Genomic DNA, 57,671 nt, shown 5'->3' with positions numbered 1-57,671 from the left:
GATATACTACATTGTATACGGAATGCAAACCGAAGCCCATCCCGACATCTCTCCCATCGAATGGGTGAAAATCATCCCCTACCTTATCGTGCTGGGAACTTCCATCGCCGGAATGAATGTCACACTGGTATTGCTCTTAGGCTTGTTATCGACCGGCATCATCGGATGGGGATACGGCACATTCGACCTTTTCGGATGGTTTGGCGCAATGGGAGAAGGTGTACTGGGAATGGGGGAACTGATTATCATCACGCTGATGGCAGGTGGTATGCTGGAACTCATCCGGTTCAATGGAGGCATCGACTATATCCTGCACCGGCTGACCGAATGCATCAACAACAAACGGGGAGCCGAATTCAGCATTGCCGCCCTCGTCAGCCTTGCCAATTTCTGTACCGCCAACAATACGATTGCCATCATCACAGTGGGTCCACTCGCCAGCCGCATAGCGGAAGAATACCGGGTAGACAAGCGGAAAAGTGCCAGCATACTCGACACATTCTCGTGCGTAATACAGGGCATTATCCCCTATGGGGCACAGATGCTGATTGCAGCCGGACTGACCCAATTGTCTCCACTCGACATTATTCCCTACCTTTATTATCCGATGGCATTAGGAATATTCGCCATCCTAAGCATCGCATTCCGTTTCCCACGACGGTACTCCTGATGGAATATTATAAAAAGCACCACAGATTACACGGATATTCAATTTTTCGATTTACGAAGTACGATTTTAGAAGCTGTTTTGAATTTCTCCAAAAAGTTTTTCTTGGCTTGATGTATCCGTTTTCGTGTGTGCTTTGGGCGATTTTTTGATCCTTTCCGCTCCTGTTCTTCGTCAGATAGCCCGCTATCTTCCCCCACCGCTATCTTCCTCATCACAAAAGCGAAAATGCCTCAAAAACTCATTCCAAATCAGCGCACGATAAATTCAAAACAGCTTCTTAATATCAAAAATAGTAAATTATCAAATCGTAAATTGATTAATCTGTGTAATCTGTGGTGAAAAAGCGTCAACGCGCTGCCGTGGCATTGCTGAATGCACTGGTCACCTCATCGAAGAAAACCGGGTCGGGATTTGCCTGAAGCAACTGCATCATCAAATCATATACATCGGCATGGCTGTCCAATTTCATCGCCATCTGCAAATCGGCCAATGACTCTTCATACTTGCCGTTGTTCATATAAACTTCTGCACGTGCCTTGTAGTTTTCCACATCCGAAGGAGTCAGGCGGATAGCCTCATCCAAATCGTCTTCCGCTTCGGCGTATGCCTTGGCATTCATCAGCAGCATGCCTCGCGTATAATACGCAAACGCACGATACTCGGTATCCGCTTCGGGTATAAAGCGTAAGCTTTCGTTTACTGCATGGAAAGCCAACTTGGCATCTCCGCAAAAATTACAGACCAAAGCCATATAGCAATGGGCATAGCCATTCTCCGGATTGGCGTTCAGTTCGTTAGTCAGATAAGTATAAGCCTGTTCGATATTACCTTCGTTCAAAGCCTCTACTCCTTTTTGATAATCGGCCGTAACCGGACGCTCGAAACCTTTTGCAAAAAGGGAATTTACCGCCAGCAGCCCGCAAATCAATGTTATAATCAGTGTCTTCATGATACCATTAGGTTGTTTTTGATTGTTGGCTGCGAAATTACAAGCTTTTCTCCGAACAACAAATACCTTTTTTTATGTTCTGCATCAGCTTTTTAACACTTTCCTGCTCAATGACCACAAACCTAAGAAGGTCAGCAGCCCGTTGAACATCAACATTTCATAACCGAAAGCATATCCTGCCAGGTAAAAACACAGGCGGTCGGTGGCATAACACACCAGCGGAGAGAGCAACGCCACATAAGGAACAAACCGGTCACGAGGCAACCTGCGGGTAAACATTCCGAAAGCAAACATGCCCAACAGCGGTCCGTACGTATAGGCTGCCAGTACATAAATCGTATCGATAATACTCTGACTGCCTACCGCCTTGAACACCAACATACAGCCGATAAACACAACAGAAATACCTATATGCACACACCGGCGAATGCGTTGTGCCTTACCCTCCGAAAACTGTCCTACCTCCAGAATGTCAATACAGAAACTGGTGGTCAATGCCGCCAATGCCGAATCGGCACTGGAAAAAGCCGCAGCGATTATGCCGATGGTAAAGAGCACCAGCACCACCGGACCTAAATATCCCTCGGCGGCAAACATCGGAAGAATATCATCCCCCTTGGCTGGCAAGTCTACCCCCAACCGGGAAGAAGCCAGCAACAACAATATCCCCAACACCAGAAACAGGAAATTGACCGGCAAAAACGAGAAACCGTAACAATACATATTCTTCTGCGCCTCCTTCAGGTTGCGGCACGAAAGGTTCTTCTGCATCATATCCTGATCCAGCCCTGTCATAACGATGGTAATGAAAATGCCGCTGAAGAACTGCTTGAAAAAGTTTTGCTTCGAATGCCAGTCGTCATACACAAAGATACGGCTGTGCGCATTATCCGCCACAGCACCGGCAACCGATGACCAGTCGCCACCGAGCATCGCCACTACCTTGTATATAATAAGGAGTAAAGCCGCCAGCAGGCAGAAGGTCTGCAGGCTATCGGTCCAGACAATGGTACGTATTCCGCTCTTATGCGTGTATAGCCAGATAAGGACTACCGTACCGATGGCAGTCAGCACAAAAGGGACACCGATGCGTCGAACACATAATGCTGCAAAATCAGACAGACCAAGTACAGACGCGCGGACGCTCCCAGCAATTTAGAGACCAGAAAAAAAGAAGCGCCCGTCTTATAAGAACAGACACCGAAACGTTCTTTCAAATAAGTATAAATGGAAATCAGGTTCAGCCGGTAATAAAGCGGAAGCAGCACATGGGCTATCAGCAGATAACCGACAAAAAAGCCCAGACAGGTCTGCATATACGTCATATCAATGCTCCGCACCATGCCGGGCACCGAAACAAACGTCACGCCCGAAAGCGAAGCCCCTATCATACCGAATGACACAATGTACCACGGCGACTGGCGGTTGCCCCGGAAAAAAGCATCGTTGTCGCTGCTGCGAACCGACGTGATATGCGCCACCAGCAAAAGGATGCCGAAATAAACCGCTATGGTAACAAGGATGAATATGCCGTTCATTGTCATTTCAATCTATTTAACCGAAGCAGCTCTTCGATTTCTTTCTTGCTGATAGAAGAACGCTCAGCCTTATCGTAAATGTAAAGCAAGTTGATTTCGCTCTCTTCCACCGCTACCACTACCGTAAAGGTAATAACCCGCGCGCCGCCGCTCTTGCCTTTCCCTTTCGAGGTGATAGCCATGCGAATCTTGCGCAATCCGCCGCCCAAGTCGGTACCGAGGTGCGGATTGGCTGAAATCTCAAGAAGCAGTTTCGCATAATCGTCAGCAATGGACGCATAACGTTTACCTAATCTTTTAATTTCCTTATCAAAAGATTTTGCCGTTTTTATCTTATAGTCCATTCCGAAGCTCCTCTAATAATTCTTCGGCAGGCCGTGTTCGTCCAGCCTTCATATCTTTCAGCCCCGCGTCAATCCCCGCGAGGATTTCTTCCTTGCTGATATACTCGGTTTCCTCTTCCTCCTTGCGGGTGCCTTCCAGCAATTTGTCGGCAAGCCATATACGGTTCCGCTCGCTAAGCGAAAGCGACTGGATATATTGCCAAAGACTTTCCATCGATGCTGATACTCTCATAGCGTATTCCTCCTTATATGATTAAGTGACAAGGCAAAGATAGCAAAATATCTTCAAACTCCGCTGCAAACGCACGAAAAAGACACTATTTGAAACGGGATGTATCCACCGCTTCCCGACGCTTCTCCTGATAACCTCCGAATTTCCACGTAAACGATAAGCCTACAGAGCGGTAGCATGAATAATCGTTTGTCACCCACTGGCGGGCGATGCGGACATACGGGTCGATGCCCGCGGTCTCGAAAATGTCCTTGCACCAAGCCGAGAGGATGCAGTTCTGACGGGCGAAAGCGTAACGCAACGCTACGTCCACATTCCCGCTGGCAGGCAAATCGTACGTGCCTTGATGAGCTTTGCTGCGCACGAAACCATTCAGTGTCAGACGCAAGTCCGGACGGGTGGAAAGCGTAACAGTATTGTTCCACACCGCCATGCCGTAACAGATGCGCCGGTCGAAAGGCATATCATAGAAGTCGGTGTCTTTCTCGCGCATCCATACGCCCATCAGCGTCAGGCGCGAATCGAGCCATTTCTTTATCTTAAAAGGAACGGAAGCCTGGATGCCCGCCTGCCGCTGGAAATTAAAGTTCAGGTAACGGTAGATTTCCACCAAACGTTCGGGCGACTGGTAAAGCGTCTGCGTGAAATAATCTTCCGTATGGCTGAACCATGCGGCAAAAGTATATTTCGACTTCAGCATATAAATCAGCGTCAGGTTATAGTCTTTCGAAGGCTTCAGCAGCGGATTGCCCTGCACTTCCGAGTAGCCTCCGCCCAGATAAGACACCGCGTCCTGCACCGTCCAATAATCGGGATAACGCTTGTCGCTGCTGAATGAGAGCTGCACGAGATGGCTGGCAGACGGTTTATACGTAGCCGTCAGGTTCGGATACCAGTCCCATTCGTCCCACGCCGGAGTCTGGTAATGCTCGGCTGCCAGTGAGAAATCCACCGACAGGTCTTCGCCGAACGATTTGCTGAAGCCCGCATACACGTTCAGCGTCCGTTCCCTCCGGCGCGAAAGCATGTCCGAAGGCAATTCTTCATTCCCCGAATACCGCTGAAACGAATTGTCCACACTCGTCGTATAAACCGTCCCGTAGTTCAGCCCCCAGCCGCGGCCGAGCTGATGCTCTTGCGAGAGATAAAACTTCCAGGCATTGATGCGCTGCGCGTCTTCGGTATAAAAGTCCATGTCCGTCTCCTCCATTTCGCTGGCGAGACGCTGGCTGCCTGGCGCATGATACCATGTAAACTCTACGCCTGCCTTCAGCCCGAACGGAACCTGATAATCCAACCGCCCATCGTGAAGCCATGATTCCTGATTGCCCAAGGTCGTTGCAGTCTGTGTGCCCGTAGTATATTGGTTATAATGGCTGGTATCGTAACTCCCATTATAGACAAAGCCCAGCGTATGATTTTCGGCAAACCGGTAATCGGCGCCGAGGCGGAACGTATGCGTATGGTCTCGTCCGCGTCCCGTCTGGTGATTTTCGATGAGGCAGGTTTCGTCCTCCGCCTCTTGCCAATGACGGGCTTCTTTGTCGGTCGTGTTATAACTCTTGCCGTGCGTGTGCGAGTAAAGGAAATCCGCCGAGAGTTTCCCTCCATTATATAAGAAGGAGGCACGCTCCTCGAACGAAGCTTCGTGCCGCTGGTCATACTTGGCGAACGCTTCACCCTGCACCGAGCCAGGGTCGCCGATGCGGTGGCGCAGGCGGACGTTTATCAACGCACCCCTCACCTGATAACGCGCCGGAGCATTGTACATCACTTCCACCCGCTCGATACGGCTGGCAGGCATTGACTTGAGCAACGAATAAAGTTGTTCGGCACTCATATTCGTCACTTTCCCGTCCAGCACGACGGTCACGCCCCGTGCGCCCAACGTCAGCCCGCCGTTCATCTCCACCACACCCGGAAGTTCCTTCAAGGCATCATATACATTGTCTATCGGTTTCTGTGCTATCATCCGCGGCAGGTCGTATTCCAACCGTCCGGGCAACGCCTTCACTACGGGACGCTCGCCCTCCACCATGACTTCGGGCAACGCCTGAAAGAGGCTGTCCGCCTGCACGTCGCCCGTCAATAAACTATCTGCTGCTTCTTGTGCCGGAAGCCCCGCTCCGAAAGCTGCCAGCCCGATAATCAAAATCATTCGTTTCATCGTATTTCCGTTTTTGTTTGATACGGCAAAATTCGGCATTTCCCGCGGAATCCGCCCTATCTCCCGCCTTACCGAGTGTTACCGGAAATGTTATTTAGTCTTACCGTTTTCCGTAAGATTGAGCGGAAAGCCCTATCTTTGCCTTGCGAAAGCTTCCTCACGATGTCGGCAAGGAATCCCAAGCCAGGAAAGCTTCCCCACGGCGTCGGCAAGGAATCCCAAGCCGGGAAAGCTTCCCCACAGCGTCGGCAAGGAATTGCAGACCTGCGAAAACTTCCTGCACGTTGCAGGAAGGAATCGCAGAGAAAGAACAATATGAATATCCGCAAACAGCCCATGTAGGGGCGTATCGCATACGCCCGAATGCACACACTTATCTACGTGGATGTTTTCAAGGCGTATGCAATACGCCCCTACAGCTAATTGGGCAAAATGCGGATATTCAATAAAAACAAACCTAAAAAAGAACCAACGCATGAAACTGCCCCTGAAATACATCGCCCTGCTGGTCATCCTCTCGCTGGCGGGCGTATTCGCCTACCAAGCCTATTGGCTGACCAGCCTTTACCGCACCCAACGGAGCGAAATGGAAAAGGACATCCGCGAAGCCCTGCGCACGAGCGATTACAACGAAATGATTGTGCGCGTCAAGAACCTGCAGAACGATTCGCTGGCACAAGCCGAAGTGACCGTCTCGACCGGATACGACGACGAACGGGCGTTCACGAAGACCCATACTATCCGCAGCGTCAAGTACGGCGACAGCACCCGCATCTCCATTTGGGAACACAGTGTAAAAGACACCGTCCCCGCCCCGCAAGCTGCCCTGCAAGCCGACATCGCCTCTATCCTCTTCGAAAACAAAAACTCGGCTGACGAACTCGCCTCCAACTTCCAGCAAGGGCTGCACGCCGCCATGGACGTACTGAGCGATCCCGATTTCGCCGTCTTCGACAGCCTCTTAGAGACCGAACTTCGCCGCATCGGCATCCGCGCCCCTTACCGGCTGATGTACCTGCACCGGGGAAGCACCGTCGATTCGAGCTATACGTTCACCGACACGCTCAACGTTAAAACCACCGGAGGCTACCTCCCTTCGCCGAAAGCCATTACCTACGATTACAGTTACGACCGGCACGGCAATTGGCTCTACCGGCTCACCTTAGAGCCTATCGAGAGCATCGTGCTCACCCAAATGGCAGGCATCCTCACCGCCTCGGCGCTGATACTGGTTATCTTGGGGCTTGCGTTCGGCTTCCTCATCCGCACCCTCTTGCGCCAAAAGACGTTGGAAGAAATGAAAAGCGACTTCACCAACAACATCACCCACGAACTGAAAACCCCTATCGCCGTAGCATACGCTGCCAACGATGCCCTGCTCAATTTCGGAACCGGAACCGACCCGGCTAAGCGGGAACGCTACCTGCGCATCTGCCAGGAACAGCTCTGGAGGCTAAGCGGGCTGGTAGAGCAGATACTCGGCATGTCGATGGAACGCCGGAAGACCTTCCGCCTGCACGTAGAGGCCTTCCCGCCCGAAGAGGTCATCGCGCCCCTTATCGAACAGCACAAGCTGAAAGCGGACAAGCCCGTCGGCATCACCCTCCGCATCGAGCCGGAAGGGCTGGCGGTATGCGCCGACCGCACCCATTTCGGCAACATCGTGAGCAACCTCATCGACAATGCCATTAAATATTCGCCCAGCGAGGCACGGGTCGAAATAAGATGCCGCACCGAAAACGGTTGGTTCATCCTCTCCGTCCGCGACCAAGGCATCGGCATCCCACACGACAAGCAACGCCACGTGTTCGACAAATTCTACCGTGTGCCTACCGGAAACCTGCACGACGTAAAGGGCTACGGGCTCGGGCTGTATTACGTGAAGACCATGACCGAAAAACACGGCGGAACGGTGGAAGTGAAAAGCGAACCGGGACGAGGAAGCGAATTTACGATTAAATTAAGAATGAAGCATGAAAAATGAAGAATCACTTATCAACGTATTGTTAGTAGAAGACGAAGAGACCCTCGCCCTGATTATCAAAGACACCCTGGAAGGGCAAGGCTTCTTCATCCGCTTGGCAAAAGACGGGGAAGAAGGGCTCAGGCAGTTCTTCGAGGAAAAGCCCGACGTGCTGGTGGCGGACGTGATGATGCCCCGCATGGACGGATTCGAAATGGTGCGCCGCATCCGGCGGCAAGACAAGCAGACGCCGGTACTCTTCCTCACCGCCCGCTCCGCCACGAACGACGTGGTAGAGGGCTTCGAATTAGGGGGAAACGATTACCTGAAGAAACCGTTCGGGATGCAGGAACTTATCGTGCGCATCAAAGCCCTCTTGGGACGGGCTTCCAACTATTCCGCCCCGGAAAAGCAAACGTCCGTAACAGAATTCGAAATAGGCAGGTACCGCTTCAACGCCATCACCCAACGCCTCTCCTACCTCGGAAACGAGACCGAACTTTCTTACCGCGAAAGCGAAATCTTGCGCCGCCTCTGTGAAAACCGGAACGAAGTGACCCTGATGCAAGACATCCTGATTGAGTTATGGGGCAACGATACGTTCTTCAACCAGCGCAGCCTGCACGTATTCATCACCAAACTCCGCCACAAGCTCTCGCGCGACGAGCGCATCCGCATCGTAAATGTCCGAGGCATCGGGTACAAACTCATCATCAACTGAAAAAGCCCACAATCACACAGACAACCAATCGCCACCCGCGAAACTTCCAGCCGCTTCAGGAGTTTCAACAGGTTGAAACTGCAGTTTTCACCGATTAAAACCATCGTTTCAGCCTGACAAAAGCCGCAAGGGCTGCGTTTGAAAGTTTTCCTTGCCGCATCGCTTAAAGAAGCCGGATTTTTCGTACATTTGCGCCCCAGAAACAGATAAGGAAATTAGAAACGATGAACCAACAATATCCGTCCGCATTACTCGAAAAGGCAGTAGACGAGTTTGCCAAGCTGCCCGGCATCGGCCGAAAGACCGCCATGAGACTGGTGCTCTACCTGCTGCGGCAGGACACGCAGGCAGTGGAATCATTCGGCAATGCGCTTATCCGCCTGAAACATGAAGTGAAGTATTGCAAGGTGTGCCACAACATTTCGGACACGGACGTCTGCCAGATTTGCTCCAATCCCTCGCGCGATGCCTCGACCATCTGCGTGGTAGAAAACATCCGCGACGTAATGGCAATCGAAAACACCCAGCAATACCGCGGACTGTACCACGTGCTGGGCGGAGTCATCTCGCCGATGGACGGCATCGGTCCCTCGGACCTGCAGATAGAAAGCCTGGTGGAACGCGTGAAGGCAGGCACCGTGTCGGAAGTCATCCTGGCGCTCAGCTCGACCATGGAGGGCGACACAACCAATTTTTACATCTTCCGCAAACTGGCACCCTACAACGTGAAACTGACCATCATCGCCCGGGGCATCTCCATCGGCGACGAGCTGGAATATACCGATGAGGTCACGCTAGGACGATCCATCGCCAACCGGATTGTGTTCACGGGCACCACGATTTGAATTTACGATTTAACGATTTACGATTTTACGATTTATGGAAAAAGAACTGAAACGCCTGATACGGATATTGAAAGCCGAATATGCCCTGATGTGGGTGCTGACTGTGTTGCTCGCCGCGCTATATGAATGCGACATCTTGCCTCAAGGGCTTTTTGCAGGCGATGCCCAAATGGAATACATCATGCAGGTAACCAGCATCCTGCTCACGATATGCCTCATCCCCCTGTCGCTGCGCCTCTTCAACCTGTCACTTACACGGCACATCGCTGCCCTTCCTCTCAAGAATGCCCTAAAGAGTTACCGCCGGTGGAGCGAAATACGCATCGCCCTGCTCACAGTAGCCTCTCTTGCAAGTCTGTCTGCTTACTATTGGACGATGGACACCACCGGATTGCTCTGCACCGGTATGACCGTAATAGCCTCACTGTTTTGCGTTCCAGGCAAAGAACGCCTGCTGAGTGAATTAAACCTCTCTGATACCTCTCTGTCCGAATGAACCCGTCCTTGCATTCCAGTAAAATCAGCCTACGCGCTCCAGAGCCTGAGGATATTGATGAAATGATGTTTTTCGAAAACGATGCCTCGTTTTGGGAAAACGGCCCTGCCACAGGTCCCTATTCGCGTTACCAGTTGAAAAAATACATCGCCGAAAACCAAAACGACCTGTTCGCCGACGGTCAACTCCGCCTCATGATTGAACATGCATCAGGAGAAGTGGCAGGCATTATAGATGTGTTCGCCTTTGACGCGCGTCACCGGCGCGCCGAGACAGGCATTGTTGTAAAACCTGCTTACCGCCGCCAAGGCATTGCCTTTGAGGCACTCTGCTTACTGGAACAACATTGTTTCGGGCTGTTGGGCATTCACCAGCTGTATGCCTACATCCGGAGTGACAATACAGCCAGTTTCCGCCTGTTCAAAAAGCTGGGCTACAGCCTCACCGGTACCCTGAAAGACTGGGTTCATACCGGGGAAGGCTATCGGGATGTATATTTGATGCAAAAATTGGCGACACAATCAGTCCAGTCATTCTAGAAGCTGTTTTGAATTTCTCCAAAAGTTTTTCTTGGCTTGATGTATCCGTTTTCGTGTGTGCTTTGGGCGATAAATTCAAAATAGCTTCTTAAGAAATATATCCCACGTATTTCCCGACAAACCTCCGGAAGGCTGGTATACGCATCAAACCCTGCTCAAAAAGAAGAATCCCTAAAAGTGCACACAAGATACCTAACATCACATCTATCAGATAATGATGTCCGGAATAGACAGCCGTAAACCATATTCCGCACATGATAACGGTAAACGTCAACCGAAGCCAACAGGCACAACGCGCCCTGAAAGCATAAAACAGGGTAACTACCATATAGGCGGAATGCAAAGAAGGTACCGCAGCAAAGACATTGGCATTACGGCCGTACAACCCATGAAAGACCGTAAGTCCCGTCATCTCATCAAAGCGTCCCAACCCAGCCACATCGCCCGGTGTGTTGAGAACCGGTTCGAAACCATAATGCATGACATACCAGGGTGGAGCTGCAGGATGAATATAATAACCGACAAAACCCAACAGATTGACAAAGAGGAATACCAGTGCAAAATGCAGATAGACCCGGCGCTGGCGCGTAAAATAAAGTCCCAGCCCGAACAAAACCGGCACCGGCACCCAGCACAAATAAAACACTCCTGCCATAAAATCCATAACCGCACAATGGTGAACCGCAAAAAATTCATTAGGTGTCAGTATCCCTTGTGCAGTAGCAATGCCGAAGAGATGCTTCTCGGCTTCGTACAATCCTTTCACATCAATCGGATTAACCTCATAGTTAGGCACGATACGCATCCAGTCATACGATATGGCAAAAACGACAAACGGCAATAAGGCAATTGCCAGCTTACGTGTAAAAGAACCGGAAAAAAACAAGACTATCAGCAAAAGTGTCATTAACCAATGTTCGGGACGTATCCCAACAAACACAGCAGTAACACCCATCCACACCGCAAGTGCCGCCACAAGCGTAATGATTTCCCTGACAGAAGGGAAATCTGCCTTCAATTGTCTCTTAAAATCCATATCAAAATCACTTTATCAACTGACGACGGCTATATTCGATACGTGCCAATGCTGTAATATTGGCAAAAACTGCAATAAATGCCATCGGTATAATCAGAATCAGCATGGCATCAAACGAAAGCCCGCGGGCACAAGTCGCCGTGATACCACATACCAGCAAAGCTACACTGGTCAGCACGACACGTTCGGGACGTTGCATAAACCCGATTTTACATTCCAGCCCCAATCCTTCGGCACGGGCACGCACGTAACTTACCATCAGCGAACCGATTAAAGCGGCAAAAGTTATAACGGCACCTGCCAGATAGCCATGCCCGATAAGACAAAAACAAATACCTCCCAATGTCACCAGTTCACTATACCGGTCAAGTACCGAATCGTACATGGCTCCGAAAGTAGATGCCATCTTCCCGATGCGTGCCACCTGCCCGTCCATCATGTCAAACAAAGAAGATACCAATATCACTCCACCTGCCCAGGCAATAAGCCGGTAGGGCGTTTCGTCCGGATGAGCCCCTGCATAAATCAAAATACAGGCTCCTGCAAGGTTTCCCAGGAAACCGATAGTTGTCACCATATTAGGCGTAATACCTATCTTTATCATTCCATGAACCAGCGGGTCTATCACTTTATAAATAAACTGCTGCAATGCGTCCCGCATCTTTTTAGCTTGTTTTTTTATTTCCATGTCGGTGTTTGATTTGTTTTATTCTGTTTTTCAATCGATTATTTATTTGAGCATCTTTAAATACGAACATACGGTGCAGATTGTAATTCCAACACACAGCTACCGTTACCGAAGTAATAACCTTCGAAAGAATAAAAGCGGTAGAGTCTGTCAGATGCAGACGACTTTGTTGCATCGTCAGAAATTCGGTCAGCAGGTATGTGCCCCACAAATTAAGCCCAATACTTCCCAACCAGACCAGAAGATATTTAAACAACACATACATCGGACCGCAATCTTCAGTATGGAAAGTCCATTTATAATTAATGGCGCAATTCACCAATCCTCCGCTGACCGAGCCTGTCAAGGTAGCATAAACATAATAGATGCCGAATCCCTGATTCAGTACAATACTGACCAGAAAATCGACAACAGTCGCTACCTGTGCCGAAAGCTGGGCACGGATAAACATAAACAAACCTTTCCCCTGAGTGAAACCTATAAGCCAGTCCTTCACGTCACAATCCATCTATAAAAATAAATAACTATCAGCCCATAAATGCCCGACAATATATCATCTGCCATAATACCATATCCTCCCCGGAAACGCTCCATCTTCCGGATGCCTAACGGCTTGAGGATATCAAAAAAGCGGAATAACAGAAACGCCGCAACCATGTATCCCCAATGCCCATGAGCAGGCACAGCCAAGAGAGCGATCCAGGTTCCCACCATCTCATCTATGACTACCCGTGACGGGTCGGCTCCCCAATATTTCTCGGATACGCCAGCCGACCATACACCTAATACAGTAAAGACAACGACCAACGATGCTGTTATAACCTGTATAAATACATAATCGAGCAAAGACGCATATCCCCACCATACCAACATTGCCAAAAGGGCACCTGCCGTACCTGGAGCTACCGGACTGTATCCGCTACCGAATCCACTTGCTATCAACTGATGAAAAAAAGGTATCTTCTGCATACTCTTGTTTATTAACCGACAAGCTGTCACCTTGAAGTCTCTTCTGTAAGAGCCTACAAAAGTACGGTTTTTCTTTGAAATGTCTTTCCTTAAAATCTAAATTAATAATGGTTAATACTACATAAAAGTCGGTTTATTTATCAGTTTTCAACGTTCTTCATTTGTCAGAAACAAGAAAGTGGTGTAATTTCGCCTTCGTTTTCAAATTTAATAAAAAGCGTAGTAAGATTATTGATATGGTGAAACGATTACTCCTTATATTTATAGGTTGGTTCTGTATGATGGAGATTGCAGCCCAGATTCATGGGGTGGTTGTCGACGCAAATTCAGGCGAACCTATTCCTTATTTAAATATATATTACGACGGGAAAGGAGTGGGAACTGTAACAAATAATGATGGCGAATATTCGATTGCATACCATGCAGGATGGACTAAACTGACTTTTTCCATGGTAGGATACGAAACACAAGAAATCATCGTATCAGCAAAAACAAGCGAACTGAACGTCAGCATGAAAGAAATAGACCAGATGCTTGACGAAATCATCATACGGCCTAAAAAAGAAAAATACTCCCGCAAGAACAATCCTGCCGTAGAAATGATAAAGAAAGTCATTGCTTCGAAGCGGAGAACAGACTTGAAGCAAAAGGACTTCTACCAATATTATAAATACCAGAAAATCATGTTTGCCAAAAACAACATCACGGCAGACACTTTACGCGAATCCTGGCTATTCAAGCAATATCCTTTCTTCCGCGACCAGGTAGAGGTATGCGACGTAACAGGCAAGAACATCCTTCCCCTTTCGGTCGACGAAACCGTCTATGAAAACGTATACCGTAAAGAACCGCATTCGGAAAAGACCTATGTGCGTGGCATCAACTCTACGGGGGTGAACGAGCTGTTCAGTACCGGCGAAATGCTTACAACTGTCCTGAAAGACGTCTTTCAGGATATTGACATCTACCAAGACCGTTTCCGTTTTCTTCAATATCCGTTCGACAGCCCGATATCGGAAGCAGGTATCCGGTTTTACAAGTTCTATATCATGGATACCATTTATGTGGAGCGCGACAAGTGTTTCCGCCTCTCGTTCGTGCCCAACAACTCACAAGACTTCGGATTTACAGGAAGCCTGTATATCCTTGCCGACTCTACCTATCGTGTCAAACAATGCCAGTTGAACCTGCCAAAGAAAACCGATATCAACTTTGTCGACCACATGGTGATTGACCAGAAGTTCGGCGAACTGCCCACAGGAGAATGGACCTTGCTGGAAGATGATATGCTGTGCGAAATGTCTTACCTGAAAAAAGTACTGGGAAGCTTTCTAGTAAGACGGACCACCCGGTATTTCGACTTCAACTTTGACCCTTTACCCAACAGACTTTTCAAACAAAAAGGAAAAGAAATAAAGGATGTAAATGCCATGATGCGCGACAACGAATTCTGGAGCAAGTACAGGCAAGAAGACTTGACCCAATCGGAACAACGTATGGGCAGTTTTGTGGACGACCTGACCAAAATAAAAGGTTTCAAATACGTCATGTTTTTCTTAAAAGCACTTATCGAGAATTTTGTGGAAACCAGTACCCCCGACAGCAAGGTAGATATAGGTCCTATCAATACCATGATTACCTCTAACTACATTGACGGGTTACGCCTGCGTGCGTCGGCACAAACTACAGCCAACTTGAATCCACACCTTTTCCTGAAAGGATACTATGCTTACGGATTCAAAGACAAACGGTCGAAATATATGGGTGAAGTGGAATATTCGTTCGACAAGAAAGAATACCTTCCGCGCGAATTTCCGAAACATTCGATGACGTTCACCTACCAGTATGACAACATGCTGCCTTCCGACAAATTTATCCATACCGACAAAGACAACGTGTTTACATCGCTGAAAGTATGTACGGTAGACCAATACAATTACGAACGGAAAGCCACCATTAAATACGAACGCGAACGCGAATTCGGCTTCAAGACTACCGCCTTTGTGCGCTATGCCAATTATGAGCCATGCGGAAAATTGTTCTACCGCACCATGGCTGGCGAATCGCAACTGCAATCTGCCATTGCAAACGGCAGGCTATCGGGTACGGAATGGGTACATTCACCATTCAACACACACGATATTACCGTTGCCGAAGCTTCGATAGCTTTCCGCTATGCACCGGGAGAAACATTTGTCAATACCAAACAACGCCGCCTGCCGGTAAATCTGGATGCACCGGTATTCTCCATTCAGCATACCCTTTCCGTGAAAGGTATACTGGGAAGTGACTATACATACAATATGACCGATTTCAGTGCCTACAAACGCTTTTGGCTCAACTCTTGGGGAAATATTGATGTATACCTGAAAGGCGGCATCCAGTGGAACAAGGTACCTTTCCCCCTCTTGATTATGCCGGCAGCCAACTTGTCGTACATCATTCAAGAAGAAACATTCAATCTTATCAATAACATGGAGTTTCTGAACGACCGCTATGCCTCGCTTGATGTATCGTGGAACATGCAAGGCAAGCTGTTCAACCGCATTCCTCTGCTCAAAAAGCTGAAATGGCGTGAATTTATCGGCGTGAAATGCCTTTGGGGAAAACTGACCGACAAAAACAATCCATTCCTGGAACAAAACCGCAACGATAACGTCTTAATGATGTTTCCAGGACATTACAATGCCGCCGGAGGATACGATTACTCCAGTTATGTGATGGATCCACATAAGCCGTATGTAGAAATCACAGCAGGTATACACAATATCTTCAAGTTACTGCATATAGAATATGTACGCCGGCTGAATTATAATAACCTGCCTACCGCCAATAAATGGGGCATCCGTTTCATGATTCGTACCGTATTCTAAAAAGGTGACCAGGCTCTTAACACCAAATAAAAAGCTGCCAAAATTGCTGGATATAACAAGATTTTTGTAATTTTGTCATATAAAGAAGTCACCCATATGAATAAGACAGAAATCCAAAGCGTAAAACTCAGGTTCGGCATCATCGGAAATACCGAGGGGCTGAACCGTGCCATTGATATAGCTATACAAGTAGCTCCTACCGACCTGTCGGTATTAGTAACCGGTGAAAGCGGTGTAGGTAAGGAAAGTTTTCCTCAAATCATCCATCAGTTCAGCCGCCGTAAACACGGCCCTTACATAGCCGTCAATTGTGGCGCCATCCCCGAAGGAACAATCGATTCCGAATTGTTCGGACACGAAAAAGGAGCCTTTACAGGTGCTATCAGCGACCGTAACGGATACTTTGCCGAAGCAAACGGAGGAACAATTTTTCTTGATGAAGTAGGCGAACTCCCCTTATCGACACAGGCACGCCTTCTCCGGGTACTCGAATCAGGCGAGTACATCAAGGTAGGTTCATCAAAAGTACAAAAAACAGATGTACGCATTGTAGCAGCGACCAATGTCAATTTCACCGATGCCATTGCCGAAGGAAGATTCCGTGAAGACCTTTACTATCGCCTGAACACAGTGCCTATCAAAGTCCCGCCTTTGCGGGAACGTACAGAAGATATTGTCTTGTTGTTCCGGAAATTTTCCTCAGACTTTGGCGAAAAATACCATATGCCCGCCATCCAACTTACGGAAGAAGCCAAGCAGCTTTTGGTTCACTATCCGTGGCCAGGCAATATCCGCCAGCTGAAGAACATCACCGAACAGATATCCATCCTGGAAACCAATCGGGATATCACTCCCGCCATATTGCAGAGCTACCTGCCTCCACAGCCAGAGTCACGCCTGCCTGTCTTATTAGGCATCCATGCATCTGAGAAAAAAGGATTCGAAAGCGAACGCGAAATCCTGTATCAGGTCTTGTTTGACATGCGCCGGGATGTAACCGAACTGAAAAAACTAGTTCATGACATTATGGCCGAACACCCCAGCTCTACCGTGTCACACCCCACTGAGGTGCCGGTACACTATCTGCAAAATACAGTAAATGTCATACCCGAATCGCCTGTGGTAGTCAAACCTGTATCTGCAACAGAGCACCCTATCAACGTCACCCCCGTAGAGCCTTCAGAGGTACAAGATGCCGAAGAATATGTAAAAGAAAACCTGGCATTGGAAGACGTGGAAAAAGAAATGATCCGCAAAGCTTTGGAGCGACATCATGGCAGACGCAAAAACGCTGCTGCCGACTTGAAAATATCAGAACGTACACTTTACCGAAAAATCAAAGAATATGGACTTGAATAAAAAACGCAGTAAACTTATAGGCATGTGTGCAGTCTTTGCCTGCATACTGACAGCTTGCTCCATCTCGTATAAGTTTAATGGAGCATCTATCAACTACGACAAAGTAAAAACCATTTCATTCGAAAACTTTCCCAACCGTTCGGCAGCCTTTGTCTGGGGTCCGATGGAATCGATGTTCAACACGGCTTTGCAAGACATCTATATGCGGCAAACCCGTTTAAAACAGGCACGTCAGGGAGGCGACCTGGAACTTTCGGGCGAAATAACCAATTACGACGCATATAATAAAGGTGTAGGTTCTGACGGTTATTCTACAATGGCAGAATTGCGCATGACCGTCAATGTGCGTTTTGTCAACAATACCAATCATGCCGAAGACTTTGAACAACAGTTCTCGGCAAGCCGTGAATACGATGCCAGCCAGCAGCTTTCTTCTGTGCAAGAAGGACTGGTGAGTGAAATGATTGATGAGATTGTAGACCAAATATTTAATGCTACTGTGGCTAACTGGTAAAAATGATACAAGAAAACCTACAACAGTGGATTTTACATCCCGAATCGTTATCGGAAGAAAGTCTGGAGCAACTACGCGAACTTTTGTCGCGCTATCCTTACTTTCAGACGGCACGTTTACTTTACCTCAAGAACCTGTATCTGCTACAAAGCCCCGACTTTAAAGCCGAGTTACAGAAAAGCGCACTCTACATTGCCGACCTGAGTGTACTTTTCTACTTCATCGAAGGTGAACGCCTTTCCATCAAACAGCATACGAACGACAAGAAAACACCAGCAAATGCTTCTGATACAGACCGCACCCTCGACCTCATCGACCGTTTCTTATCTGGCACACCCGAATCCTTGGGAAATGACCTGCCCCTTCCTGCAGAAGCCAACATGGACTATGCAACCATACTGCTGAAGGAAGGAACAAAGCCTGAAAAAGCCACTCCAATGAAGGGCCAGGAACTGATAGACCGTTTTATCGAAAATACACAGTCGCACGAAACGCCCGCCGCTCCATCCCTACAGGAAGAAAACGAACCGGATGATGAAGAAGCACAGACAGAAACCGAAAACGATGAAAACTATTTTACCGAAACTTTGGCTAAAATATACGTCAAACAGCACCGTTATGAGAAAGCTCTTGAAATTATCAAGAAATTAAATTTGAAATATCCAAAAAAAAATGCTTACTTTGCAGACCAAATGAGATTTTTGGAAAAATTGATTATTAACGCTAAATCAAAATAAAAGAAAATGTACTTATTATTAGTTGGATTAATCGTACTGGCATCTGTATTAATGTGCTTTGTGGTATTGATACAGAATTCAAAAGGAGGAGGATTGGCTTCCAGCTTTGCTTCTTCCAATCAGATTATGGGTGTAAGAAAAACAACCGATTTCATTGAAAAACTGACATGGGGACTGGCTGTTTTCATGGTAGTTTTAAGTGTTGCAGCTGCTTATGTATTGCCAAGTGCCACTCAAGGTTCGTCTGTAATCATGGATCAGGCTGTTCAGGAACAGAAAACAAATCCGTTAAATGCCCCCGAAGGCTTTGCTGCACCCCAGACCGAACAGGCTACCACACCGGCAGCAACAGACTCAACAGCCCAATAACCTACCCCTCATATTCTTAAAAAACGAGACGCAGATATACATACACAGCAAGGTTTGTCGAGAATTTCCCAAACCGCTGTCCCAATGTATATCTGCATCTTTTTTATCCCCCCGATATTTCCTTAATTTATGCTAAATGCATGCAGTATTCAAACTCTTTCCGTCTTTACTTATTGAATAGTAAAACCACACAAATATGAAAAGATTATTGAAATACGCAATGGGTCTCTGTGCGCTGACAATAGGCATGCTTCAAACCTCATGCGATGACGGAGACGGATATTCTATCGGTGATATTGCCTACGACTGGGTGACCATACATGTAGAGAGTGATGGAATCTATACCTTTACAGGCGACACATGGGGAACCATGTATCCCGCTGCTTCGGGAATATGGGGGTATCAGATAACAGAAGGTACACGCGGACTGTTGGTCTTCAACCCGTTATATGACAATTATTACGGATACGATGTGGGAATCAAGCCAGAACAGCTACGCACTTTCCTGACCAAAACGGTAGAAGACCTGACTAATGAAAACGAGAACGAATATGCCAACGACCCAGCCTATGTACGTGAAGCATGGATAGCAGGAGGATACATGAACATGCTGTTCGATATGAAAATGCCACTGGAGAAAAAGCACCGGGTCAGCCTGATAAGACATGCAGATGAACAAGAGATAGGAGAAGACGGATATATCCATCTGGAATACCGCTACAACACATATGGAGACACGACAGACGTGTTCAATCCCGGAACGGAAGTGGTATGCTATAATCTCAACACACTCCCGATTGACCGTGCCAAAGGCATCAAGATGGAGGTCAACCATGCCGTTTACGGAAAACAAACACTCGTATTCGAAAACATGAATGAACCGACACCCGAACAGGCAAAATCCGTCCAGGCACCTTCATCAGAACAAGATATTTACTAAGAAGCTGTTTTGAATTTCTCCAAAAAGTTTTTCTTGGCTTGATGTATCCGTTTTCGTGTGTGCTTTGGGCGATTTTTTGGTCCTTTCCGCTCCTGTTCTTCGTCAGATAGCCCGCTATCTTCCTCATCACAAAAGCGAAAATGCCTCAAAAACTCATCCCAAATCATCGCACGATAAATTCAAAACAGCTTCTTAATGTGCCAATGAATAATAGGGCAATGTGCTAATTTATTTTCACATGAGCATATTGTTTATTGACCTATTCTTCTGTGTCCTTTGTGGTACCCTGTGGTCTCTGTGGTGAATAGTTATGTTTCATTAAAATGCACAATACCGCATATAGTATAATATGATTATCCGCATTTTGCCCAATTTGATAAATGTCCGCAACTTGCCCTGGATACAAATAACGCAGTAGTACTGCCTTTGCCAATGCAGTATATATTCATCAGCGGTTGCAGTATATATTCATCAGCAGATGCAGTATATATTCATCAGCGGTTGCAGTATATATTCGTTTTCATAAGTGATACGTCCGACTCACTTATGTTCATCCAAAAGCATGCTTGGCGTGTTCTACAACTTCATCACCTCCTGCTCAAAATCTTCTTTATTTACTTTCACCTTATTGCGGATACGGCTGCGGTAATTATATACCGTAGCAAGCGAATAGCCTAAGAAATGAGCTATACGGGCTGTATCAGTTACCCCCAAGCGGATCAGGGCAAAAATACGCAACTCCGTACTCAAAAGCTCTCCTTTTTTGGGGTATATTTTCCCGTCGTCCGTTAGCAATGCATTGAAATCATCAATAAAATTAGGAAAGAGTTCGAGGAAAGACTTGTCGAATTCCATATAAAAATTCTTTCGTTCATCGCGCAAAAACTGGTCGGAACGGATAGTCTTGAACAAATCGTCGATGCGTGAAGCCATTGCCAGTTTTTCCAACGAACGCCGGTATTGCTCCAGTTTGTCGAGATAACTTACGCATTTATCCAAATATCTGGCAATATACACTTCCTTTATTTTACCAGTTTGCGCCAACTTTTCGTTCACCGTCTTCAGTTCTTTGTTAGCCACCGAAAGGTTCACCCGCATGAGCGATAATTTCTTGTTCCATGAATACAGGCGTAACGCCACAATGACGAGCAGCACCGCTATCACCGCCAACGTAAAGAAAAAGATATTCATCATACGCCGTTCGTTCGCCACACTGTCAAAGTAGGCATCGTTGACGATGGGAAACACTTCTGTCACTTCTAAAAAACGCAAACGGGCGTTGCATGCAACGGCATCTTCCATCGAACAACGAAGATAGCGGTAAGCCCGTTCGATATCTCCCTGCCGGTAAAGCGCCCATGCCAGCCGCTGGAGGGAAGCGTATTCACGCACTGCCATGGTGAGGTCAATAATGGCGGTCTGTGCCAAATAATAAATCTGCATTTCGACATCGCCTTTAGCTTCATAGACTGATGCCAGTGTATAGTTGACATATGTCTTTTCCTGTATGCTCATCGGAGCAGACAAGGTTTTGTTCAGTACTGGAATGGCGGAATTAAATTGCGATTCGAGCAACATCTTTTCAGCCAGCGAAATGCTCCGTCCGGGACCTTCGGGCACCAGCATCAGCACCGAATCACGGTAGCAGGCAGTCTTGCGGATGTATTTTTCCTTCTCCGAATGGATAATGGTGTAATCCGCCATCCAACCGTAATAGGTACGCATAGCGTAGTAATACTTCACCCGCACATCCGGAGTCACCTGGTTGCGGTCTATCTGCTCTAAAGTCTGTAAGGCTTCATGATATGCCCCCATTACCCCCATCGCATCAGCACGGTTGATAATGATCTTGGTTTCCGCTCCGTTTTTTTTTACATCCTTTACGTATTTCTGCATTTCATCCACATAATGTAATGCCGAATCTGCCTGATAATGCAAGTATTGATTGAACAGTTCATCACAGATGGTATACTTCACCGCCCCGTCCCGTTCATTGGCAAGCCTCTGCTTCAATTGGGTTATTGCCCTTTCGCGCTCTGCCCTGTATTCATCCTTACGGGCGATAATTTCATCCAACTCTTTTAAAGTACGTTCATACACTTTCTCTTCCGCAAAAAGGTAAAAAGGCAAAAGAAAGGCAAGGAACACACCCATAATGAACTTTCTCATCATATCAAACCTTTTATATTTTACAGTCACTAAATCCAAGGCAAATATCTTACATTCTGAATCTTATCCTATATATGCCTTTATATTCCATTTCCAAAGATAGAAAATGTTTTTGAAATCTCCTATATTTGTTAAAAGAATAAATTCATTATAAATCCATTAATAACCACGACCATGAAAAAACTATGGCTTACACTGCTGGCAGCATTCGCCTTTCTGGGTTTCTGCCACGCTGCGCAATCTGTTGAAATCAAACGGGTAGCCCCAAACTTCTGGTGGGCAGACATGAAAAACCCGGAGTTACAAATCATGCTTTATGGCGACAACATCGCTTCTTCGTCTGTCTCCATTTCAGGTAAAAACATCATCTTGAAAGAAACGGTACGGCAGGATAATCCTAATTATCTGTTTTTATATGTAGACCTCTCGGACGCACCCGCACAGACTTTCGACATCAACCTGACGCAAGGAAAAAAAAGCACTACCATCCCTTACGAACTGAAACAACGTACACGCAAAGGCGAAGACGTGAAAGGATTCACTTCCGAAGACGTGCTTTACCTGATTATGCCCGACCGCTTTGCCAACGGCAATCCGGAAAACGACATTGTAGAAGGCATGAAAGAGAACAAGGTAGACCGCAATGACCCGTTCGCGCGTCATGGAGGTGACTTGGCAGGTATTGCCAACCATTTAGACTACATTGCCGACCTGGGCGTAACGGCCATCTGGCTCAACCCCACACAAGAGAACGATATGCCCAGCGGCTCATACCACGGTTATGCCATCACGGATTATTATCAGATAGACCGCCGTTTCGGAACAAACGAAGAGTTCAAGACTTTGGTTGACCAGGCACACAGCAAAGGACTGAAAGTCGTTATGGACATGATATTCAACCATTGCGGAAGCGAAAACTACCTGTTCCGCGACAAGCCATCGAAAGAATGGTTCAACTTCCATTCCGAATACGTACAAACCTCATTCAAGACGGCAAGTGTAATGGACGTACATGCCAGCCAGTATGAGAAGAAAATCGCCACCGACGGATGGTTCACCCAAGTGATGCCCGACCTGAACCAGCGCAACCGCCACGTGGCACGCTATCTTATCCAAAGCAGCATCTGGTGGATAGAATATGCAGGCATCAACGGTATCCGTCAGGACACTCATCCGTATGCCGATTACGATTTCATGAGTCAATGGTGTAAGGAAGTATTGGACGAGTATCCTTATTTTAATATAGTAGGCGAGACCTGGTTGAACAGCAACGTGTTGGTATCCTATTGGCAAAAAGACAGCAAACTGGCTGCTCCGAAGAATTCTAATCTGCCTACCGTAATGGACTTCCCCTTGCAGGGGCTGATGAACCAGGCTTTCGATGAAGAAACGACCGAATGGGCAGGAGGATTATACAAGCTGTATGATTATCAGACACAAGACTTGGTATATGCCAATCCGATGAGCCTGCTGACATTCTTCGATAATCACGATACCGCCCGCTTTACTACCGATGACGAAAAAGCGCAAAACATCAACCGCTATAAGCAGGCTCTGGCCTTTCTACTTACCACACGAGGCATTCCGCAAATCTATTACGGAACTGAAATCCTGATGACGGGTGACAAGGCGAAAGGAGACGGTGACTTGCGCAAAGACTTCCCCGGAGGCTGGACAGGGGACGCTACGGACAGCTTTACTCCCGAAGGACGCAAAGGCTTGCAAAAAGAAGCCTTCGACTTTACCCGTAAGCTTTTGAACTGGCGCAAGGGAAATGACGTATTGGGAAAAGGTTCGTTGAAGCATTATTCCATTCAAAGCGGAACGTATGTGTACGAACGCAAGTACGACGGACGTTCGGTGGTGGTAATGATGAACGGAACCGGTCAGGCTCAGACGCTCAATCTCACTCCGTACCGTGAAATCCTGCCTCAAGCGGAAGCCAAAGATTTTCTAAGCGGACGTACCGTAACATTGGGCGAGACATTGGAATTGCAACCGAGGGAAATCCTCTTGCTGGAGTTCAATTAAATGAAGAATGAAGAATTAAGAATGAAGAATACCTTTATGTCTTATTCTTCATTCTTAATTCTTCATTCTTCATTTAAATCCCGTTTCTATTTTACTACTTATAAACAATACTTAGCATATTAATTACCAGTAAATTACACTTTATACATCTTTATATTTTCCGTCATACGGGAAGAAATCGTTTGAAAGACACATAATTTTGCTTTCAGAAAATTGTAACGCAAATTTCATTAACTTTTAATACCTGATAACGTATGAACATCAAGAAAAGTTTTGCCCTCATGGCAATGTGTGGCTTCGCCTTTTGTGCAAGCGCGCAAAAGTTGACTTCGCCGGACGGAAATCTGGTGATGAACTTCAGCCTCAATGAGCAAGGCGCACCTGTGTACGACCTTACCTTTAAAGAAAAAACAGTCATTAAGCCCAGTACATTGGGATTGGAACTGAAACGGGAAGACCCCGAAAAGAAAACCGACTTCGAATGGACCGAAATGAAAGACAAAGCCGGAGTAGACAAACGGGCTAATCTGATGACCGGATTTAAAATCAAAGACACACGCACCTCTACATTCGATGAAACGTGGCGTCCGGTATGGGGCGAAGAAAGCGAAATACGCAACCACTACAATGAGCTGGAAGTTACCCTCGACCAGCCTATGAACAACCGTTACATCGTTATCCGCTTCCGCCTCTTTAATGACGGACTGGGATTCCGTTATGAATTTCCACAACAACAAAACCTAAACTATTTCGTTATAAAGGAAGAGCATTCGCAATTCGCTATGAGTGGCGACCACACTGCTTTCTGGATTCCGGGCGATTATGACACGCAGGAATATGACTACACGACTTCGCGCCTGTCAGAAATCCGTAGCAAGATGAAAGAAGCAGTTACCCCCAACTCATCGCAATATGTATTCTCTCCTACCGGCGTACAGACTGCACTGATGATGAAGACCGATGACGGACTTTACATCAACCTGCACGAAGCGGCATTGGTAGATTATTCGTGCATGAGCCTGAACCTGGATGACAAGAATATGGTATTTGAATCCTGGTTGACTCCTGATGCCAAAGGGGATAAGGGCTACATGCAGACTCCATGCAATTCGCCTTGGCGTACCGTTATCGTAAGTGATGATGCACGCGACATTCTTGCTTCACGCATCACCTTAAACTTAAACGAACCCTGCAAGATAGCCGACACGTCATGGATTCACCCCGTAAAATACGTAGGCGTATGGTGGGATATGATTACCGGACGCGGCACATGGGCTTATACCGATGATGTATACAGTGTGAAATTGGGCGAAACCGATTATTTGCAGACCAAACCGAACGGCAAGCACTCTGCCAACACCGAAAACGTAAAACGCTACATCGACTTTGCAGCCAAGCATGGATTCGATGCCGTATTGGTGGAAGGTTGGAACCAAGGCTGGGAAGACTGGTTCGGAAAGAGCAAGGATTATGTATTCGACTTTGTAACCCCTTATCCCGACTTCGATGTACAGGAAATCCACCGTTATGCAGCTGGTAAAGGCATCGAGATGATGATGCACCACGAAACTTCCTCATCGGTACGCAACTATGAACGCCACATGGACAAGGCATACCAGTTTATGGTAGACAATGGCTACAGTTCGGTAAAGAGCGGTTATGTAGGCGACATCATTCCGCGGGGCGAGCATCACTACGGACAATGGATGGTAAACCATTATCTCTACGCCGTGACCAAAGCGGCAGACTATAAGATTATGGTCAATGCCCACGAGGCAGTGCGTCCTACCGGCTTGTGCCGTACGTATCCGAATCTTATTGGTAACGAATCAGCCCGCGGAACGGAATACGAATCTTTCGGCGGAAGCAATGTGAACCATACGACTATACTTCCGTTTACCCGTCTGGTAGGGGGACCGATGGATTACACACCGGGCATTTTCGAAACAGATTGCAGCAAAATGAATCCGACCAATACGTCGCGTGTACGTTCTACCCTTGTGCGCCAGCTTGCTTTGTATGTCACGATGTACAGTCCGCTCCAAATGGCTGCCGATGTGCCGGAAAACTACGAGCGTTTCATGGATGCTTTCCAGTTTATCAAAGACGTGCCTGTAGATTGGCAAAGGACTGAATACCTGGAAGCTGAACCGGGAGAGTATGTCACTATCGCCCGTAAAGACAAGCATTCGAACGACTGGTATGTAGGATGTTCGGCAGGATATAACGGACACGAGTCGAAGCTTACGCTCGACTTCCTCGATCCGGACAAAAAATATGAGGCAACTATCTATGCCGATGCAAAAGGCACCGCATGGGACAATAACCCGCAGGCATATACCATTACCAAAAAGAAAGTGACCGCCAAGACCAAGCTGAACTTGAAAGCCGGCATCGGCGGAGGATACGCGATATCGATAAAGGAAATAAAAGATTGATTTTTTCAGGATTAGTTGGATGATTTTTTGAACACAGAGACACCGGGACACAGAGTCTTTTTATAGTTAAACTAAAGGCATAATCACAAGAGATAAAAATAAATCTCTGTGCCTTTGTGTCTCTGTATTCAAATTAAAGAAAGAAACATACAGTTCTCAATAGGTAAATACATAAACAAACGCATCCGCAAGTCCCCTCCTCTGGGAGGGGATTTAGAGGAGGCTACAGAAAGAGAGAACCAATTTTATTATTCATACTTAAACTAATAAACATGAAAATGAAAGATTTGAAAAGACGAAACAAGCTCCTGCTGCTATGGCTGGCGGGAATGCTGTTCTCCGTACAAGCCTTTGCGCAAAGCATTACGGTCAACGGAGTAGTGAAAGACAAAACAGGCGAAACCGTCATCGGAGCCAGTGTAGTGGTAAAAGGTACCACCAATGGAACGATTACCGATTTCGACGGTAATTTTACCCTTAATGCCCAAAAAGGTGACATTATCGTCATCTCATTTATCGGATATAAAACCCAGGAACTTCCTGCAGCGGCTAACATGAACGTAGTAATGGAAGACGATAGCCAAATGCTGGAAGACGTGGTAGTCATTGGTTATGGTTCGGTAAAGAAAAGTGACTTGAGTGGTTCTGTTGTAGCCATCGAAGCTGAAGAAATCAACCGCGGTGCGGTTACTTCTCCTCAAGAATTAATGCAAGGAAAAGTGCCGGGACTTTCTGTTACCAGCGGTGATGGTGGTCCAGGTTCAGGTTCTACTATCCGTATCCGTAGCGGCGCCTCATTGAACGCCAGCAACGACCCGCTGATTGTCATCGACGGTATTCCTGTTTCTAACGATGCTGCTCCGGGCACGCCGAATGCCTTGGCAACCGTAAACCCGAACGATATTGCTACGTTCACCGTATTGAAAGACGCTTCGGCTACAGCTATCTACGGTTCGCGCGCATCAAACGGTGTCATCATCATCACCACTAAGAAGGGAGCGGAAGGAAAGATTAAAGTGACTTATAACAGCACGTATTCTTATAAAGATCCGTACAACCGCGTGAACGTGATGAACGGCGACGAATTCCGCCAAACAATGCTGAACCAATATGCCGGACAAGACGTGTACAACACCATCGAAGCCAATTTAGGCATGTATCCCAACGTAAACACCGACTGGCAAGATGAAATTTTCCAAAGAGGCTTAAGCACCGACCAAAACATTGCAGTTGCAGGTAAGGCAGGTTTCCTTCCTTTCCGTGTATCGTTCGGTTATAACAAAGAACGTGGTACACTAAAGACATCTGACTATGAGCGTTATACAGCAGCCGTAAACTTAAGCCCGAAGTTTTTTGATGACCATTTAAGTATAGACATCAACGTAAAAGGGACTATCAATAACAACCGTTTTGCAGATTCTGGTGCAGTAGGTGCAGCTATTTCATACGACCCGACCAAGCCCGTCTATGCAGAAGGAAACTATACAGAAGGTCTTAACGGTTACAACGGCTTCTATAACCATACAAACACACAGGCTGATGGCACTTACATGCCAGATGTGAACGCTACGACCAACCCTTTGTCTCTGCTCCTCGATGTAAACAACCAAGGTACTACAAAACGTAGTTTGGGCAACATCCAGCTGGATTACAAGATTCACGGGTTCGAAGACCTGCGCCTGAACCTGAACTTAGGTTATGACGTTGCCAAAACCACAGGAGACAACTTTGTGAATCCCTACTCATTCCAAGCAACAAAAGATACCGACTTCCCCATGCTGGGACAAGGAGGTTCATGGAGCAATCTGCGCCGAAACCACTTGCTGGATTTCTATGCCAATTATGTACACTACTTCGAACCTATTAAAAGTAATGTAGATTTGATGGTAGGTTACTCTTGGCAACATTTCTATTACAATGACTTTACACAGCAGAAATCCAATCCGGCTGTAGGAGAATTTGCCGGTATCAGTGCCCCTGCAGGCTGGACATGGAACGAAAGCGAACAACGCTACTTGCGTGATGACAGCCGCCATAATCCGTGGGAGAATTACTTGGTTTCTTTCTTCGGACGTTTGAATTATAACTTAATGGATCGTTACTTATTGACAGCTACCTTACGCCGCGACGGTTCTTCACGATTCAGTGAAAACAACCGTTGGGGTCTGTTCCCTTCTGTAGCTTTGGCATGGAGCATCATTAACGAAAATTTCATGGAAAATACCCGTGATGTATTGTCCAACTTAAAACTCCGTTTAGGTTATGGTGTAACAGGACAGCAAGACATCGGTGACTATATGTATCTTACCAAATACGCTATCAGCAGCAACACCAATACAATGTATAACGGCACTTTCCTATTAAAGCCCGATGGCTATAGCCCAGACTTGAAATGGGAAGAAACACATACATATAATGTAGCTGTTGACTATGGATTCCTGAACGGACGTATCAGCGGTAGCTTGGAATTCTACATCAAGAAGACCAAAGACTTGCTGAATACGGTTAGCGCACCTGCTGGAACTAACTTCACTAACCAGATTACCGCAAACGTGGGTGAAATGGAGAATAAAGGTGTCGAATTCAATGTCAACGCCGTAGCTATCCAAACAAAAGACTTCTCTTGGAACATTGGTTATAACGTAACATGGAATGATAGTAAAATAACCAAACTGACTGCAGGGTTCAACCCTGACTATGAAGGTATTGTAGCTGCAACAGCACCTTTTGGTACAAACACACCATTATCGAGACATCAAGTAGGATACGCTCCCTATACATTCTGGACTTACCAACAAGTGTATGACGAGAATGGCAACCCTATCCAAAATGCGATTGTAGACCGTAACGGTAACGGTACGATTGACGATGGTGACCGTTATTTCACGAACAAGAGCCCGTTAGCTGACGTATATATGGGATTCAGTTCACAATTCCAATGGAAAAACTGGGATTTGGGCTTTAACTTGCGTGCCAGCATCGGCAACTACGCATTTAATGCTCAAGCAGCCGACAATGGTTCATATAACAATTATGGAGGTTTGGGAACTTTGTCCAACATCAACAAAGATGCCGTAGAATACACCAATGGGTTTAAGTACACCAGCAGCACTGAAGGCAAATTGACCGACCTTTATTTGGAAAACGCTTCTTATTTGAAGATGGATAATATCACATTGGGATACACTTTCGACAAGTTCTTTACCGATAAGATTTCGGGACGTATCAGTGCATCCGTACAGAACGTGTTCACTATTTCAAAATATTCAGGACTTGATCCGGAAATACCTGGTGTAAACGGTATAGACGGCACGATATGGCCACGTCCACGCACATTTACTTTAGGGCTCAATCTTAACTTTTAATACCATTAGATAATTATGAAACTGAAATATATTACAACATCCTTACTTGCAGCTGGTTTATTTTCTTTTACAAGCTGCGTAAACGATCTTGACGTATTCCCGTTGGATCCCAATGTGGTAACTTCCAATGTTGCATACGACAGTGCTGAAAGCTATACGATGGCTTTAAATAAAATCTATTCAGTATGGGCGCTATCCGGACAAAACGGTGCAGGCGATTCTGACATTGCCGGACTGGACCCCGGTAATACGGTATTGCTCCGCTGCTGGTTTACCCTGCAGACTACCCCTACTGACGAAACCAAGAACGCATGGCCTGATGCTTGGGTTTCTTCCATGAACTCCATTACATGGACTACGGCACAAGTTGAACCTATTGAAGGAGCTTACCAGCGCGCCATGTACATTGTAGCTTTGGTGAACGACTTCATGAAGAACATCGGCAACGCACCCACTGAAATCAATCAAGCCCAATATGCAGCCGAAGCCCGTTTCTGTCGTGCATTGGCATATTATTCATTGATGGATTTATTTGGACGTCCGCCTTTCATCACTGAATCCAACTATTCATTGACACCCACACAGTTATCACGTGCTGAATTATTCAATTGGATTGAAAGTGAATTGATTGCCATCTATGATGCTTTACCAGTGAAAGCTGATTATGGACGCGCTGGAAAAGCAGCGGTAGACGCTTTGTTATCCCGCATGTACCTCAATGCAGAAGTGTACACCGGTACAGAACGTTATACCGACTGCATCACCCGTTGTAATAATGTAATCAATGCAGGCTATAGCCTTGCCGATAACTATGCCGAACTCTTCATGGCAGACAACGGTGAGAACCCAGCGGCTAATAAGGAAATCATCTTCCCCATTATGGCAGACGGCGAAACCGCACAATCATACGGCATCGGAGCGATTATCCTTGGAACACGAGGAAGTGCCCAAGGTGCAGAAAGCGGCATTAGTGGCGGATGGGCAGGATTCCGCGGTACAGGCAATTTGGTGCGTGTATTCGAGTTCCCCAGCAGCGATGAATCTACTTGGACTGCCGACAACATCACCGACAAGCGAGGCATATTCTACAGCGAAGGAAAAAGTGTAGATATTACCACATCGAACCTTACTTTTGATACGCAGGGATGGTCTGTGTTCAAGTTCACCAACCTTGACAGTAACGGGAATCCAGGCAAGAACGCCACCTTCCCCGACACTGACTTCCCTTTCTTCCGCTTGGGTGAAATCTACCTGAACTATGCCGAAGCCGTAGCACGTGGCGGACAAGGTGGAAATTTAGAAACGGCTGTAGGATATATCAATGCCCTTCGCCTACGAGGCGGAGCTTCTACTATTGGCAGCAGTTGGCTGACCGCTAACGCCAATGTGGGTGGCACTAGTACCAGTGTACAATACGGCAACTTGTTGAATGAACGTCAACGCGAAATGTACTTCGAATGTACACGCCGTACAGATCTTATCCGTTATGGATTATTTACTTCGAATAACTATTTGTGGGTTGAAAAAGGAGGGACACCGACTGGTGTAGGCGTAGACAACCATTACAATCTTTATCCTATTCCAACCACAGATTTGAGCGTCAACGCTAGTCTGACACAAAATGAGGGTTATTAATTTACCGTTTAACTTTAAAGTAGAACAGAACATGAAAAAGCTACTCAACTATATATCTGTATTAGGAATAGCCCTAGCTTTCACCGCTTGTGAAAACGACTTGGAAAAAGTTACCTACAATGTGGAAAGCACAAAAGCTGCCGTTTTGGCTACTCCTGCAACAACCAGCTATGTACTGGAATCACGCTATTCGGAAAATACGGCGTTTACCTTGGAATGGACAGCACCAGACTTTGGATATGATGCCATTGTCACTACAACCATTGATTTTGACTTAGCGGGTAATGATTTTGCTAATGCCATACAATTAGCATCTGTATCAACCGCTACATCACAAGAAATAACCATAGGTACCCTAAATGCTAACATTCTCACATTGCTACGTACATACGGCATTGAAGAAGATTTTAGCGCACGCGATTTTGAAATCCGTTTGTCATCTTCTATTTCTGAAGCTGCAAACCCACTTCTTTCAAATGTACTGACGCTAAATATCACCCCATACAGTGCCGACATCCAATACCCTGAAGTGTACGCCGTCGGTGATTACAGCGGATGGGGATGGGATACCGCACAATCACTCTTCAGTTTCAGTGAGGATGCTGTTAACTTTGAAGGCATCATCGACTTTGGAGAAAACAAAGGCAAAGGCTTCAAGCTGACAGGAGACACTAATTGGGATAATGGAAACTGGGGACTTGACGGAAGTGCGGCTGCACCCGAAGCCGAAGCACCCAGCATACAACTGATTAACGATGGAGGATCGGGAAATATCGCTTGCTATAGCCACCGCTACTACCGCTTCCAGTTCAATAACTCAACGCTGTTGCTGACCAACAACCTCAGCTTCGATGCCTTGTTCTTGGTAGGCAGCGCGTCAGGGCTGACTTGGGATACATCCAAACCCGAAAATGAAATGCAATTCGATCCGGAACGCCAACGTTTCTATATTGACTACACATTTGCGGCAAACGATGAAATCAAATTTCTGACCGACAACGGTACATGGTTCGGAGGTACAAGCGACGGTGGATTGAACACGCAAGACAATATTAAGATCGCTACTGCGGGCAGCTATCGTATCTACGTTAACTTGAACAACTCAAGCAACATGACCTACGAACTTAATGATGAAGATTACGGAGCAGAATGATGAGCCGTTAAATGGCATATTCCGAATATTACTCAAAAAGTAATAGTTAAACTTACACTCAAGACAAAGCCCCCGGCTGCAAAGAGCGGTTCGGGGGCTTTTGTTATCCAGAAATGCGTATCTTTTCTCTAAAAAATGTTTTCTTTATCCTGCCAGTGTAGAATCTTACAAATTTGTATTATCCATATATGACATCTGTCATACGTAACAGGCAAGTGAGCATTTTTCCCCACATGCAGTGTGGGTTGTGTCCAATATAGCATCAATCCAAATGCATAATTTCATATCGCGCAAAGGATAACAACAAATTTCTGCATCCAATTTTCCCAAAAACTGGATGCCTTTTCGTACCTTTGCACAGCAAACACCTCGAATTATGAGAAAAGCAATCTTTTTATTAACCCTGATAGCCTGCAGCATCGCCTGCACGGGCAATCGCAAAACGAACAAATTTATGACAAACGGAGACGAAACTTTGGTATGTCTGGAAACCACAATGGGCGACATTACCGTAAAGCTATACAATGAAACCCCGAAACACCGCGACAATTTCATCAAGCTGGTGAAAGAGGGCGTGTATGACGGCACACTATTCCACCGCGTTATCAAAAACTTCATGATTCAGGCAGGAGACCCCACCAGCAAAACCGCCAATGATACGGCTTCATTGGGAAGCGGAGACGTGGGTTACACTATACCGGCCGAATTTGTCGACACACGCTACCACAAGCGTGGTGCACTGGCTGCCGCACGCCAGCCCGACAACGTCAATCCTGAACGCGCCTCATCGGGATGCCAATTTTATATCGTGACAGGTAACGTGTTCAGTGAAGACCAGCTTATCCAAATGGAAAAAAACATCAACCAAGGACGTCTGGACACCATCTTCCAGAACCTCGCCCGCAAGCACATGAAGGAAATCTACAAGATGCGCAAGGCTAACGATATGGCTGGCCTGCTTGCCCTTCAGGATACCTTGGAAGCGCAAGCCAAGGCACAACAACTGCAAGAAGGTATCCGCAGATTCACCCCCGAACAAATCAAGATTTACACAACAGAAGGCGGAGCACCCCATTTGGATGGCGACTATACCGTATTTGGTGAAGTAGTGGAAGGAATGGATGCCGTGGCACGAATTGAGGCAGCCAAAACCAACAAGGCAGACCGCCCGACGGAAAACATCCGTATCACCAAAGCAAGCATTATTAATTAATGAAGAATGAGGAATGAAGAATTTTCCATGCGGGCGAAGCGGTTCTTCATTCTTCATTCTTAATTCTTCACTTATATGATAAAGGTAAACCATTATACATTGGAAAACGGACTGCGTATTGTGCATAACGAAAACCGCTCCACCCAAATGGTAGCGCTCAATATCCTGTACAATGTAGGGTCGCGTGACGAAGACCCCGACCATACAGGATTCGCACATCTGTTCGAACACCTGATGTTCGGAGGTTCAGCAAACATCCCCGACTACGACACTCCCGTACAAAATGCCGGAGGCGAAAACAACGCCTGGACCAATACCGACATCACCAACTACTACATTACACTCCCCTACCAGAACGTAGAGACCGGCTTTTGGCTGGAGAGCGACCGTATGCTGAGCCTAGACTTCAGTCCTCAAAGCCTGGAAGTGCAACGGCAAGTGGTAATAGAAGAATTCAAACAGCGCAACCTGAACCAGCCTTATGGAGATGCCTCACACCTGCTTCGCGAAATGGCTTATCAGGATCATCCTTACCGCTGGCCCACCATCGGGAAAGAAATCAGCCATATCGCCAATGCCACACTGGAAGAAGTGAAAGACTTTTTCTACCGTTTTTATGCGCCAAACAACGCCATCTTATCCGTAACAGGGCACATCCCGTTTGAAGACACCGTACGTCTGGCACAAAAATGGTTCGGTCCCATCCCGGCACGCAAAATACCCGAACGCCACTTACCCACCGAACGGAAGCAAACCTCCGTCCGCCGGCTTACCGTAACGCGCAAAGTACCTATCGATGCCCTATATATGGCATTCCATATATGCAACCGGTTCCAACCCGAATATTACGTGTACGACCTCATCACCGACCTCTTGTCGAACGGCAGGTCATCGCGTTTTATCCAAAACCTGGTACAGGAAAAGAAACTTTTCGCATCCATTGATGCCTACATATCAGGAAGCCTTGACGAAGGATTGCTGCACATTACCGGCAAGCCTGCCGCAGGCATATCTCTGGAAGAAGCCGAAAAAGCCGTGTGGGAAGAACTGGACAAACTGAAAACGCCATCCGTCTCTGAAGCTGAGCTGGAAAAAGTGAAAAACCGCTACGAAAGCGAACAGATATTCAACAACCTGAATTACCTGAACGTAGCCACCAACCTGGCTTATTTCGAACTGATAGGCAAGGCAGAAGACATCAACCGCGAAGTAGACAAGTACCGGGCCATCACCACCGGACAAGTACAGGAAACTGCCCGGAAAACATTCGTGCCCGAAAATTGCAGCATTCTTTATTATAAAGCAAAAAACACATGAACACACACTACCGTGCCCTGCTTGGCTTAGGGCTTCCCATCGTTATCGGCCAGATAGGCGTCATTGTGCTGGGCTTTGCCGACACAATTATGGTGGGACACCATAGCTCGGTAGAGCTTGCCGCCGCCAGTTTTGTCAATAATATGTTCAATCTTGCCATCATCTTCAGCACCGGGTTTGCTTACGGACTAACACCGGTGGTGGGACGGCTTTTCGGAGAAAAAAAAACATTCGAGACCGGACAAGTGCTAAAAAACAGCCTGCTGGCAAATACCGTGCTGGCGGCACTGGTATGTGCCCTGCTACTGGCACTCTACCTCAATCTTGACCGGCTGGGACAACCCGACGAACTGATTCCCTATATGCGTCCGTACTTTATGGTGCTGTTCGTCTCATTGCCGTTCGTGCTGTGGTTCAATGCCTTCAAACAATTCTCCGATGGTATCACCGACACGAAAGTGTCAATGTGGATCCTGCTGGGCGGAAACCTGCTGAACATCATCGGCAACTATATTCTCATCTATGGCAAACTGGGGCTTCCTGAAATGGGACTGACCGGTGCCGGACTTTCCACCCTCATCTCCCGCATCCTGATGGTAGTGGCATACGTGGTTTTGTTTTTCTTCACCAACCGCTACCAGCATTTCCGCAAAGGTTTCTCCACAGGCAAGATCAATCGGGCCGACTTCACTCTGCTCAACCGGCTGGGATGGCCCATTGCTGCACAGATGGGTATGGAAACGGCCTCTTTCAGCCTCAGTGCCATTATGGTGGGCTGGCTGGGAAGTACCGAACTTGCCACTTACCAAGTAATGATAGCCGTGTCGCAAATCTGCTTTATGATGTATTATGGCATGGGAGCAGCCGTATCAGTACGCATCAGCAATTTCTTGGGGCAACATGATTTTTACAACGTGAACCGTACGGCTAATACAGGTTTCCATATCATTCTGGTAATGATAATCTGTACCTCCGTACCCATCTATCTGCTACGTCACCATATCGGCGGATGGTTTACCGATGATGCCTCTGTCAGCCTGATGGTGGCACAAGTCATTGTGCCATTCCTGCTCTACCAGTTCGGCGACGGACTTCAAATCAACTTCGCCAATGCCCTGCGAGGGATAGCCGATGTACGTCCAATGATGTTGTTCTCTTTCATTGCCTACTTTGTCATCTCACTCCCCCTTGGCTATATCTTCGGATTTACCCTCAATTGGGGCATCACGGGTATCTGGATGGCATTCCCGTTCGGACTCACCAGTGCAGGAATCATGTACTACCTCCGCTTCCGATATAAAGTAAAGACACTGGGCAATACCCGTTATTAATTGTAAGCGATGTGAATCAGGAGTTAAAAGCCTAGAGTCTTGCTGATGAAACCGGTGCAAAAGGGTATCGGCACCTGACTACAACTTGATGTTAATTGCTAATTGTTAATTATTAATTGATAATTGTTAATTACAAAAATGTTTTCCACTTCCACTAAAATAGCATTCGGATTTATCCTGCTGACCGCCCTGCTTTTCGGTGCTATCGGCTACATCTACCGCCAAATGAACTTACTTACTGCCCCTACAGGCATTGAGGAAACCATCAGTGCACGCCGGAAAACAACCCATCAGATAGTAACCAAGCTCTACGATGCCGAGATTATCGGACAGACACTGCGCGCAGGCAGCCTGGACGAATATCCGCGCTACAGAAAAACAATGAAAGAAACCGGCGTACTCATCGACTCACTCCGCAACCTGCTGACCGACACCCTCCAGCAAGCACGTCTGGACACCGTAAGCTTACTTCTGAAACAAAAAGAATGGAACATGTTGCGCGTACTGGAAGTAATACGCGAAAGCCCTACCGATGAACTTTACCGCCAGCAGATAGACAGCCTCATCCTGCAACAAGACTCTATCCTGAGCGGCACACATGTGCAGCGCCGTATCGTAACACACCGCAATACCTACACCATCCATCATAAACCCAAGAAATTCTTCCGCCGGCTAGCCGACCTCTTTGCTCCGGGAAAGCCCGACTCTACCCAAGTGAACAACGTTGTGCAAGAGGTATATACCGATACCATCGATGAAGCATACAATCCTGTCGATACCATCGCCAGTATGCTCACCACCATTCAACACAAGGTGTTCCAAAGCCGGCAAGAACAACAACGCACCCTTGACGTACGCATCAACCAGCTCCGCATAGCCGGAAACATGCTAAGCAAACGGGTAAACCAATTACTGGATACCATTGAAGCCGATGAACAGGCAGCCATGGAGCGCCGCGTAATGCACGAACACGACATCCGCCAGCAAGCCGCACATACAATGGCTACCATAGCCATCCTTGCCGTACTGTTGGCACTGGTGTTTTTCATCATCATCTGGCGCGACATCACCCGAAGCAACCACTATCGTCACGAACTGGAAAAATCGAAGCAATATGCCGAAAACCTCCTTCTGGCACGCGAAAAACTGATGCTCACCATTACACACGACATCAAGGCACCCGCCGGTTCCATTATCGGATACATAGACCTGCTCATCCGCCTGGTGAACGACCGGCGCCAGCTGTTCTACCTGCACAATATGCAAAACTCGGCACGCCACCTGCTCGACCTTGTCACATCCTTGCTCGATTACCACCGGCTGGAAGCAGGCAAAATGGACCTGCATCCTGTCAGCTTCAATCCTCACGAACTGTTCGATAATATTTACCACAGCTTTTTACCTATTGCCGAAAAAAAACAACTTGCTTTCATATTCGATGAACATGTAACTCCATCCCTGAACCTGGAAGGTGACCCCTTCCGTATCCGGCAAATAGCAGAAAACCTGCTGTCGAACGCGCTGAAATTCACAGAAAAAGGTTCTATTACCCTAAGCATCAGCTATAGAAATAACTCTTTCCAGTTCAGTGTGAAAGATACTGGATGCGGTATGACTTCCGAAGAACAGGCACGCATATTCCATGAATTCACCCGCCTGCGCAGCGCACAAGGGCAGGAAGGTTTCGGACTAGGCCTGTCCATTACACGCAAACTGGTGGAACTGCTGAAGGGAGACATCCACATCCAGAGCAGCCCCGGAAAGGGCAGCGTGTTCCACATATCGTTTCCCCTTCCCCTAGCCCAGACAATACGTCCGGAAACGACCGACCCCATCAGACTACATGCCGACAGGCAGGCACACATCCTGCTTATCGACGACGATCGTATCCAGCTGAATCTCACCGAAGCTATGTTCCGCAACCTCTTCGCACACCTTCCAGCAAGCCAAATCCCTTTCATACACTGCTGTACCCGTCCCGAAGAATTGTTCCGCCTGCTACAGTCGGAACCTGTCGACCTCATCCTGACCGATATCCAGATGCCAGTCATGAACGGTTTCGAACTGCTGAAGGAAATACGTAAGCAAGACACACCACAAGCACACACCGTGCCCGTTATCGCCATCACTGCACGAAGCGACATGAGCGAAACGGACTTCCACACGCAAGGATTTGCAGGATGTCTTTACAAACCTTTCAACCAACAGGAACTGCTGAAGATATGCCAGCACACGCTGCATACCGACTGGCAAACCACTCCGGTTCCGACCAAACAATTGCCCGACACATCTATAGAAAAACGGTTCAACTTCAACCCTCTGACTGCTTTCTCGGAAGATGATCCCGAGGCTGCCCGCCAAATTATGAACACCTTTCTTACCGAAACACAGAAAAACCGCGAACACATCCTACAAATACTGGAAAACGGCACCGTACGCCAGTTGGGTGAAATTGCCCATAAAATGCTGCCCACTTTCACAATGATAGAAGCCCGGCATGCACTCCCTTCGTTACTATGGTTGGAAACACACCGTGGAGATACCACCTGGAGCGAAGAAACGCGCACACATGCCGACAACCTATTGAAGTGTATCGATGAAGTGATGGAAGAAGCAAAACGGTTTACAACATGAGAAAACTGTTTCAGAGGCAGAAGATGGAATATTTCCCAATGAATCCGCAAACAGCCAATTTGGCAAAATGAGGATATTCTTTAAAAGAATAATATATAAAATTCACCACAGAAGGCACACAGAGTCTTTTCTATTTACGAGTTGACAATTTACTATTCCGACATGAAATCGTACATCGTAAAATCGGATAACAGCAAACAGATATTCCCCAGTGTCCTCTCCTGTGGTGAATTGTTTTATCATTTACCGCAAAGATATACTTTTTAAGCCATAATCAAACTATCCGGCAAGAATAATCACCCACCTGCCTACAGTTTCATCTGCTTCAGCCTCATCAATGCTTCAATGTAATAATAATCGGCATAGATGATTGCCGCATCGATTTCGGAATGACTCGGATAATTTCCGGTGGAATGCAACAGGAAAGCCGGCTTGCTTTTCCCGCTACGGTATTTGTCCGAACTCAGGCTTTCCAGCATACAGACTGCAGCCTTCTTGTATTCCTGCCCCTTTTCCGGTGATACATATCCGGATAATTCAAGCAATGCCGAAGCTACTACACAGGCAGCCGAAGCATCGCGGGGCGCGTATGGAATGGCAGGGTCATTAAAATCCCAATAAGGAACATAATCATCGGGCAAATGTTCCAGATACACGTCTGCCACCTTTTGCACGAAATCGAGGAAACGCGGCTCTTTCGTTTCGCGATATACCACCGTATAGCCATAAATAGCCCATGCCTGCCCACGTGCCCACATGCTGTTATCGTCATATCCCTGATGGGTGACTCCCTTGACAAACTCGCCCGTCAAGGTATCATATACAGCCACGTGATACGATGTATAGTCGGGACGGAAATGATATTTCATCGTGGTATCGGCGTGGGACACCGCCATATCATACAGCTTTTTATCGCCTCCGTTCTTTGCCGCCCAAAACAACATCTCCAGGTTTATCATATTGTCCATTATGGTATTATGCCCACCAAACATGGCTACATTACGGGGCCACGAAAGCATGGTACCCACCTTCGGATTGAACAATGCCGAAAGGGCTTCGGCACTGCGCAAGATAGCTTGCCGATAAGATTCATTACGTGTCAGGCGGTAGCCGTTCCCATAACTGCAAAACATCAGGAATCCCAAATCGTGGTCGTATGCAGGCTCATAGGTGAGATATTCTAACGAAGCGGTAAACTTCTCTGCCTCCTGCCGGATGGCAGGGTCGTTCGTATACTCATAATCATACCACAGGATACCAGGCCAGAAGCCGGCACACCACTCATCCTTTGTCACTTTGCTGCAGTACCAATGCGAGGCACTGTCGGCTATGTTCCGGGGCATCATCGTATAATCTACTCCCCCGTCGCGTTGAGCCAGCTCGTCTAACGTGCGGCGCACCTGAGCATCACAATATGCCAATGCTTCGTCTGCATCAAACCGCCCGGACACATCGCCAGATTTTGTATCTGCACAAGCCGTCAGACAAACTAACCCGATTCCAATCAACCAATTTCTTGTTTTCATATTTTCCTTCTATTGTATGTTATAATAATTGTCCTTGATAAGATTCCACTTTTCTGTCATCCTGGTCCGACACGGGAACCAGGCGAACCGCCGCCCCTCCGCGTGGCTTCAAGGCAAAGCGCAACGCCTGTTTGCCATCAACCAACCATTCGGAACATTTCACTTGCGTACGTGTGCCCGTCTCTTCTCCACCGTCGGCATACACATAGGCAATGTATGTCTGCCCTTCATCAAGAAAAGACAAGTCAATCTGCCGGGAAGAAGCTTCGTTGTTACCCAACAGCCCTACGAACCAAGTCTTTCCGCTGCGGCGGGCTATGCTCACATACTTGCCCGGCTCTCCTCCCAAGACTTTCGTGTCATCAAACACCGTCTGCAACTGCTCGAACCACGTTATTTCGGGTTCGCCTCCATAGAACGAAGGCTTATCATACCAGAACAGTGTCTGCAACGGGCTGTAAAATACCAGCGATGCAGCCAATTGATGAGCGTGGGTGGTTTTCAGACGCTTGTCGTAATAACAGATGGTATAGTCTGCCGCCCCGTTTATCATACGGGTAAAAGGCAGAATGGTATTATGCGTGGCATCGGGAAACTCCTCGTTGCCATGGATGCCTTCCTGCGTCAGCAAGTTGGGATAGGTACGACTGAAACCCGACGGACGGAACTCGTCGTGGATATTTATCATCAGCCGGTTCTCGGCAGCATAGCGTACCATGTCGTGTAACCATACCGCCCAACGGTGGGAAGCATATTGCACAAAACCCGACTTCACGCCCACTACGCCCCATTTGCGCAGCAGCGGGAACAGCTCACGCATCTGCTTCTGCAAGGCGTGCTGGTTGACGTAAAGCCATACCCCTACACCTTTCTTCTTCCCGTATGCTATCACCTTGGGCAAGTCGAGTTTGGACACCACCTGCGTGGCATCTCCGTCGAATGAAGTACAGGGCATATACCATTGCCAGTCGAACAACATATAAGGAATCTTGTGCGCCGCGCAAAAATCAATTGTCTCCATTGCCCCAGCCGTGGTAAGCGTGGTCTCGCGCATAATCTTGCCGGGCTTTATCCACGAGACATCGGCTATCTCGCACGGCGGGTTCAGATTTTGGATGATATCGTTATGCTCCAGCAATTCACCGGGCTTGTCCGCCACCATAATCACTTTCCACGGCGAAGCGAAGTAGGTCACGGCATCCACCGGACTGTACATCACCGACGTCAAGGTATTCGGCTTCTCCTGAGAGGCGAGGAACTTGGTCAGGCACCAGTCGTCTACATCGGCATCAGCCAATGCCATCCACGTTCCGCCGGGAAGTTCCAGCGTCAATGCACGCTCCACCGGCTGTTTGAGCGCATTTACATCCACGTGCTCGAACGGAGCCTGCGCCCACTGCTCCGCCCATGCCTTCGTGCCTTCGGGCAGCGTATATTCTGTCAAGTCACCCACGACCTTATGGAAGATGGCCTGCGGATGCTCAGGGAAGAAATAGCGGAAGGCGATGCCCTCATCATACGCACGTACCTCGATGTTCATCCGGTAACCCGAACCGTCCTTGCGCGACAGGTACAGCGTACCGCTATTGTGGCGGTCGCGCACCGTGCCCCGTTCGCCATATAGCGGATGCCATGTCTCGTCACAACTCCCGTACGACACCGAGTCAGCCTCCATCGTATCCACCCAGCAGTCGGGCTGGGGAAGGCTGCGCTTGCCCAACGCCATCTCCCATACCCGGTTGTCCAACTCCAGTCCTGCACGCGACGGACCAATCACCTTTTCACCTTTATAATACACTTGATAACAAAGCACATTCGCCCCCGACGCCGAACGCGACATGTAGAACTCGACCTGCTGCATCCCGTCGGGCGACTTCACTTCCAATTTCTCCTGTGCGGCAGCGTACATCGAAACGCCCGCCACACACATCATTATTCCTGCTACAAAATGTTTCATACGAATTTAGTCTTTTTGTTAAGGAATACGAACGAACAGGCAAAACCACTCAACCAAAACGCAATTATTTTTCATCCGGACGAATTTTTCTGCAAATCTGTTGGCTAAACGCAAGAAATCCATACCTTTGCCCCCAAAGAAACAAACCTACTTAATATAAAAAACCTATGAACAAGATTGTACTTCTGACGGCAACGGCTCTGGGAGCCTGCCTGTGGGGATGCGGAAATCCCCAAACGGTCACCGTGACCGTAACCAACCCGCTCGATGCCGAACGCACGGGCGAAATGATAGAAGTGCCCGCCGCACAAGTGTTCCAATCGCTGAACCTGCCCGACACGGCACACATCATCGTCTGCAACGCACAAACCCAAGAAATCCCTTACCAGCTTACCCACGACGGAAAACTGATATTCCCCGTATCGGTATCGGCAAAAGGAACCGAAGCATATACCATCCGGCAAGGGACACCGGCTGAAACCGACACCGTAGCATACGGAAGGCATTACCCCGAACGTCTGGACGACATAGCCTGGGAAAACGACCGCGCCGCCTACCGTGCCTACGGACCCGCCCTGCAACAGAAAGGCGAACAGGCATACGGCTACGACGTGTTCACCAAGAACACCGGCCGCCTGGTAGTGGAAGACCGCTACGCAATGGAACTGGACACCGCGGCCTGGGCAAAAATCAACGCCCTGCGCAAGGCTGGCAAAAAACAGGAAGCCGACGAACTGGTACGTCAAATCTCCTACCACGTAGACCACGGCAACGGAATGGACTGCTATGCCGTAGGCCCCACACTGGGCGGAGGCACCTCGGCACTGATGCCCGACTCTGCCATCGTCTATCCGTATTGTTATAAAGAATATGAAATTCTGGACAACGGTCCGTTGCGCTTCACCGTGAAACTTACCTTCAACCCACTGGTAATAGGCAATGACTCGGACGTAGTGGAAACCCGCATCATCCGGCTCGACAAAGGCTCGCAGCTGAACCAGACTACCGTGACGTATGCCAACCTGAGCCAACCCACACCTGTGGCAGGAGGAATCGTGCTCCATGCCGCCAATGCCGAAGGCTATGCCCACAACGCACAGGAGGGATATATCGCCTACGCCGACCCTACCACCGAACCTCAATCGGACAACGGCATCGTCTACGTAGGTGCCGTATTCCCCGATACGACGGTGCAGACCAAAGTGCAGCTCTTCGACAAGCCCGCGGGCGATGCGTTGGGACACGTATTAGGAATCTGTACCTACCGTCCCGGCGACACCTTCACCTATTACTGGGGTTCGGGCTGGAGCAAATACGGCTTCGACACGGATGAATCGTGGACCGATTACCTGAAAGCCTATGCAAAACAGGTGCGCCACCCGCTGCAAGTGACCGTAAAGTAAGCTTTCCGGCACCTTGAAAAACATGTAAAATGCAATTCAGAGGTCTGAAACAGGCTTTGCAGACGTGCAAAATCCATTTCAGACCTCTGAATTTGACTTTGCACCACTTGCAAAGTCTGTTTTAGACCTCTAAAATCCATTTTGCACCGCTTCGAAAGCCGATTTAGACCTCTGAAAACCATTTTGCAAGTGGTGCAAAGCCTGTTTCAGACCTCTAAATTCCATTTTGCATCACTTCGAAGGTGCCAGTAGGACGAATTGTTTTGAAACGCAGATTTTCGCAGATTTGATTCACATTGAAATTTATAATCTGCGAAAATCCGCGTGAATCTGCGTTTCTTCATCATGCCGCTTCATTTATACGTTTACCTATTCTTTTATGTCCCAATACACCACGTAACGCTGGCGGTGCACATCGTAAAGGGGCAACACCGTCACGCCGTCTGCCGTGCGGAAGCGCAAACCGTCCTCCGAAATCCGCTGCACGCTGTTTTCGGGATGCCCGGCATCCCACTTCAAGCCGGTGGGCAACCCTTCGGGGATATGGTAATCGTAGGTGTAATAGTCGTTATACTTCGATGGGTCCGAATCGGGGGCAGGCGGCAGCATTCCTTCCGTACCCAAAGCTCCGGCAAGCACCACCGGTCCGTAGAGCAGGGCGGCACGGCGAGGATTATCGGGCGCAGCCTCCAACGTCAGGTGCATCGGATAGGTCGCTTCGATGCGGTCGCCATCCTTCCACTCCCGTTCTATCGCGATATACGAGCCGGGCTGCTGGCGTACCTTCACCCGCTTGCCATTAACACGGACTTGCACATCTCTGCTCCATGAAGGATAGCGCAGGCGGAACGTAGTGCGCACCGCTCTACCGGCTCGGCAGTCTGTACCTTTCCGGCGATGCCGTATTGCCAAGCCACTACGGTAACCTTTATCGGGAATCTGCTGCGAGGAGGTATCGGTGTAAAACGCAATTCATTGCCGCTTACTTCGGCGGGTCCCTCCTTTACGTAATAACGGACAGGCAACCCACAATCGGATTCCGCATGCAAAACGAGACGTTCCGTGCCATGCCGGACATCATTCAAGCTGGGAAACAATATGCTTTGCCTCTTCCCCTCTGTTATCCGAAGAGGAACTTTCATCTCCAACTCCTGCACCACACCTTTATATACTTTATCCCCCGGATGACTTGCGACCAATGTAATGCTTCCGCTCCTCCGTGGATTATCCATCCCTATCCGGCTAAAACTGAGCACAAACGTTGTATCGTCCACTTTCTCAACCGGACCACACACACAATCTATACGAATAGCACCTGCGGCATGTTCATCAGTCCTAACGCTGCGCGTACTGTCTGTAAAACAAGTCTGCAAATGAAAAGTCACCCCGTCCGCTTCAGGAGAAAAAGGCACAGATATACGTACATGGGCTTTCGAATCATACTTCACCAACCCGCCCTTTTGTCTGATGCCGATGTATTGCATCCGCTTCCCCAGATGCTTGCGGTAACGGGATTCGGTAAGCTCTGCCATTTCTTCATCGAAATACCAAAACGCATCGTGAGTATCGCCTTTATAATCCGAATAGGGAGCTGGTTTCGGACGCTTGCCTTCCACCGGACTCCAACGGGAAGCCAGCCAGCCTGCCCGTACATTTACCGGCTTCAGCTTACCCGAAGCCTCATCCAGCCGATGCTCCATCGCTTTTCCGATAAACAATGCGATATATGCTGCCGTCTCGTCCGCCACATCGAAATGTCCCCTGCCCGTATCGCACAAGAAAGAGATACAACTTTCGGGATACATCATGCGGAAAGCCAATGCCGGATTGACCCGTGCTTCCCACCATTCGTATTCACCTTCAATCATCAGCCCCGGAATACCATCGATGTTCCGCGTGCGTCCCCACTCCAGATTTGCTCTCCCGTATCCAGTCAGATTGGTGCGCGGAGCATCGCCATGTAAGGAAATGACAGCCAATGTCCGCTCCGGATTCCATGCGGCAAAGTTCCATGGGAAAGTAGCTTGCGCCGAGTGCCCTATCGGCACAATCGGCACGTCAACCAGTTCCGTATATCCGCTCACTTCCGCCAAGTCGGCAAGCATCTTGTCGAAAACTTCCTGTACACCGGTTGTCACATCCCACCGCTGGTCTAATTCAGGCGTAATCCATATCAAGGCAATTCCTAACCGCCCCATCGCCTCACGAAATGCAGAAAGATGAAACAACGTTTCTTCCGACATATTCTGTTGTCCCACCATTACCGCCTTCACCCGTTCGCACGCAGGAGGTATCCACAGGAACGCTTCCTGCGGTTCCCCTGTTTCTCTTGACACGCATCCTTTCACCTTTACCGACCATTGCCATTCGGCGGCGGAAAGAACAGTTCCACACAACAAACATATTAAACATACAATACCTAATTTTCTCATTCTACTCTATTTTTTATATTTCACATCCAACAAACCATTCTGATAATTCACATGCATTGCTTCGCCGTTCACAATCAAGCGGGAAGGACGTTTTCCCGAACGGAAAGACGCATTTACATAAGGTTGTCCGTCTATCCATAAGTTCAAATCTCCACCGGCTGCCTTTTGTACAAAAAACAACTTAGAAAGTGAAGCAAAATACGAAACCCCATCACGGCGCAATGCACTGCCATAAGCCAGGAACAGTTCATCCGCCTCAGTAGGATTATCTCCCTCCGGATAAGACACGGCAAACATATAGGCATCGGTTACCCAACCATCCGCTTCTATCCACGAATTGCTATGCATCAACCGTCCGTCTGCCAACTGGTTGATGTAAATGTCCGTCACTTTTCCTTTATTTCGGATACGAAGTCCAATCCAGCCTTTTCCTTCCCTTCGCTCCATAACCGGAAGTTCTTTTTGAGCCACACTGTCTTTCAAGATGATAGCCGTCACTCCTTTAATCCGGTCAAACTTCCCGGGTAAATGAAACGAATAATAAGTTTCCGTCCCTTTCAAATCTTCGGTAGGAGCAGAAATGGCTTCCCAATATAAATCTTCCGGATAATCGTGTACAAAATCAGACAATGCCAACAAACAGGGATAAAGCGGGCGTATCACCACCGATGCATCTCCTTGGGTAACCGTAACATCCGCACCCTTCTTCTTCCAAGCACCACCCGGATGCCATAACCATTCAAACTCACCGTAATCGTGTGTCTTCAGGTCATCTATGATATACACTACGTCATCCATCCACAAGAAATGGCGGAAGTTCCGGCTAAACTTATCAGATCAACCTAAAGCATTCGTCAAACAGTTCCACTGTACGTTCCCTACGTATCTCCGTCCGCATATCCAGTCCGTTCGATGAGACAAAACCGTTCGTCAGGTCAGGCATTTCCGGATTAACCCGCTTACGTACCAAATTAAGTGATTTTGCCAAATCGGCATCACTTATCTCATTATCACGTTCAAATACAGCCTCCGCATAGTTCAGCAACACTTCCGCATAACGGATAATCGGATAATCATACCCTTCTTTACCTGTTGCCACTCCATCGCGTTCACAACACCATTTTTGAGGAAAATACCCTGTTCCTGTAGCAGGAGAGAAGTTCTTGAATGCAGCATTGGCTATCTCTTCCGCACTTCCCGTCCAATCTATCCGTCCGCCTCCTGTACTCCAATAATTCCGTCCTGGAACCATCAACGTATTCTGCATACGGTTATCACGCCCTTCGTATTCCGTATCCATTTCGCTATAGTTCCAAGTCTCAGGATCAATGGGCAACCCGTTGCTTTGCAAATACATATTCGCCATTTTCCGGGTAACATACAACGCATTTCCCAATCGTCCTTGTGTTATATTGAATCCTATCGGATTAATTACACCATCATGCCTACGGGTAAAGATATATTCTTTATTAGCACTTTTCGTAATTCCTGCCGGATTGGATTTTTCATTTTCAAGGATAAACAAATACTTGTATGCCCAAATACCTAATTCACCTGGCTTAAACAATTCAAATGTCCCACTGTTTATCACTTCATTGGCAGCCTGTGCAGCCATATCCAATAATTGGCGCGACCGTTCCGTATTCTGTCCGTTGCCTTCATGAAACTTCTGCCACGTCCCTTCGTAAAGAGCCACCCTTGAAAGGAAAGCATAAGCCGCTTCACTGGATACTCTTCCTTCGTCTGAAGAAGCAATCTCCTTAAAAGCCGGGAAGAGCTTCTGCAGCTTCCTGCAAATCTTGTATGATAAAATCTATTACTTCTCCCCTTGGATTACGCTCCTGTTGCATTTCCGGATCTGTTACATCCAACGGCTTTCTCACTATTATCACATTACCGTAAATCTGCACCAAATCAAAAAAACAGTAAGCCCTGAAGAATTTAGCCTCTGCCACATAAGTCTTTATGTCCTCGGGTGTGGCATACGATTCAGCCTGTTCCAAAAGAATATTTGCCTGACGGATACGGTTGTAATTGTCGGTATAGTTTTTATCCGATGAAGGTACCGTATTTGTTCCGTTACTATAAAGATCCAGCACCAATCCGGTCTGTATGTCCGAACGTCCGTCACTGTGTGCACTTCCGTCTAATTGACGGAAATCGCGTGTCCATCCGTAAAATTGCGTGGAAAATAGTTTGAATTGATCCGGAGTTTGCCAATAATTCGTATCAGCCAGTTGTGTTTTCGGATCGAAATCCAAGCAAGAGGGAAAAGCCAATGCTGCAACAATCCCCAAGATGATATGTAACTTCATTTTTTTCATTGTGTCAATTATTTAAAATGTTGCATTAATACCTACTGTAAATGTTCTGTTAAACGGATATCGGTCTTTGCCTGAAATTTCCCGAGTAGCTTCCGGATCCCAACCGTCGTGAATGTATGTCTTTTCCCAAATGTCCGCCCCAGCCACATAGACTCTCAGGTTGGTCATGAAATTGCCCATCTTGTTCAGTACAGACTTAGGCAAAGTATATCCCAATACAATATCTTTCAAACGCAGATAAACACCATTATCGACCGACCAAGTAGACGCGATATAATTATAATTAGAGTTTATGTAATTTAGATTTGTTATATATCGCGCATACGCGTACCTTTGCAACATGAATTACCACGACCATAAAGACAACAGCAAAAGTTTCCGTGCCTTGACGGGAGTTAGCCATGAACAGTTTTGTGCGCTTCTCCCTTATTTCGAGGCTGCGCATGAGGACTATTTGTCCGAGTATGAAATGACCGGGGAACGCCGTAGCGGAAAACGCCGCAGTCCTTCCATCTACAAGAACAGCCCCCTTCCCAGCATATCCGACCGCCTGTTCTTCATTTTGGTTTATTTGAAAAACAACCCGTTGCAGGAATATCATGCGGCCTGTTTCGGAATGAACCAGAAGCACTGCAACATATTCATCCATTGCCTGACTAAAATCCTTCGTCTGTCCCTTAAAGCGAAAGGTCTTGTCCCCGCAGAAACCGACAAGGAGCTTGCCGAACGGCTGGCGGAACTTTCCAAGGAGGGGGACAAGCCGGTGCTTCTTCATGACGGGACGGAACGGGAGATTCCCCGTCCGGCAGACCGGGACATGCAAAAGGAGCGTTACAGCGGCAAGAAAAAACGGCACACGGTCAAGAACGCCGTCATTGTAACGATGGCTTGTCTGGTCATATTTGTCAGTCAGACCGTTTCGGGCAAGACCCACGACAAGAAGATGGCTGACACAATGTATTCTTTTCCTGTGCCTTGCACCTTGTATCAAGATACGGGATACCAAGGCTATGAGCCTGAGGGGGTGGAAATCATACAGCCGGTCAAGAAGCCCAAAGGGAAAGAGCTTTCCAGGCAGGACAAGGAATACAACAAGAAAGTTTCCGCCATCAGGGTGCGTATAGAACATGTCATAGGAAGCGCGAAAGTCATGCGCATCGTCAAAGACGAGTGCAGGCTCAGGGCAAACAACTTTGTAGAAAACATCTTTTCCACATGTATGGCACTGCATAATCTCAGAATTAAAATCAACCCTTGGAACTATCATAACTAATTTACATAAACTCTATTTTATTGTCTCTTGTTTTATACTTTCAAATCCATCCGTTCTTGAATTTCCCCGTTTACAAGTCCCTGTCATGCCCCAACTAAAAAACTTACCAACTAAAAAACTCAAAAACTTACAAACTCATATACATTGGCGGATGAACTCGCGCACCTCCTTGCGACTGATGAAGAGATGATTCTCCACCGTACGCTTCGACAGGTTCAACTCCTCCGCTATATCGTCTGCCGGCTTATCCTGAAAACGGCTCATTATATATACCTTGCGGCGCTGTTCCGGAAGCGCGGAAACCCGTTGGCTTTCCAACCTCCGAAGTTCGTCCGCCACTATCCGGCTTTCAGGCTCCACGGTAGTGACCGGGAGCGTATCATATAAATACCTATCGATTTCCTGCCTTTTATAATAACGACGCAGGTAGTCGTTCAAAAGATTACGCACAATAGTAAAAAGAAAATACTTCAGCGTGTCACGGCGGATCATCATCCGATATTCAAGCAATCGTAGAAAAGCATCCTGAATCAGGTCTTCCGCATCGCTCCTGTTCTCGATGCGCCGGCAAATATAGAAGAAGACGGATTGGCGGTATTCTTCATAATATTCGGTTATCAACCGGTCAGATAGTTTAATACGGTTTTCCATGCCATTAGTGTTTTGGTTTTATGATTACGCTGCAAATGTAAAGAGGAAATAAGAAATACAAAACTTTTTACCAGTCAAAGCTATCTCATGCAATGGATACAGACCAATAAGCAAATAACAAACTCATAATCAATATAATATGAAATAGCAGCAGAAAGTCTCAAATAATTGTGTGATACGCTAAATCGAAGTTTTTTCCAAAAAAAACCGATTTTCACTAAGTGTTATCCCCTACTTGTCCGTATACATACCCAAAGTCTAACATTTATAAATAACATTCATGATGAAACGAAAACACATTTTTCTGGCAGCACTTGCCTTGTTGTTGGTATCAGGAAATCCAACAATATGCCGGGGACAAGAACTGGTCACCTATCCGGCTCCCGCATCCGAAGAAGTTACAATGAAACAAGACTTCACTGTCCAGGTAAAAACACCGGAAGGCGAATGGAAAAACGTAGATACGTATGCCGTCAAGGTAAAAGCTCCCGACAACGTAGAACTCGCCTCTTTGGCTTATTTCGACTTTTCCGGTACGGTAGAAGTGAAAGTCACGGCAAACGCATCGGTTGAACAGGCACGTATCCGCCCCCTCTCTTACAACATCCTGCCCGATGTAGACGGGCGCAGCATCACGTTCCGACTGGACAGGCCGCGCAATCTCTCGGTAGAGGTAAACGGCGATATCTTCCATAATCTGCACCTCTTTGCCAACCCCATCGACACAAACCGTCCGGCAAAGCCCCGGACGACGAAAGACTTCATCTACTTTGCACCCGGCGTGCACCAATTGCCGGGCGATACGCTCAACGTCCCATCAGGAACCACAGTCTATGTAGCCGGAGGTGCGGTAGTAAAAGGATGCATTCACGTCAAGGATGCACACGATGTGAAAATAGCAGGCCGAGGCATTGTGCATCCCGACAAAAGAGGAGAAGGAATCAGGGTAAGCCGCTCGCGCAACGTAGAGATAGAGGGACTGATTACCACCCAATGCCCCACCGGTGAGTCGGAACATGTCACCATCCGCAACGTCAAGGCTATCAGCTCATATGGCTGGGGAGACGGCATGAATGTCTTTGCCAGCAGCCATGTCCTGTTCGACGGAGTGTTCTGCCGGAACTCAGACGACTGCACCACCGTCTATGCCACCCGTTTAGGATATAAAGGCGGATGCCGCCACATCACCATGCAAAACTCCACGCTTTGGGCAGACGTAGCGCATCCCATTTTCATCGGCCTGCATGGCGATTCGGGCAAATTCGAAATCATGGAAGACCTGAACTATGTGAACATAGACATCCTCGACCATCATGAAAAACAAATAGATTACCAGGGCTGCCTGGCAATCAATGCGGGCGACAACAACCTGGTGCGTAACGTACGTTTCGAGAATATCCGCATCGAAGATTTCCGCCGGGGACAACTGGTCAACCTCCGCATCTTCTATAATAAGAAGTATTGTACCGCTCCCGGAAGAGGCATCGAGAACGTCCTGTTCAAGGATATCACTTACAACGGCACACATGCCGAACTGTCGCACATCATCGGCTACGACCGCGACCGCCTGGTAAGAAACATCCGCTTCGAGAACCTCCGCATCAATGGTACGGTTATCTCCGACGACATGCCCGGCAAACCTGCATGGTACAAAACAGGCGATATGGCACGGATTTTCATCGGCGAACATGTAGAAAATGTGACATTCAGCAAATAAGGTGATGCGGATCGGGATTCACCACAGAAGACACAGGTACACAGAATCTTTTAAATTTTTATGAATGTCCGCATCTTGCCAATTAACTTGTAGGGGCAGGGTTTGCCTGCCCGAATACATCCACGCAGGCGAATACGGACGGGCGAACCCCGCCCTTACATTGGCTCATTGCGGAATTCAATAAATAATATCTCTACCGACCAAAACATTATAAGCTAATTGACTTATAAAACGGGGAAATAAGTGATTTGGCTTATTATGATGCGTTATAAGTCCTTAGTCTTATCTCGTCTAACTATCTATTTTGAAAAGTATCTAGTGAAATCAAGAAAAGACACGCAACCAAGAGCCCCCGTAAACGAACATAAGTGATACGCCTGACTCACTTATGTAAATCACCCGACTCACTTATGTTAAACGGGCAACTCACTTATGTTCGTCAAAACACATGCTTTCCTTTTTCGATTGACCATAAATGCTACGGAAAGTAATATATACTGCATCCGCAGTTTCAGTGCACTGAAACTGCCGGAGAAGATAACTTCATCGGCAGATGCAGTATATATTACTTTTCAAGTGCCATAAAAGCACTGCATTACAGGAAAATTTCGTATATTTGTCGAGGAAGAATCTAAAATCCGAAAATATGAAACAGAAGATGATTGCTTTAAGCTTGGCAACCCTTGTCCTATGCGGATGCGGAAGCGCATATCAGACTACTTCCACTCTGGCTGGAGCTTCGATAGGAGGAAACGTAGGAGGAGCCATAGGAGGACTGGTAGGAAGCAACCGGCACTGGGACGGAGGTTATCGGGGTTCGGCTATCGGCACACTGGTAGGCACCTTGGCAGGAGCCGCTATCGGAGGAGCCATCAGCTCGGCACAAGAACGTAAAGCGCAGCAGGGTTACGTGGTAGAAGAGAACCATGACTATGCCCCACACCCGCAAGACGCACCGTCAAGCGTAAGCTATCTGCAAATACGTAACATCCGTTTCATTGATGAAAACCGTGACCACATCATCCAGGCAGAAGAGGGAAGCAAAGTCATCTTCGAAATCATCAATACCAGCCAAGAGACGGTATACAATGCCGTACCGATTGTACAGACCGACAACAAGCGCATATACATATCACCATCGGTCATGATAGAACAGATTGCCCCACACGACGGCATCAAATATACCGCCCACCTGAAAGGAGGGAAACGCTTGAAAGACGGCAAAGTGCTTATTCACATTGCTATAGCCGACTACGAAGGTAATGAATACGACTGGCAGGAATTTTCGCTCCCCACCAGCCGATGAATCAGTTGACGCGGTGACGAGTTAACAAGGTGACAAGGCCCTGAATAGTTTTGCCAACAATATCCGACATTCCACCAATTCGTTAGCTTGTCACCTAAAAAACCTTGTCAACTCGTCAACTTGTCAACTCGTTACCTAAATCCTTGTCAACTATTTCAAATTATCGATGAACAGCAGCAAACGGTTGATGATGTTTACATCGCTTACACCACTATCGAAATCGAGCGATAACAGATTCAAATCGGGGAAGAAACGCTTCATCCGTTTTTCGATACCTTTCGATACGATGTGATTGGCAATACAGCCGAAAGGTTGCAGACTGATGACATTGTCCACTCCTCTACGGGCGCACGACATCACTTCGGCTGGAAGCAACCAGCCTTCACCAAACTGCGCACTGAGCGTTATCACCCGGCGTGCCTCTTCCGCCTCGGCAAATATATCTTCGAAAGGTGTATAATAACGGAACTTGGCAGCCGTACGGTTAACCTTTTCTATCTGCTTGCGGATATGTGCATACGCCAGTCCATGGATGAACCGGAACAAAGACTTGCGCGTCAGATGTTCTTCTTCGTCTGACCTGCTGTTGACAAAACTCTGCATAAAGAAATCAAGCAACAGTGGAGGGACAACTTCAATACGGCGTTCGATCAGCCAATCGACAATATGCCTTTGTGCAAAAGGATTAAACTTCAGGAAAATCTCTCCCACCACACCCACTTTCGGGCGTTCTTCATCGCTGCAAATCTGATTGAAATCATTGGCAGCCAACGAAAGATAACACAGCAAATCCTCTGCCTTACCGTCCAAAATGAACTGTGTCCCGGCATTCAAATACAATGTGCGCAGACGTGCAGCTTCGCCCGGCTTCCGCTCACGCACCACCGAAGCATAATAAAACTTGGCAATGCAGTCGGTATAAAGAATAGCATACATTGCCACAGGCAATAACTTGAACCAGTTGATTTTGAATCCGGGCTGACGGTTCTCTATGGCATTGCCAAAAGTGAACGACACCACCGGTACGTCTGTATATCCAGCCTCTACCAATGCTTTCCTGATAAGCCCGACATAATTGCTTGCCCGGCACTGCCCTCCTGTCTGTGTCATGGCAATCGCCGTGTGATGTGGGTCGTATTTTCCACTTTTGAATGCCTTGATTACATCACCTACTATCAGTGTAGCCGGATAACACACCTCATTATTGACATATTTCAATCCCCATTCGCATGACTCGGTATCGCTCAACGGCAAATTTTCGACATCGTATCCAGCCACCTTCATTACTGCCGGAATCAAGGGAGAAAGGAAAGGCGTAAAGAAAGGAATCAGTATCTTACGTTTCCGGCACTCGTCTGTAAACACAGGAGTCGTTTGAAAAGGTTCTTCCGGAAGTTTCTTTCCGGTCTCATTTCCAGCCAGCTTCAGACTTTCTATCAACGAACGGATGCGCAGCTTCATCGAACCGACATTATTGATATCATCCAGTTTGAGCAATGTCAATACCTTATGATGACGTGCCAACAGGTTTCGCACTTCATCGGTAAGGAAAGCGTCAGGACCACATCCAAATGAAGTGAACTGCACGAATTGTACATCTGTATGTGCAGAAGCCCATTCGGCAGCAGCCAATATCCGGTTGGGGAAAGACCATTGCGCCAAAAAATGTACATCGCAAGCCTTTATGTTACTGTGCCTCACTATATCATCGGTAATGACATAGATACCCATGCCGGCAAGCATTCCGGAAACTTTATGTTGTATCAATTCGTCCGTATGATAAGGACGGCCGGCAAGCAGAATGGTCAAAGCATGTTTCTCCTTTGCCTGACGGTAAACCTCCTCATTGTAGGCAACCAACTGACGGATATAGGCATCTTGTGCCTGTACAGCAGCCTCGAAAGCCTGTCTGATAGTACGGTCGTCTACTTGCAGACTACGGAGGTAATTCTGGCACTGTATAAACAACAGCTTCCGGTCCTTGAAACCGATAACGGGAGAATCTACCGGCACAGAAGTATCCTGTACACTATGTATTACTGCCGAATAGCCGGTCACAATCGGGCAATTGTAACTATTTTGCCCATCTTCTTGTCCTTCGTATACCACAAACGGCATGAAAATCCGGTCGACCTGCTTGTCTATCAGGTTCTGGATATGGCTGTGTACCAGTTTGGCAGGAAAACAAATATTATCGGACATCACCATACAGGCACTTGCTTCGTACCGGGAATAATTGGAAACATCGGACAAACAGACCTGCATTCCACAAGCTGCAAACAAAGCATGCCAAAACGGATATTCTTCGTACATGTTCAGGCAGCGGGGAATTCCTATTTTCAGCCTGGGACAAACCACATCGGATGTACGATTGAAAAGCAAGGCACTCTTATACTCGTAAGCGTCCATCCCCTTCCCGACCGCATCAGTTCCCTGATTGGTAAAAACTTTTTCACACCGGTTTCCAGAATAATACTGTGCCCCATTGTCAAACTGATACCGAATGACCAGACACTGATTGTCGCATCCTTTGCAATGCAACAGACGAGATGTATAGGAAGCCTTCGCAAGCATATCTTCCAACGTAACAGATGATACTGCCGGATGCTGTAAGGCATACCAGGCACACCCCAAAGCTCCCATCAATTCGGGCATGTCGCAGCGGGTCACCTCGGCATCTGTCAACAGTTCCAGGGCACGCACTATAGCATCATTCCGCATCGTGCCCCCCTGTACCACAATGTGCCCCCCCAATGCTGAAGTATCTTTCAATTTCAGCACTTTATAAAGACAATTCTTCACGACCGAATAGGCAAGACCAGCAGCTATATCACCCACCGTTGCTCCTTCACGGAGTGCCTGTTTCACTTTAGAATTCATAAATACCGTACATCGGGTTCCCAAATCACAAGGAGAACCAGACAGACAAGCAGCATCAGAAAAGTCCTCCAAAGAATATCCCAGTGTACAAGCAAATGTCTCGATAAACGAGCCACACCCCGACGAACAGGCTTCATTGATTTCAATACGGTCAATAACACCATTATTCACAAAGATGGCTTTCATATCCTGTCCGCCTATATCAAGAATAAACGATACATCCGGATTCAGGTAATGTGCTGCCAAATAATGGGCAATGGTCTCCACAATGCCATGCTCCAGGTTAAAGGCAGCTTTGATAAGATCTTCTCCATAGCCTGTAGAACATCCGCCTTTGATATGTAACACGGTATGCCGTTCGGCGCACATACGCTGCAATTCTTTCAATCCGTTTTCTACAGCTTGTATCGGATTGCCTTTATTAGGAGAATAGTAGGAATATAAAACCCGGAAATCCGAATCGGTCACAACAATCTTCGTAGTAGTAGATCCGGAATCAATACCCATAAAAACATCCAAATTTCCTACAGGCAATTCGGAACGCCTCACAGCATGGCTGGAAATACGCGCTTTCCATCGAATATATGCCTCGTTATCGGCAAAAACAGGCACCAGATGCGAATGAGCAGATGCCTCATCCGGCAGTTTTTTGTCCAAGCGGGCTATCAACGAAGATAGCATGTAAAGTGTTTCCTGCTCCCCGCACGCCAATGCAGCCCCCAATGCCGGCAATAGTGTTCCATTTTCGGGCAATATTACATCGCTTTCAGAAAGTGAAAGGTATTCTGTGAAAGCTTTCCGAAGAGCCGGAATAAAGGTAAGCGGTCCTCCACAAAACAAAACCGGAGCAGCAATGGTACATCCATGTGCCAATGTAACGACCGTCTGTACCGCCACCGCATGAAAAATAGATGCAGCTATATCGGCACGATTCACATTCTTAGCTATCAGATTCTGAATATCGGTC

General features: G+C 47.4%; 42 protein-coding genes and 5 pseudogenes (2 of these 47 running past the window's edge). 25 read left to right on the top strand and 22 right to left on the bottom strand.

Annotated features, from left to right (window positions below; translation table 11 throughout):
- Window positions 1-670: the 3' portion of a Na+/H+ antiporter NhaC family protein gene (locus tag B5G04_RS11700; protein WP_087397274.1), read on the top strand. Its footprint begins 635 nt before the window's first position; only the last 670 of its 1,305 coding nucleotides appear in the window; its start codon lies beyond the left edge, outside the window; the stop codon is at window positions 668-670.
- Window positions 671-708: 38 nt separating this feature from the next.
- On the opposite strand, the gene B5G04_RS11695 is transcribed toward B5G04_RS11700, so the two are convergent.
- The 6 genes and pseudogenes from B5G04_RS11695 to B5G04_RS11670 form a co-directional block, all read right to left on the bottom strand.
- Window positions 709-882, bottom strand: coding sequence for a hypothetical protein (locus tag B5G04_RS11695; protein ID WP_158100099.1), 174 nt, complete (start codon window positions 880-882; stop codon window positions 709-711).
- 134 nt (window positions 883-1,016) lie between these two features.
- Window positions 1,017-1,619 (bottom strand): tetratricopeptide repeat protein, encoded by a 603-nt coding sequence (locus tag B5G04_RS11690; protein WP_087247445.1) that lies wholly within the window; start codon window positions 1,617-1,619, stop codon window positions 1,017-1,019.
- A gap of 84 nt (window positions 1,620-1,703) precedes the next feature.
- Window positions 1,704-3,157 (bottom strand): annotated as a pseudogene (locus B5G04_RS11685) (sodium:solute symporter).
- A gap of 2 nt (window positions 3,158-3,159) precedes the next feature.
- On the bottom strand, window positions 3,160-3,501 hold the full coding sequence (locus B5G04_RS11680; protein WP_087397272.1) for a type II toxin-antitoxin system RelE/ParE family toxin: 342 nt from the start codon (window positions 3,499-3,501) through the stop codon (window positions 3,160-3,162).
- Window positions 3,491-3,733, bottom strand: a complete 243-nt coding sequence (locus B5G04_RS11675; RefSeq protein WP_022038978.1) for a hypothetical protein — start codon at window positions 3,731-3,733, stop codon at window positions 3,491-3,493. The genes B5G04_RS11680 and B5G04_RS11675 overlap by 11 nt, the downstream gene beginning before the upstream one ends.
- A gap of 85 nt (window positions 3,734-3,818) precedes the next feature.
- Entirely contained in the window at window positions 3,819-5,891 is a 2,073-nt protein-coding gene (locus tag B5G04_RS11670) for an outer membrane beta-barrel family protein (protein WP_239414093.1), read from the bottom strand.
- Window positions 5,892-6,375: 484 nt separating this feature from the next.
- On the opposite strand from B5G04_RS11670, the gene B5G04_RS11660 reads away from it, so the two are divergent.
- The 5 genes from B5G04_RS11660 (at window position 6,376) to B5G04_RS11640 (ending at window position 10,464) form a co-directional block, all read left to right on the top strand.
- Window positions 6,376-7,884, top strand: coding sequence for a HAMP domain-containing sensor histidine kinase (locus B5G04_RS11660; protein ID WP_087397266.1), 1,509 nt, complete (start codon window positions 6,376-6,378; stop codon window positions 7,882-7,884).
- Window positions 7,874-8,584, top strand: coding sequence for a response regulator transcription factor (locus B5G04_RS11655; protein WP_087397265.1), 711 nt, complete (start codon window positions 7,874-7,876; stop codon window positions 8,582-8,584). The genes B5G04_RS11660 and B5G04_RS11655 overlap by 11 nt, the downstream gene beginning before the upstream one ends.
- Before the next feature lie 224 nt (window positions 8,585-8,808).
- Complete coding sequence (gene recR, locus B5G04_RS11650) at window positions 8,809-9,429, top strand: recombination mediator RecR (protein WP_013617063.1); 621 nt, start codon at window positions 8,809-8,811, stop codon at window positions 9,427-9,429.
- A 34-nt stretch (window positions 9,430-9,463) separates the two neighbouring features.
- Window positions 9,464-9,925 (top strand): hypothetical protein, encoded by a 462-nt coding sequence (locus B5G04_RS11645; protein WP_022039251.1) that lies wholly within the window; start codon window positions 9,464-9,466, stop codon window positions 9,923-9,925.
- On the top strand, window positions 9,922-10,464 hold the full coding sequence (locus tag B5G04_RS11640; protein ID WP_022039252.1) for a GNAT family N-acetyltransferase: 543 nt from the start codon (window positions 9,922-9,924) through the stop codon (window positions 10,462-10,464). Before B5G04_RS11645 ends, B5G04_RS11640 begins: the two co-directional genes overlap by 4 nt.
- Before the next feature lie 88 nt (window positions 10,465-10,552).
- Here B5G04_RS11640 and B5G04_RS11635 read toward each other — a convergent pair whose 3' ends face one another.
- From B5G04_RS11635 to B5G04_RS11620, 4 genes are read right to left on the bottom strand one after another with little or no spacing between them, the layout of a single operon-like run.
- Window positions 10,553-11,500 carry a phosphatase PAP2 family protein gene (locus tag B5G04_RS11635; RefSeq protein ID WP_022039253.1) on the bottom strand — a complete coding sequence of 316 codons (948 nt, stop codon included), beginning with the start codon at window positions 11,498-11,500 and terminating at the stop codon, window positions 10,553-10,555.
- 7 nt (window positions 11,501-11,507) lie between these two features.
- Window positions 11,508-12,188: a CDP-alcohol phosphatidyltransferase family protein gene (locus B5G04_RS11630; RefSeq protein ID WP_087208616.1), complete on the bottom strand. Its 681-nt coding sequence runs from the start codon at window positions 12,186-12,188 to the stop codon at window positions 11,508-11,510.
- Entirely contained in the window at window positions 12,166-12,639 is a 474-nt protein-coding gene (locus tag B5G04_RS11625) for a GtrA family protein (protein WP_225226186.1), read from the bottom strand. Before B5G04_RS11625 ends, B5G04_RS11630 begins: the two co-directional genes overlap by 23 nt.
- A gap of 41 nt (window positions 12,640-12,680) precedes the next feature.
- The gene (locus B5G04_RS11620; RefSeq protein ID WP_022039256.1) at window positions 12,681-13,157 is read right to left on the bottom strand and encodes a phosphatidylglycerophosphatase A; all 477 of its coding nucleotides are present in this window, start codon (window positions 13,155-13,157) and stop codon (window positions 12,681-12,683) included.
- A 236-nt stretch (window positions 13,158-13,393) separates the two neighbouring features.
- Here B5G04_RS11620 and B5G04_RS11615 point away from each other — a divergent pair, with 236 nt between their 5' ends.
- The 6 genes from B5G04_RS11615 to B5G04_RS11590 all read left to right on the top strand — a co-directional run bounded on the left by B5G04_RS11615 (window position 13,394) and on the right by B5G04_RS11590 (window position 19,949).
- Window positions 13,394-16,030 (top strand): DUF5686 and carboxypeptidase-like regulatory domain-containing protein, encoded by a 2,637-nt coding sequence (locus tag B5G04_RS11615; protein ID WP_087397263.1) that lies wholly within the window; start codon window positions 13,394-13,396, stop codon window positions 16,028-16,030.
- Window positions 16,031-16,126: 96 nt separating this feature from the next.
- Window positions 16,127-17,389: a sigma-54 dependent transcriptional regulator gene (locus B5G04_RS11610; RefSeq protein WP_087247457.1), complete on the top strand. Its 1,263-nt coding sequence runs from the start codon at window positions 16,127-16,129 to the stop codon at window positions 17,387-17,389.
- The gene (locus tag B5G04_RS11605; RefSeq protein ID WP_022039259.1) at window positions 17,376-17,903 is read left to right on the top strand and encodes an LptE family protein; all 528 of its coding nucleotides are present in this window, start codon (window positions 17,376-17,378) and stop codon (window positions 17,901-17,903) included. Before B5G04_RS11610 ends, B5G04_RS11605 begins: the two co-directional genes overlap by 14 nt.
- Window positions 17,904-17,905: 2 nt before the next feature.
- Window positions 17,906-18,640: a hypothetical protein gene (locus B5G04_RS11600; RefSeq protein WP_087247459.1), complete on the top strand. Its 735-nt coding sequence runs from the start codon at window positions 17,906-17,908 to the stop codon at window positions 18,638-18,640.
- 6 nt (window positions 18,641-18,646) lie between these two features.
- Entirely contained in the window at window positions 18,647-19,009 is a 363-nt protein-coding gene (gene secG / locus B5G04_RS11595) for a preprotein translocase subunit SecG (RefSeq protein WP_087208620.1), read from the top strand.
- Window positions 19,010-19,205: 196 nt separating this feature from the next.
- On the top strand, window positions 19,206-19,949 hold the full coding sequence (locus B5G04_RS11590; RefSeq protein WP_087208622.1) for a NigD-like protein: 744 nt from the start codon (window positions 19,206-19,208) through the stop codon (window positions 19,947-19,949).
- On the opposite strand, the gene B5G04_RS19870 is transcribed toward B5G04_RS11590, so the two are convergent.
- Window positions 19,946-20,116: a hypothetical protein gene (locus B5G04_RS19870; protein ID WP_158098033.1), complete on the bottom strand. Its 171-nt coding sequence runs from the start codon at window positions 20,114-20,116 to the stop codon at window positions 19,946-19,948. The two genes, B5G04_RS11590 and B5G04_RS19870, sit on opposite strands and share 4 nt — an antisense overlap.
- A 409-nt stretch (window positions 20,117-20,525) precedes the next feature.
- On the bottom strand, window positions 20,526-22,118 hold the full coding sequence (locus B5G04_RS11580; RefSeq protein ID WP_087397261.1) for a DUF6377 domain-containing protein: 1,593 nt from the start codon (window positions 22,116-22,118) through the stop codon (window positions 20,526-20,528).
- A 174-nt stretch (window positions 22,119-22,292) separates the two neighbouring features.
- Here B5G04_RS11580 and B5G04_RS11575 point away from each other — a divergent pair, with 174 nt between their 5' ends.
- The 9 genes from B5G04_RS11575 to B5G04_RS11535 all read left to right on the top strand — a co-directional run bounded on the left by B5G04_RS11575 (window position 22,293) and on the right by B5G04_RS11535 (window position 39,235).
- A complete protein-coding gene (locus tag B5G04_RS11575) occupies window positions 22,293-24,149 on the top strand; it encodes a glycoside hydrolase family 13 protein (RefSeq protein WP_087397259.1) in 1,857 nt (618 codons plus the stop codon).
- A 254-nt stretch (window positions 24,150-24,403) separates the two neighbouring features.
- Window positions 24,404-26,587 carry a glycoside hydrolase family 97 protein gene (locus B5G04_RS11570; protein ID WP_087247468.1) on the top strand — a complete coding sequence of 728 codons (2,184 nt, stop codon included), beginning with the start codon at window positions 24,404-24,406 and terminating at the stop codon, window positions 26,585-26,587.
- A gap of 272 nt (window positions 26,588-26,859) precedes the next feature.
- On the top strand, window positions 26,860-29,952 hold the full coding sequence (locus tag B5G04_RS11565) for a TonB-dependent receptor (RefSeq protein ID WP_087397256.1): 3,093 nt from the start codon (window positions 26,860-26,862) through the stop codon (window positions 29,950-29,952).
- 15 nt (window positions 29,953-29,967) lie between these two features.
- On the top strand, window positions 29,968-31,587 hold the full coding sequence (locus B5G04_RS11560; RefSeq protein ID WP_087397254.1) for a RagB/SusD family nutrient uptake outer membrane protein: 1,620 nt from the start codon (window positions 29,968-29,970) through the stop codon (window positions 31,585-31,587).
- Window positions 31,588-31,618: 31 nt separating this feature from the next.
- Window positions 31,619-32,740 (top strand): SusE domain-containing protein, encoded by a 1,122-nt coding sequence (locus tag B5G04_RS11555; protein ID WP_158100098.1) that lies wholly within the window; start codon window positions 31,619-31,621, stop codon window positions 32,738-32,740.
- A 454-nt stretch (window positions 32,741-33,194) separates the two neighbouring features.
- A complete protein-coding gene (locus B5G04_RS11550) occupies window positions 33,195-33,953 on the top strand; it encodes a peptidylprolyl isomerase (RefSeq protein WP_239414092.1) in 759 nt (252 codons plus the stop codon).
- Between the two features lie 75 nt (window positions 33,954-34,028).
- The gene (locus tag B5G04_RS11545; RefSeq protein WP_022040068.1) at window positions 34,029-35,270 is read left to right on the top strand and encodes a pitrilysin family protein; all 1,242 of its coding nucleotides are present in this window, start codon (window positions 34,029-34,031) and stop codon (window positions 35,268-35,270) included.
- The gene (locus B5G04_RS11540) at window positions 35,267-36,601 is read left to right on the top strand and encodes an MATE family efflux transporter (protein WP_087397252.1); all 1,335 of its coding nucleotides are present in this window, start codon (window positions 35,267-35,269) and stop codon (window positions 36,599-36,601) included. Before B5G04_RS11545 ends, B5G04_RS11540 begins: the two co-directional genes overlap by 4 nt.
- Before the next feature lie 138 nt (window positions 36,602-36,739).
- Window positions 36,740-39,235 (top strand): hybrid sensor histidine kinase/response regulator, encoded by a 2,496-nt coding sequence (locus B5G04_RS11535; protein ID WP_087397250.1) that lies wholly within the window; start codon window positions 36,740-36,742, stop codon window positions 39,233-39,235.
- Window positions 39,236-39,543: 308 nt separating this feature from the next.
- Here the strand turns inward: B5G04_RS11535 and B5G04_RS11530 are convergent, their stop codons facing one another.
- The gene (locus B5G04_RS11530; RefSeq protein WP_087208637.1) at window positions 39,544-40,761 is read right to left on the bottom strand and encodes a glycoside hydrolase family 88 protein; all 1,218 of its coding nucleotides are present in this window, start codon (window positions 40,759-40,761) and stop codon (window positions 39,544-39,546) included.
- A 19-nt stretch (window positions 40,762-40,780) separates the two neighbouring features.
- Window positions 40,781-42,718, bottom strand: a complete 1,938-nt coding sequence (locus B5G04_RS11525) for a glycoside hydrolase family 97 protein (RefSeq protein WP_087397248.1) — start codon at window positions 42,716-42,718, stop codon at window positions 40,781-40,783.
- Window positions 42,719-42,885: 167 nt separating this feature from the next.
- On the opposite strand from B5G04_RS11525, the gene B5G04_RS11520 reads away from it, so the two are divergent.
- On the top strand, window positions 42,886-44,121 hold the full coding sequence (locus tag B5G04_RS11520; RefSeq protein WP_087397246.1) for a DUF4861 domain-containing protein: 1,236 nt from the start codon (window positions 42,886-42,888) through the stop codon (window positions 44,119-44,121).
- A 369-nt stretch (window positions 44,122-44,490) separates the two neighbouring features.
- Here B5G04_RS11520 and B5G04_RS11515 read toward each other — a convergent pair.
- The 6 genes and pseudogenes from B5G04_RS11515 to B5G04_RS11500 all read right to left on the bottom strand — a co-directional run.
- Window positions 44,491-44,982, bottom strand: a pseudogene (locus B5G04_RS11515) (glycoside hydrolase family 127 protein); the annotation flags it as partial.
- Window positions 44,907-46,553, bottom strand: coding sequence for a hypothetical protein (locus B5G04_RS19360; protein ID WP_239414089.1), 1,647 nt, complete (start codon window positions 46,551-46,553; stop codon window positions 44,907-44,909). The gene B5G04_RS19360 and the pseudogene B5G04_RS11515, both read right to left, overlap by 76 nt.
- A 6-nt stretch (window positions 46,554-46,559) precedes the next feature.
- Window positions 46,560-47,432, bottom strand: a pseudogene (locus B5G04_RS11510) (heparinase); the annotation flags it as partial.
- Window positions 47,433-47,454: 22 nt separating this feature from the next.
- Window positions 47,455-48,168 (bottom strand): annotated as a pseudogene (locus B5G04_RS20535) (RagB/SusD family nutrient uptake outer membrane protein); the annotation flags it as partial.
- A 145-nt stretch (window positions 48,169-48,313) separates the two neighbouring features.
- Window positions 48,314-48,877: a RagB/SusD family nutrient uptake outer membrane protein gene (locus tag B5G04_RS20530; RefSeq protein ID WP_239414088.1), complete on the bottom strand. Its 564-nt coding sequence runs from the start codon at window positions 48,875-48,877 to the stop codon at window positions 48,314-48,316.
- A 12-nt stretch (window positions 48,878-48,889) separates the two neighbouring features.
- Window positions 48,890-49,192, bottom strand: a pseudogene (locus B5G04_RS11500) (hypothetical protein); the annotation flags it as partial.
- Window positions 49,193-49,217: 25 nt separating this feature from the next.
- Here B5G04_RS11500 and B5G04_RS11495 point away from each other — a divergent pair.
- Window positions 49,218-50,150: a transposase family protein gene (locus tag B5G04_RS11495; RefSeq protein ID WP_087395870.1), complete on the top strand. Its 933-nt coding sequence runs from the start codon at window positions 49,218-49,220 to the stop codon at window positions 50,148-50,150.
- Window positions 50,151-50,285: 135 nt separating this feature from the next.
- Here the strand turns inward: B5G04_RS11495 and B5G04_RS11490 are convergent, their stop codons facing one another.
- The gene (locus B5G04_RS11490) at window positions 50,286-50,801 is read right to left on the bottom strand and encodes a sigma-70 family RNA polymerase sigma factor (protein ID WP_087397242.1); all 516 of its coding nucleotides are present in this window, start codon (window positions 50,799-50,801) and stop codon (window positions 50,286-50,288) included.
- 283 nt (window positions 50,802-51,084) lie between these two features.
- Here B5G04_RS11490 and B5G04_RS11485 point away from each other — a divergent pair, with 283 nt between their 5' ends.
- Together B5G04_RS11485 and B5G04_RS11480 are read left to right on the top strand one after the other, a co-directional pair.
- The gene (locus tag B5G04_RS11485) at window positions 51,085-52,518 is read left to right on the top strand and encodes a glycosyl hydrolase family 28 protein (RefSeq protein WP_087397367.1); all 1,434 of its coding nucleotides are present in this window, start codon (window positions 51,085-51,087) and stop codon (window positions 52,516-52,518) included.
- Window positions 52,519-53,164: 646 nt separating this feature from the next.
- Entirely contained in the window at window positions 53,165-53,824 is a 660-nt protein-coding gene (locus tag B5G04_RS11480) for a hypothetical protein (protein WP_022040074.1), read from the top strand.
- Window positions 53,825-53,974: 150 nt separating this feature from the next.
- On the opposite strand, the gene B5G04_RS11475 is transcribed toward B5G04_RS11480, so the two are convergent.
- Window positions 53,975-57,671, bottom strand: partial view of an acyl-CoA dehydratase activase gene (locus tag B5G04_RS11475; protein ID WP_087397241.1) — the 3' portion only. It continues 503 nt past the right edge of the window; 3,697 of the gene's 4,200 nt are visible here — the last part of the coding sequence; its start codon lies off the right edge, out of view; its stop codon occupies window positions 53,975-53,977.

Source organism: Bacteroides sp. An51A (assembly GCF_002161565.1).
Taxonomy (GTDB): domain Bacteria; phylum Bacteroidota; class Bacteroidia; order Bacteroidales; family Bacteroidaceae; genus Phocaeicola; species Phocaeicola intestinalis.
Note: the sequence above shows the minus strand (reverse complement) of the source record. Positions and strands in the feature narration are given on the sequence as shown.

Bases quoted from the DNA above. Each gene is read 5' to 3' on its own strand.
- B5G04_RS11695 (WP_158100099.1), bottom strand. From the start codon at position 882: ATGAGGAAGATAGCGGTGGGGGAAGATAGCGGGCTATCTGACGAAGAA.
- B5G04_RS11690 (WP_087247445.1), bottom strand. From the start codon at position 1,619: ATGAAGACACTGATTATAACATTGATTTGCGGGCTGCTGGCGGTAAAT.
- B5G04_RS11680 (WP_087397272.1), bottom strand. From the start codon at position 3,501: ATGGACTATAAGATAAAAACGGCAAAATCTTTTGATAAGGAAATTAAA.
- B5G04_RS11675 (WP_022038978.1), bottom strand. From the start codon at position 3,733: ATGAGAGTATCAGCATCGATGGAAAGTCTTTGGCAATATATCCAGTCG.
- B5G04_RS11670 (WP_239414093.1), bottom strand. From the start codon at position 5,891: ATGATTTTGATTATCGGGCTGGCAGCTTTCGGAGCGGGGCTTCCGGCA.
- B5G04_RS11660 (WP_087397266.1), top strand. From the start codon at position 6,376: ATGAAACTGCCCCTGAAATACATCGCCCTGCTGGTCATCCTCTCGCTG.
- B5G04_RS11655 (WP_087397265.1), top strand. From the start codon at position 7,874: ATGAAAAATGAAGAATCACTTATCAACGTATTGTTAGTAGAAGACGAA.
- recR (WP_013617063.1), top strand. From the start codon at position 8,809: ATGAACCAACAATATCCGTCCGCATTACTCGAAAAGGCAGTAGACGAG.
- B5G04_RS11645 (WP_022039251.1), top strand. From the start codon at position 9,464: ATGGAAAAAGAACTGAAACGCCTGATACGGATATTGAAAGCCGAATAT.
- B5G04_RS11640 (WP_022039252.1), top strand. From the start codon at position 9,922: ATGAACCCGTCCTTGCATTCCAGTAAAATCAGCCTACGCGCTCCAGAG.
- B5G04_RS11635 (WP_022039253.1), bottom strand. From the start codon at position 11,500: ATGGATTTTAAGAGACAATTGAAGGCAGATTTCCCTTCTGTCAGGGAA.
- B5G04_RS11630 (WP_087208616.1), bottom strand. From the start codon at position 12,188: ATGGAAATAAAAAAACAAGCTAAAAAGATGCGGGACGCATTGCAGCAG.
- B5G04_RS11625 (WP_225226186.1), bottom strand. From the start codon at position 12,639: ATGTTTATCCGTGCCCAGCTTTCGGCACAGGTAGCGACTGTTGTCGAT.
- B5G04_RS11620 (WP_022039256.1), bottom strand. From the start codon at position 13,157: ATGCAGAAGATACCTTTTTTTCATCAGTTGATAGCAAGTGGATTCGGT.
- B5G04_RS11615 (WP_087397263.1), top strand. From the start codon at position 13,394: ATGGTGAAACGATTACTCCTTATATTTATAGGTTGGTTCTGTATGATG.
- B5G04_RS11610 (WP_087247457.1), top strand. From the start codon at position 16,127: ATGAATAAGACAGAAATCCAAAGCGTAAAACTCAGGTTCGGCATCATC.
- B5G04_RS11605 (WP_022039259.1), top strand. From the start codon at position 17,376: ATGGACTTGAATAAAAAACGCAGTAAACTTATAGGCATGTGTGCAGTC.
- B5G04_RS11600 (WP_087247459.1), top strand. From the start codon at position 17,906: ATGATACAAGAAAACCTACAACAGTGGATTTTACATCCCGAATCGTTA.
- secG (WP_087208620.1), top strand. From the start codon at position 18,647: ATGTACTTATTATTAGTTGGATTAATCGTACTGGCATCTGTATTAATG.
- B5G04_RS11590 (WP_087208622.1), top strand. From the start codon at position 19,206: ATGAAAAGATTATTGAAATACGCAATGGGTCTCTGTGCGCTGACAATA.
- B5G04_RS19870 (WP_158098033.1), bottom strand. From the start codon at position 20,116: ATGATTTGGGATGAGTTTTTGAGGCATTTTCGCTTTTGTGATGAGGAA.
- B5G04_RS11580 (WP_087397261.1), bottom strand. From the start codon at position 22,118: ATGAGAAAGTTCATTATGGGTGTGTTCCTTGCCTTTCTTTTGCCTTTT.
- B5G04_RS11575 (WP_087397259.1), top strand. From the start codon at position 22,293: ATGAAAAAACTATGGCTTACACTGCTGGCAGCATTCGCCTTTCTGGGT.
- B5G04_RS11570 (WP_087247468.1), top strand. From the start codon at position 24,404: ATGAACATCAAGAAAAGTTTTGCCCTCATGGCAATGTGTGGCTTCGCC.
- B5G04_RS11565 (WP_087397256.1), top strand. From the start codon at position 26,860: ATGAAAATGAAAGATTTGAAAAGACGAAACAAGCTCCTGCTGCTATGG.
- B5G04_RS11560 (WP_087397254.1), top strand. From the start codon at position 29,968: ATGAAACTGAAATATATTACAACATCCTTACTTGCAGCTGGTTTATTT.
- B5G04_RS11555 (WP_158100098.1), top strand. From the start codon at position 31,619: ATGAAAAAGCTACTCAACTATATATCTGTATTAGGAATAGCCCTAGCT.
- B5G04_RS11550 (WP_239414092.1), top strand. From the start codon at position 33,195: ATGACAAACGGAGACGAAACTTTGGTATGTCTGGAAACCACAATGGGC.
- B5G04_RS11545 (WP_022040068.1), top strand. From the start codon at position 34,029: ATGATAAAGGTAAACCATTATACATTGGAAAACGGACTGCGTATTGTG.
- B5G04_RS11540 (WP_087397252.1), top strand. From the start codon at position 35,267: ATGAACACACACTACCGTGCCCTGCTTGGCTTAGGGCTTCCCATCGTT.
- B5G04_RS11535 (WP_087397250.1), top strand. From the start codon at position 36,740: ATGTTTTCCACTTCCACTAAAATAGCATTCGGATTTATCCTGCTGACC.
- B5G04_RS11530 (WP_087208637.1), bottom strand. From the start codon at position 40,761: ATGAAAACAAGAAATTGGTTGATTGGAATCGGGTTAGTTTGTCTGACG.
- B5G04_RS11525 (WP_087397248.1), bottom strand. From the start codon at position 42,718: ATGAAACATTTTGTAGCAGGAATAATGATGTGTGTGGCGGGCGTTTCG.
- B5G04_RS11520 (WP_087397246.1), top strand. From the start codon at position 42,886: ATGAACAAGATTGTACTTCTGACGGCAACGGCTCTGGGAGCCTGCCTG.
- B5G04_RS19360 (WP_239414089.1), bottom strand. From the start codon at position 46,553: ATGAGAAAATTAGGTATTGTATGTTTAATATGTTTGTTGTGTGGAACT.
- B5G04_RS20530 (WP_239414088.1), bottom strand. From the start codon at position 48,877: ATGAAAAAAATGAAGTTACATATCATCTTGGGGATTGTTGCAGCATTG.
- B5G04_RS11495 (WP_087395870.1), top strand. From the start codon at position 49,218: ATGAATTACCACGACCATAAAGACAACAGCAAAAGTTTCCGTGCCTTG.
- B5G04_RS11490 (WP_087397242.1), bottom strand. From the start codon at position 50,801: ATGGAAAACCGTATTAAACTATCTGACCGGTTGATAACCGAATATTAT.
- B5G04_RS11485 (WP_087397367.1), top strand. From the start codon at position 51,085: ATGAAACGAAAACACATTTTTCTGGCAGCACTTGCCTTGTTGTTGGTA.
- B5G04_RS11480 (WP_022040074.1), top strand. From the start codon at position 53,165: ATGAAACAGAAGATGATTGCTTTAAGCTTGGCAACCCTTGTCCTATGC.